The sequence below is a fragment of the Anabaena lutea FACHB-196 genome (genome assembly GCF_014698305.1).
Lineage (GTDB): Bacteria > Cyanobacteriota > Cyanobacteriia > Cyanobacteriales > Nostocaceae > Anabaena > Anabaena lutea.
Map to the genome: position 1 here is coordinate 1 of NZ_JACJST010000015.1, position 56192 is coordinate 56192.

Below are 56192 nucleotides of genomic sequence, written 5' to 3' on the forward strand. Positions count from 1 at the left end.
TAGATAGGTCTTATTGACAATACCTGACCTATCTTTTTCTACCATAAATCGTCACATTCTTTACACTGTACTGTTTCCAGCCTTCTTTGTCTCCCCTTCAGTAAAAGGAATAAACCCATTTAAAACCCATGCTTCACGTTTTGGATCTGCCGCACCAATTATAATTTCTAATTTCGGTGTTTTATTAATATGTTCTAAACGTGCTTGTTTAATTCCTTCTTTACGTTCCGGTTGATTATCTAAATCACGGATAAATATCACAGCTTTAATCTGTCGAGTTTTTTGCAGAAACCTTACCAAATTCAGAATCTTGATAGATGCTGCTCCATCAGCTTTCAAGGGTATCCCCTTACTATCATGACCTAAAAATCTGGCAGGTTTATATTTTATTTGTGATTTTGCATCATCAATGATTTTGATAATGTCTCTCCAACATGAATATTCTTTTCCTTCCTCTAACCCAGTCCACTGAAAATAATATTGCAGGCTATCATCATCTAACCAATCGAATTTTTCCTTTAAAACGCGCTCGGCTAATTTAGTGGCTGTTCTCGCATCTGCACCACTTTCAACTATGACAATAAACTCAATCACTCACTTCTCCTTCTACCACCCAATCTTCACCTTCAGCATCCCAAAATTCACCAGTGGTTAAGGTTTCTTTTGCCCATTCTACATCAGGATGTTCATCCAAACGTTTAGCAACTGTGAAACCTGATTTACTATTATTTAATATATGGACTTGAGAAGGAACAAGTTCATCAATAATATAAGGAGAGTGAGTAGTGAAAATAATTTGCAGATTAGAATTTTCGGCAATAATTTCTTTAAAAACAGTCATTAACTCACGTTGTGCTTTAGGATGAAGTCCCTGTTCTACATCATCTAATAAAACTAAATTAGGTTGATTAGGATTCATTAATACAGTTAATAATCCTAAAGTTAACATTGTTCCTTCGCTAATTGCATGGGCGGGAATACGTTCACCTGTATTCATGTCTAATATAACTTCTTGCCCTGTCATTTCCTGAGTTTCTTCATAGGAAATAGATTTACCATCAACTTCGATTAAACGTTTGCGAATGACTGGAACTTTTGCTCGCTTGATGCCAACTTTGCGGACATTTGGGACAATTCGACTCAGTTTTTCTTCTATTAATTTAAATTTATCTGGAGCTTCATCACGCAAAAAATCTAAGGTAGGTGCTAATAATGAACCATCAAACTCAACTCTCGGTGTAATTTCTTCACTGTAAGCTGGTTTGGCGAGATTGGAGGCTATTAATTTTAAATAGATAGTATTTTTTAAAGATTGAGGAATCTTGGATATATCTCTAAAACGTGGTTCTTGATCCCAATTATATTGATGTCCATCTATGCTTAATATTATACTGGAATTGTAATTATAAATTTTCTCCTCTTCAATACTGTAGAAAAATTTCCACTTTTTCCTAATATTTTCTCGCCAATAACCACTCGCAGTTATAGACATCCTTTTTTCACCCATTGTTGTAATAAATTGAGGTAAATTTTCATTTTTAAATATTTGTGTAGATGATGAATGAGTAAGCATACTTAGGGAATATATTGCTTGCAATACAGAAGTTTTACCAGCACTGTTTTTCCCTACGAGTCCATGTAATCGGGAATTATCGAAATTGAGTTCTGTAGATTTATGGCTTTTGAAATTATGGAGTATTACTTTTTTTAGCATATCCTTATCTTTATTTTTTCATCATTCTTGTGGATCGTCTTCAGGAGGATGTAGTCCGCTTTCAACCCATCGTTGTCGAGATTTCTGAATGAATTTCTCTCCACGACGTTCATCATTTAGATCAAGACGTTCACAGGTTGCCCGTCCTGTGGCAGTAATACCAATAATACATAAGTCGTCAGATGTCCAGATGAAGCGTTCAGACCAAATTTGCTGGCGGGGATTAAACAAGGGAGTTTCTTTTCCCGTATCAGGATCAATACCCGTAGTGAAGTTATAGCGTCTTTCGTTGCAACGACGACAGGCCAGAGCAAGATTATCGGAATTATCCGTACCTCCCAGAGATTGAGGTTGCAAATGGTCAATAGAAAGAGGTGCTGTGCTGAGAAGTTCAGGGTAGTGACAGTATTCGCAGCGACATTGAGCGCGTTGTCTGACCTGCTGATAAAGAGTTTTAGGAATGGGCATGGTCTTGAGTAGCAACAGCAGCGTTAATATAACTGAAGATGTCGTCAAGTTCCCCTATGGCCTCTAATTCTATTGCTTCCTCTGGGGTGAGGGTATTTAATTTGTTTTTATCAAGGAGTTCTTGCATCCGTTCACCTAGCTTATCGGTAAATTTGAATAGCATGAGGTTGTTGATATGCTTGATGCAGATTCCTTCAGGTAGGAATTGGGAGGGTTTAACCAGTGTAGTTGTCATTGGTGGATTATCTTGAATTTTCTTGATTTTATCATTGGATATTTGGGTGCGATCGCTCTTTGGGTTTTGGGAAGAGTGCGATCGCACCTTTCCAACACAAGAAATGCAATGATACTTTAGTCAGGATAACACCATAGATGCTTTCCATCCGGGTCATCATGTGTAAATTCCCGCTTGCGATACCATTCAACAAGTTGTTTACTATCTTTCGTCTTGCTTATCTCTGCTTGCTTTTCCCAAAAATCAGGTTGCTGCATTGCCAGATACAGTTCTTTATCCATAGCGTCTAATTCTTCCTCGGTGTATGTCTCATTATAGTGTTTTGAAATCTCGGCTAACTCCTCCATTGCTTGCTGTCCAATAGCTGGGTGAACTCGGATTCTTAGTCTATCAATGTTCCAAAGGTATTGACGAAGATGATTAACTAGTTTAGTTCCATAGCCATGACTACGACTGTTTTTATCAACGAACAAGTTACTTAGATGCCAAAACTTTTCCTGTTTATCCTGCATACATTTGACATGAGCAGTCGCAATTACCTCACCAGAATTTAAAATCTCAAATTTATACTCTTCATCTGATGGTAAAGGTAGGTAATTACGAAATTCAATGTTATCAGATTTAATATCATTCATAACAAAAGCTATTATTTCAAAAATTAGATTATATTGTATTTTAGCTAAGTCTTGACAGAAAAATCATATTCTTGATTAACCCAATTTAACTCCTTGCTTTTTCTATGGGTAATTATTAGGATTTTCAATCATCAATCCTTCACTTACTACTGCTGCATTCAATTCTTTATCTGCGGACACAAAAGTAATAGGAGATAATCCATTAGCAATACAAATAGTATTAACTGCGCGACCGGCTGCTAATTGGATAGCATCATAACCTCGTAATCCATAAATTTCCGACAATGCCATTCCAGAATTAATTATACTTTCTGTAATTTCCACAATTTGATAGTTTTTTTGTAAATCATTTTTAAACTGATTGCGTATTAATGTTGCATCCGTCATGCTAATACTTCGACTACGCGATCTTCTGGTAATAGCAGCAATAATTTCCACACCAGTTATTGCTGCTATAAATACCTCATTCTTTAGATTTGGATCAAATAAACCTAACACCCATGCTGATCCAATTTCGCTGACATAACGCTTAACTAATGCACTACTATCTATGAAATAAATTGCCATCTAACGCCGTTCCTCAATAATAGTTTCAGAAACAGGACTTCCCTCAACATAAATTAGCTGTCTTTCAGAAATTGGTTCATAAGTAGGATGCTTGATTTGCTTGACTAAACCAGAATCAATCAAAGCTTGGTGAAATGCTGCTTGTTTGACACTTTCTTCTTTATCAGTGAGATATTTTTGAATCATCTGATTAAGTTGCTGAAGTTCTCCTATTTCAAGTGTTTCTAACTGCTTAAGTATTTGGTTCAGGGTTACTAATGCCATATTGTTATACTTTCCTCGCTCTCAAAATTGTAATAAGTTGTTGATCCATTGAGTGCCAATGTCTGTAAATTACATAAAATTTTTGATTATTGTTCACCAATTAATTATACCACATTATACAAAAGTGATATTCTTGATTAACCAAACTTAACTGCGTTTATAAACCATTTCCATCTTCAACTTCTCCACCTCAATCTTTAACCTTTCATTCTCCATTTTTAAACCTGTATTTTCATCCTTAATCAACTCTACCTCATTCCGTTTACTCAAAGCCTGATTAATTGCCAACTTCCGCATATCCAAAGAAAACCAACGTTGATAAGTTTTCGTATGAATCTGGACACTATGACCCAAATTATCTGCCGCAGCCTTAATAGGAATTCCCAAAATATGCGCTCGAATTGCCCAACCATGACGTAAATCATAGGGTTTAAAATCCAAACCAATTTTTCTAAACCACCAACTCACCCTTTGAATTAAAGCCGTGATTTCTGCATGATTATTTTGGTCTTTTTTACTAATTGCTAGAGCCAACATTTCTAAATACTTCGGATTCCTTAAATCAAACTCATCAATCCATTCCTTATATAAAGGTAAAGCTTCCCTCTCTCCAGTTTTACAATCTTTATCAACCTGCCAAGTTAAATCTGTATTTTCATCACTTAACCACCAATCAATATGAGGATTAATAAAAAGCTCCCTGGGACGTAAACCAAAAACCGCCAACATTCCATAAGTCCAACGCCAAACTTGCCAACTATCTTTCACTTCTTGATTAACTTGCTTACCTCGATTATTGAGATATTCATCAAACTTATAAAATCCCGTAACTATTTCCTGATCTGTGGGAACATTACGAGAATTACTCTCAGGCATTTTGGAATATTTAGATAAATCAATTTCAATTTTAAAGGTCTGACAAAAAGCAGAAATAGCTCTAGCGGCATTATATTTTGCCCATTCTTTATCTAGTTTTTCAAGTGAAGCAATCAAATTTTCCGCAGTTGCCAAATATTGGGAATTAGTATGGCGTTTTGTTCGGGAAAAATAATAGAAAAAGGTATGCTCACTTTTAGTAGTGCGTTTATGGGTTTTAAAATATTCTTCCTCAAACCTTGCCAATAACTCACCTATAGTTCGTAAATCTTTTTTAATTGCCTCATTTCCCAAATATTTATCAGTCCAGGCAAATGTTTTTCTAGCAATTAACTTTCCTAATTCATATGCTTCTTCTTCGGCTGTTTTTAGTCCATCAAAGTTTGAGGGAATATTCAAGGTGATATTGTATTGTTTTCTTCCCGTTCCCCTTGTGTCTTGATCTCCTGGTTTAATTGGTAAAGTTGCCCGTAATTGCAGACATCCATTAGATTCCCGAATTGTTACTCTCGTCTTGGCAGACTTCAAACGCAGATTTACTTGCGCTAATTCCCATAGTAGCTGTTCTTTCATAATCCTTGGTGTTGCTGATTAAGAAGATGAATTTATTTCACGCAGAGACGCAGAGTCACAGAGAGTAAAAGTTTAGAATTTTCTCGTTCCCAGACTCTGGCTGGGAATGCAGATGGTGAGGTTCTACCTCGACTGTCATAAGCGGAGGCAGAGCCTCTCATTGAGGCATTCCCTGTCTGAGCCAGGGAACGAGAGGTTGGTATTAGCCTATATTTAGACTAAAAATAAATGAGTTAACTGCAAACATAGTTTATCGCTGACATTGCTCACTGCAAACATAGCGGAGTTAAAAGCTATTAAACCATCAAAAGAAATACTCCGGCCCTTATCACGGTTACGACGGATTCGCAATCTTTGCTCGTGACATGGATTTGGCACTCAACAGCCCAACATGGGGATTAATCGGCGCTCCCTGGAACAAGAAAGCTCAAGCTAAAGCTAAGGCTAAAGCTTCCGTCTAGAAACACCAGAGAGTAGGGGCAACCCTGCCCGTACAGGGATAGCCTGGGGTGTTTACCCCAGGGGGAGTTGGAAATTCAAAATTCAAAATTAAAAATTCAAAGTTTCGGATTTTGGATTTTGCATTCTGAATTTTGAGCCACATTCCCGACTTCCCCCAAAGGTGGGAAAACCCCCGCCCCAAAAGCAAACACAACACACAGCAAGCTTGGAGATACACAAAATGCCTCAGAATCCAGAAAATATTAAGGATCACGTTGAGCTATTCCACCAGCCGGAATACAAACAACTGTTTGAAAACAAGAAACAGTTTGAAAACGGTCACGAACCCGCAGAAGTACAACGAGTTGCAGACTGGACAAAGACTTGGGAATATCGTGAAAAGAACTTCGCTCGTGAAGCTTTGACCGTTAACCCAGCTAAGGGTTGTCAACCTCTAGGAGCAATGTTTGCGGCTGTAGGTTTTGAAGGTACTCTTCCCTTCGTTCAAGGTTCTCAAGGTTGCGTGGCTTACTTCCGTACCCACTTAACCCGTCACTACAAAGAACCATTCTCTGGCGTTTCTTCTTCCATGACTGAAGACGCGGCTGTGTTCGGTGGTCTGCAAAACATGATCGATGGCTTGGCTAACTCCTACAGCCTTTACAAGCCAAAAATGATTGCTGTCTGCACCACCTGTATGGCAGAAGTTATCGGTGATGACTTACAGTCATTCATTGGTAACGCGAAAGATGCTGGTTCAGTTCCTCAAGATTTCCCAGTGCCTTTTGCTCACACTCCTAGCTTTGTTGGTTCCCACATCACTGGTTATGACAACATGATGAAGGGAATTCTTTCTACCTTGACTGAAGGTAAGAAGAAAGCTAAGAGCAATGGTAAAATCAACTTCATTCCTGGTTTTGACACCTACGTAGAAAACAACCGCGAAATCAAGCGGATTGCTAACTTGATGGGTATTGACTACACTGTTTTATCTGATAACAGTGACTATGTTGATTCACCCAATACTGGTGAATTCGATATGTACCCAGGTGGTACTAAGTTGGAAGATGCAGCAGATGCTATCAATGGTAAGGCTACTGTTGCTCTGCAAGCTTACTCCACTATTAAAACCCGTGAGTACATCGCTAAGGAATGGAAGCAAGACGTTTGTGTTTCTCGTCCTTGGGGTATCAAGGGAACTGACGAGTTCTTGATGAAACTCAGCGAATTGACTGGTAAGGCTATTCCTGAAGAGTTGGAAATTGAACGTGGTCGTGCAGTTGACGCAATGACCGATTCCCACGCATGGTTGCATGGCAAACGCTTTGCGATTTACGGTGATCCTGACTTAGTTTACAGCGTAGTTGGTTTCATGTTAGAAATGGGCGCTGAACCTGTACATATCTTGGTTCACAACACCAACGAAGTATTCGAGAAAGAACTGCAAGCGTTGTTAGATTCTAGCGTCTTCGGTAAGGATGCTAAAATCTGGGGTGGTAAGGACTTGTGGCACATGAGATCACTATTGTTCACAGAACCCGTAGACTTGTTAATTGGTAATTCCTACGGTAAGTACCTGTGGCGTGATTGTAAGGTTCCCCTGGTAAGAATTGGTTATCCTATTATGGATCGTCACCACTACCACCGTTACGCTACTGTTGGTTATAAAGGTATTATCAACCTCCTCAACTGGATTGTTAACACAATCTTTGAAGATATCGACCAACACACCAACATTCCTTCTAAGACCGATATTTCCTACGACTTGATTCGTTAAGAATGTCCTTGGGGGGCGGGGAAACCCTGCCCCTACAATGCTCATTAGGTAGTATTTATCGCGTGTCAATTAAGGGTCAGGAAAAGGTAAATCAATTCAAAAATCAAAATTCTAAGTTATGAGTTTTGCAAATTGAATTAATTCCAACTTTTCCTTTTCCCTTTTCTTTTTTTCATTGCATTTACCTTCATTATGTATTATGGAAACAACTCACTCTCACACTCATCCACATCCTCAGCCTAATTACCATCCACCTAATTCTAAAGATTCTGGTTCTTTCGGCATTCTTAAGCCTTTGCGACGATGGGTGGATGGAATTAAAGTTACAAATTTCCGCATTGCTCATATACTTTGTCAGGTAATTCCTTGCTGTTGTCCTTTTGAGCGAGATGTTAATTTATTTGGGTGGATTTTACATATTCCGCCATTGTGCAAACTCAATCCGTTGTATGATGAGTTTGTTTACTTAAGATTTCGGGCTTTGTCTTACCTTGCTGATGAATGTGGTGAAGATGTCACAAGGTACGTTTGCTAGATTTTGTGATTACTCATTTCATCTACAAATAATAAAGTATTGTTGAATTAAGATAAAAAGATATCACACGCGATCGCAACATAAATGGTGAGCTTTTTATACTTGAATTCAGCAATACTAATAATAGGGTAGGAATTTGTACTTGATGATTTTTTTTATTTTTCGTCAATAGACGAATATGGATTTATTGAACCGCGTTCACGTTAGCAAAGCGTGGCGTTAGCCATAGTGTCCCGTAGGGATAGGGCGCGTTCACGTAGTGTCCCGTAGGGATAGGAAGAAGGAAGAAGAAGATAGGCAATTTTATCTCGGGAATTGAGTATGAAAATTTGGAGACGGCTAAATAGATATCTTTTCTGAAAGTTTATTTGTGTAAATATTGTGTAAAGAGGAATTTTGCGGGAAGTCTATTCAGGTTTGCTCATATTTCAATTAATAACTTCCATCTAACGCGAGAAGAGAGATGAAAATTACTCAAGGCAAAATTAACGAGTTACTTAGTGAGTCAGGATGCGAACATAATCAAAAGAAACAGGGGGAAAAGAAAAATAAGTCTTGTACTCAACAAGCTCAACCAGGTGCGGCTCAAGGGGGTTGTGCTTTTGATGGGGCGATGATTGCTTTAGTTCCTATTACTGATGCTGCTCATCTGGTACATGGTCCAATCGCTTGTGCTGGTAATTCTTGGGGTAGTCGTGGTAGTCTCTCTTCTGGCCCGATGCTTTATAAGACTGGTTTTACCACTGATGTTGGTGAAAATGATGTCATTTTCGGTGGTGAGAAAAAGTTATATAAGGCGATTTTGGAGTTAAAGGAACGCTATACACCAGCAGCGATTTTTGTTTACGCTACTTGTGTAACTGCTCTGATTGGTGATGATGTTGATGCAGTTTGTAAGGTTGCGGCTGAGAAGATTGGTATTCCGGTGATTCCGGTGATTGCTCCGGGTTTTATTGGTAGTAAAAATCTGGGTAATCGTTTTGGTGGTGAGGCTTTATTAGAATATGTAGTTGGTACTGCTGAACCAGAATATACTACTCCTTATGATATTAATTTAATCGGTGAGTACAATATTGCTGGCGAAATGTGGGGCGTTTTGCCTTTATTTGAAAAGTTAGGTATTCGCGTTTTATCGAAAATTACTGGTGATGCTCGCTATGAAGAAATTCGTTATGCTCACCGGGCTAAGTTAAATGTAATGATTTGCTCACGGGCGCTGTTAAATATGGCGCGGAAAATGGAGGAACGCTACGGCATTCCTTTCATTGAAGAGTCTTTTTATGGTATTGATGATATTAACCGTTGTCTAAGAACTGTTGCTAAAAAATTAGGTGATGCTGATTTAATGGCACGGACTGAAAAGTTGATTGCGGAAGAAACTGCGGCTTTGGATATTGCTCTTGCTCCTTATAGAGAACGCCTGAAAGGTAAGCGGGTGGTTTTATATACTGGCGGTGTGAAAAGTTGGTCAATTATCTCGGCGGCTAATGATTTAGGAATTGAGGTTGTTGCTACTAGTACTCGCAAAAGTACAGAGGAAGATAAGGCTAAAATTAAGAAGTTGTTGGGTAATGATGGCATTATGTTGGAGAAGGGTAATGCCCAAGAATTATTGAAGTTGGTGCGAGATACTAACGCAGATATGCTTATTGCTGGGGGACGGAATCAATATACGGCTTTGAAAGCACGGATTCCTTTTCTGGATATTAACCAAGAACGTCATCATCCCTATGCGGGTTATGTGGGGATGGTGGAGATGGCGCGGGAGTTGTATGAGGCTTTATACAGTCCTGTCTGGGAACAAATACGTAAGCCGGCTCCTTGGGATGAAGAGGAAGTTTAATGGCGGTTTCCGGGAGGCTTTGCTTCTAAGGTAGATGAGGCAGAGCCTCACTGTAGGCATTCCCTGACTCTGGCAGGGAACGAGAGGAAACACCCCACCCCTAGCCCCTCCCCGCAAGCGAGGAGGGGGACTGGAAAGTTTAAAATTTATGAAAGATTAATTTATGGCTATTGTTAATACTCCGAACAAGTCTCTTACGGTTAATCCGCTGAAACAAAGTCAGGCTTTGGGTGCTTCTTTGGCTTTTTTGGGGTTAAAGGGTTCTATGCCTCTGTTTCACGGTTCTCAAGGTTGTACTGCTTTTGCTAAGGTTGTGTTGGTGCGGCATTTTCGGGAGGCGATTCCTCTTGCTACTACTGCGATGACGGAAGTCACTACTATTTTGGGTGGTGAGGAAAATGTTGAGCAAGCTATTCTAACTTTGGTGGAAAAGGCTAAACCGGAAATTATCGGTTTGTGTACGACTGGGTTAACGGAAACTAGGGGTGATGATATTGAGGGTTTTTTGAAGGAAATCCGCAAACGTCATCCTGAACTTGACTATTTAGCGATCGCATTTGCTCCTACTCCTGATTTTAAAGGTGCGTTACAAGACGGTTTTGCAGCAGCGGTAGAAAGCATTGTTAAGGAGATTCCCAAAGCCGGCGGAATTAAACCTGAACAAATCACCATTTTGGCTGGTTCTGCTTTCACTCCTGGAGATGTGCAGGAAGTTCGGGAAATTGTCACCGCTTTTGGATTTGAACCAATTTTTGTCCCTGATTTGGGTGCTTCTCTAGATGGACATCTGGAGGATGAATATAGCGCGGTGACGGTTAGCGGGACAACTCTCAAACAATTGCGTTCTTTGGGTAGTTCGGCTTTCACTTTGGCTTTGGGTGAAAGTATGCGTGGTGCTGCAAAGATCCTGCAAGAGCGTTTTGGCACAGATTACGAAGTATTTAAGGATTTGACAGGTTTAGAACCTGTGGATGAGTTTCTGCAAGCGTTGGCGGTGTTGAGTGGTAATCCCGTACCCGAAAAATATCGCCGTCAACGTCGTCAGTTGCAAGATGCAATGTTGGATACTCATTTTTACTTCGGTGCAAAACGGATTTCTTTAGCGCTGGAACCAGATTTACTTTGGTCAATGGTGCATTTTTTACAGTCAATGGGGGCTTCTATTCACGCTGCTGTGACAACCACGCGATCGCATTTATTAGAACATCTTCCCGTCAAAAGCGTTACTATCGGCGACTTAGAAGATTTGGAAGGGTTGGCTGTCGGTTCAGATTTGCTGATTGGTAACTCCAACGTAAATGCGATCGCTAAACGTCTCAAAATTCCCTTCTACCGTCTCGGAATTCCCATCTATGACCGATTAGGAAATGGCTTATTCACCAAAGTAGGCTATCGCGGCACAATGGAAGTTTTATTTGGTATGGGAAACCTCTTTTTAGAACACGAAGAGACATTAATGATGAATCATTGGTCATCAGTAATTAATAGGGAATAGGTAATAGTGAAAGCCAACAAATAAGCGATTTTTAGCTTAAGTTGACACCACACCAATGAAGATTGTTAAACCTCTACAACAGAAAACCGACAACCGACAAAGGACAAATGAACGTGAAAATTGCCTTCACCACAACAGACAGAATTCATGTTAATGCTCACTTTGGTTGGGCTAAAGAAATTGATGTTTATGAAATTTCAGACAATGGATATGAATTCCTAGAAACTCTGAAATTTGAAGGCGACCTCAAAGAAGATGGTAACGAAGATAAAATCACACCTAAACTTGAGGCATTAAACGATTGCACAATTGTTTATGTAGTCGCCATTGGTGGCAGTGCAGCCGCTCGTTTAATCAAAAAAGGTGTGACACCAGTCAAGGCTAAATCAGAAGAAGAAAAAATCGCAGAAATTCTGACTAAATTAGTCACAACCCTCAAAGGCAACCCCCCACCTTGGTTGCGTAAAGCCTTGAATAAAACCAATACAAACTTTGCAGAAGAAGTAGAAAACGAAGCAGCCGTATGAGTGAAAATAACAGTCTTAATGGAACCGCTACAAGCACACCCATAACCTCACCATTCCTGAAAGCATTAGTGCAACAAATCCGAGCGCAAGATACTTATGGAACTTACCGAAATTGGGCTGATGAACTAATCCTCAAACCTTTCGTTGTCACCAAACAAAAGAAACGAGAAATTTCCATTGAAGGTGAAGTTGACCTAGCGACTATATCACGAATCAACGCCTTCTTCAGGGCTGTAGCCTTCAGCATCGAGAAAGAAACCGGATTAATTTCTCATGTTGTAGTTGATTTAGGTCATGAAGGATTTGGTTGGGCATTAGTCTTTTCAGGTCGTTTATTGTTAGCCGTAAAAACCTTACGCGATGCCCATCGCTACGGCTTTGATTCCCTAGAAAAACTAGCCGAAGAAGGAGAATCATTCGTCAATAAAGGCATTGATTTAGCCAAACGTTTCCCCGAAGTAGGAAATATTTAAAAATTTGGTAATGGGGACTGAGCAAGAATTACTATATTGTCTTTTCCTAATTACCAATGACTAATAACTAATGACCAATGACTAATAACTGATGACCATCGAGGAACTAACCACAAAAATCAGAAAGCTAAATAGCAAAGCAGGTCAAATGAAAATGGATCTGCATGATTTAGCAGAAGGACTACCAACAGATTACAAAACACTAATGGATGTTGCCGCTGAGACATACGAAATCTATCGACAATTAGATGAACTAAAGCAGCAACTCAAACAAATGGAGAGTGCAAAATGACCGGGACTATTCAAGAATTCAAAAAACTCGCAGATGCTGAAGAATACTTCATCTTCTTTCAACTGCCCTACGACCAAAAATTTGTCAACGTAAATCGTCTCCATATATTGAAAAAATTCTCTCAATATATGCAAGAAATTGATAATACTTCTCCCAACTTGAGTGATACCGAAAAATTAACTCAATATTCCTTAGCTTTGCAAAAAGCTTATGAAGTTTTTATTGAATCAACACCCCATGAACAAAAGCTGTTCAAAGTGTTTAACGATAAGCCAAAGAATGTAGTCACGCTGACAGAAATCACTTCTGATTAGGAGGTATAAATTGATCAACCTAACGCCTACCGAATTAGAACGCTATAGCCGCCAAATGATGCTCCCAAATTTTGGCGAAGCGGCTCAAAAGCGCCTCAAATCAGCGACTGTTCTGGTGTCGGGTGTGGGGGGATTAGGCGGTACGGCGGCGCTTTACTTAGCAGTAGCAGGCGTTGGGCGGCTAATCCTAGTCCGGGGTGGTGATTTGCGGCTGGATGATATGAATCGTCAAGTTTTGATGACTGACGACTGGGTGGGTAAACCTAGAGTATTCAAAGCCCAAGAAACACTAAAAGCCATCAATCCTGATGTGGAAGTAGACGTAGTTCACGATTACATTACCGCAGAAAATGTGGACTCATTGGTGCAGTCAGCGGATATGGCTTTGGATTGCGCTCATAATTTCACCGAACGCAATCTGTTAAATGAAGCTTGTGTGCGATCGCGCAAACCAATGGTAGAGGCGGCTATGGATGGGATGGAGGCTTATCTCACCACAATTATTCCTGGTGTAACTCCTTGTTTATCCTGTCTGTTTCCAGAAAAGCCTGATTGGGATCGGCGCGGTTTTTCAGTTCTAGGGGCTGTTTCTGGGACTTTGGCTTGTTTAACAGCGTTGGAAGCCGTGAAGCTAATTACCGGTTTTAGTCAACCGCTATTGTCAGAACTGCTGACGATTGACTTGAACAGAATGGAATTTGCTAAACGTCGTTCTCACCGCGATCGCAATTGTCCCGTCTGCGGTAACACTGCACCTTGGAGATACTCCCAATCCCAACCCTTAACGGTGTGAAATTCCGTCCCGCCAAAAAAGCAATTTCCCACATCTAAAAATCAGAATAATCGCTACAGAACAGGAAACAAAATGGCTGTTACTTTAACAGAAAAAGCAGAATTTCGTCTGTGGGCATTTTTAAGAGGTTCCGCAACCGACGAATCTAATAAAGCCACAAAAGGTGTCCGCATCTCTGTCAAAGATGGTGGTTGTAGTGGCTATGAATATGGAATTGACATTACAAGTCAGCCTCAACCAGATGATATCGTAACTCAACAAGGAAACGTGTTGCTTTACGTGGATGCTAAAAGTGCGCCGTTATTAGAAGGTGTGGTAATTGATTTTGTTGAGGGAGTAATGGACAGCGGTTTCAAGTTCACCAATCCCAATGCAACTGACACCTGTGGTTGTGGAAAATCTTTTAAAGCAGGTGATTGTTCACCTGAAGGTGTACCTTGCAGCTAAGAAATTCAAAATTCAAAAATTCGATCCTTTATTTTGAATTTTGAATTGCACCATGACGACTTAAGCAAGTCAGAAAAGCAAACTTTATTAACGTTTGAGGAGAACCGGAAAATGGCTGCATATCAAGTAAGATTGATCAACAAAAAAGAAGACCTCGACACCACAATTGAAATCGACGAAGACACTACAATTCTCGATGGTGCAGAAGAAGCTGGAATTGATTTACCTTTTTCTTGTCACGCTGGTTCTTGTTCTAGCTGTGTAGGTAAAGTTGTAGAAGGTGAAATCAACCAAGACGATCAAAACTTCTTAGATGATGATCAAATGGCGAAAGGATTCGCTCTATTGTGCGTTACTTACCCTCGCTCTAACTGCACAATTAAGACTCATCAAGAGCCTTATCTCGTTTAAAGTTTTGATGGAATTTTAACTCTTAGCAAGCTTTGAATTCAGAGCTTATTAAGGATGGGGATGAAGCATATGTTTCATCCTCTTATTTATATTTAATATTTAATATTTAATATTTCTTCCCAGATATCTCTAAAAATAAGTTCTAATAATAGGAAAGCATTCATGAATTTTGCCAAAGTATTTCTTCTTGCTAAAGATACAGGATAACACATATTTCTCATCCTCATCTTTAGCATCCCGCCGCAGACATTTCTAAAATCCAGCCCTAACAATAGGAGAGCATTCATGAATTTTGCCAAAATATTTCTAGCTACAGCTACATTGATGGTAGCTTCTATTAGCCCCTCTTTGGCTAATAATAAAGTTGAAATTGTCGGAGCAAAGTATGGTGGTAGTGGTTGCCCAGATCGGACTGCTAGTGTGACTGTTAGCCCCGATGGTCAAGAACTCAGCATTCTATTTGATAAGTTTATAACCTTGGGGAATGGCAAGCCAGAAGAGGCAAGAAAAAGCTGTAATTTAACCATTCCCATCAAAGTACCTGGAGGCTTTCAAATTTCCGTCTACACTGCTAATTATCGGGGTTATGTTGCTCCTAACACCACTGGTGAGCTTCTGACAGAATACTTTTTCGCTGGTAGTCGCGGCCTGAAGTTGAAACAGGAATTGAGGGGCGAAAAAGATTATGACGTTGAACATGATTTAGTGACCCAAGGAAAGGTTTGGTCTGCCTGTGGCGATAGTGTAAATATGCGAGTTAATGCTTCCATGAAAGCCAAGGGCGACGGCATCGCCACCGTTGACTCCTTTGATCTTGCTCACCGTGGTTTGGTTTATCGTGTCGAATATCGCAGCTGCAACAAATAGTTGCAGGACTTTACCTAAAGCTTTGATGTTTTAGCTTCAACAAAGATGAAGGATATTGCTCATCCTTCATCTTCAGCATAACGCCGCAGACATTGCTAAAACTCATACCTAATCATAGGAGATAATTCATGAATTTTGCCAAAGTATTTCTAGCTACAGCTACATTAATGGTAGCTTCTATTAGCCCCACCTTTGCTAATGATAAAGTTGAAATTGTAGGTATAAATTATGGTGGAAGCGGTTGCCCAGATCAGTCTGCTAGTGTGAGCGTTAGCAACGATGGTCAAGAACTAAGAATTCTATTTGATAAGTTTATAGCCTTGGGGAATAGCAATGCAGAAAGTCGCCGGAAAAGCTGTAATTTAACTATTCCCATCAAAGTGCCTCAAGGTCAACAAATTTCTCTCTACGATGCTGATTATCGGGGTTATGTTTCTCCTAACACCACTGGGGATCTACGGGTAGAATACTTTTTCGCTGGTAGTCGCGGACTGAAGTTGAAACAGGAGTTGAGAGGCGAAACTGACTATAACATTCGCCATGATTTAGGGTCACAAGGTGAGGTTTGGTCTGCCTGTGGCGATAATGTAAATATGCGAGTTAATGCTTCAATGAAAGCTCAGGGGGATGGCATGGCCACTGTTGACTCCTTGGATTTGGCTGGGCGTGGTTGGATTTATCGGGTCAAATATCGCAGTTGCTAATAGTGGAAGGACTTTGCCTAAAGCTTCGAGGTTTTAGTTTAAAGAATGATGAAAGATGAGCAATATCTTTCATCTTCAGTATAACGCCGCAGACATCGGTAAAACTCAGACCTAATAATCAGATCTAATAACCCAAGTTGCTAGTTATCTAGTTGAGGCTGGTAATAGGTAATGGGTAATTGGTAATTGGTGATGAATTCACTGTTTTCATCCTGTAAATCCTGAAATCCTGGACATCCTGATTCTGACAGTTTCCCTAACTAGCAACTTACATTAATAATAGGAGAGCATTCATGAATTTTGCCAAAGTATTTCTGGCTACGGCTACATTAATGGTAGCTTCTATAAGCCCCATCTTTGCTGATTCTATAAGCCTCACATCTGCTGATCCGATTAACCTCTCCTCTACCGATTCTACTGATACTGATCCTAATGATACTGAGCCTACTATCCCTCCTTCTGCTAGTAATAAAATTGAAATCATAGGTGGAGAATATTTTGGTACCGGTTGCCCTGAAAATTCTGCCAGTACAACTGTTAGCCCAGATGGTAACGAACTCAGCATTCTATTTGATAAGTTTATAGCCTTGGGGGGAGATGCAGAAAATCAGGAAAAAAGCTGTAAATTAACTATTCCCATCAAAGCACCTCAAGGTAAGCAAATTTCCCTCCACAATGCTGATTATCGAGGTTATGTTTCTCCTAACACTACTGGAGAACTACGGGTAGAATACATTTTTGGCGATAGTGACTCTCTGGTTTTGACAAAGACGTTGAAAGGTGAAACTGACTATAAAGTTAGACATAAATTAAAGCTCGAAGGTAAATCTAGGGTTTGGTCTGCTTGTGGCGCTAGTGTAAATATGGAAGTTAATGCTGCAATGAAAGCCACCGGCACTGGGCAGGCGACTGTTGACTCCTTTGATTTGGCTAGGCGTGGTTTAGTTTATAAGGTTAAATATCGCAACTGCAAATAGTTGTAGGACTTTACCTCAAGCTTTGATGTTTTAGTTGCAACAAAGATGAAGGATGATCAAGATTCTTCATTTTTGCAATTTTTACCTTTAATTATTATACTGCAATGTTCACTCCTTTTAGTGTGATGGGTTGTTCTTTAGAATTGCTGAAATCAGGAGAATGTGGAATAGTTACTGTTTGTAAAACTCAGGATGAGATAATTAGAAAAAAGCTCATCTCAATGGGGATTAAAACAGGAAATATGATTACTGTAGAGCAGCAATTTCCTACTCTTGTGATTAAATGTGGCACTTTATCTATGACTATAGATAGGGAAATAGCACGGGCTATTTATGTGCGTGTAGTTGAGGGTTGATACAATAAATAATCATTTCCTAGATTCATTAATTGCCAAATCAATCACGCTTTGAATCAGGCAAATATTATGATTTAGGAGATTTTTTAATAGCTGTTTTTATAGAAAGCGGATATTCTTATGATTTGGTACTTAATCAAATAGTAATTGAACCCATAACCACAAGATTGAGGCTTTCCCCATGCGCCTAAAATACATTGCCAGTTTGACTGCAACCATCGCCATAATTGCCTATCCGGCCATAGCCCAAGAGGCTAAAGAAAGCCAATCTAACTTACTAAAAACAGCAGCACCAGTAAATACAAATATTTCGGCTCAAGGAAATACTAATTTTGATAAAACAGAATTTGTTCACAAATTTAATGACGGATTTAATTCCCTTTCTCCACCATGTAATTCTAAAATTTGCCTATTCACATTGATTCGGAATTCATCTCGAAACTCATCTCAAAACTCATCTCAAGATACAGAATTTTTAGGAGGTGCAGTGTGGCAATTAGGTGGTTCTCATGAAGATACAAAAGCTGAGACAGATAAACTTCGAGCCATGGCTCAGAAAGAAAAGGACGATCAAGAATCCACATTAATCTTGACTGAAAAACTGGCAGAAGCAATAGAGAATAACAAAATAGAAAGAGCCAAGCTTTATGCAATCAGTCTTGCTAAGAGATTAGGATACGCTGACTACCACCTACTTCTAAAAGAGATAATTACTCCAACAGAATTACTTAAATATTGATAATGAAAGCATTGATGCAGACTTAGCGAGCGAGTATGCTACTATTTTTTCTCAAATTTCATAGGATGAGAATTACCCATCCTATGGTTTGTCACTTTTTACAAGTCGCTGAATTTTTTAGTCAACAGCAACAAGTACATCTGATGACTTAATCACAGCATAAGCCTGTTTACCCTCTACTAAACCCAGCTTTTCTGCTGATGATTTAGTTATAATAGATACTACTTCTACACCAGGTGCTAATTCTAGTGTTACCTCTGTATTAATTGAACCAGGAGTAACTTTTTTCACAGTTGCATTGAAGGTATTTCTGGCGCTGATTTCCATTGTTTTTATTTTCCTTTTAGTTATTTATACTGAATAAACTAACAAATTTTATATATTAATGGTAAGTTTTTAGATTTTTTTAACAAATCTATCGAGGTATTTTGACAACAACATATAGTTATATTCATACTGACTTGCAAGCGCTAATAAATTATAATACTTTTTCAATAGCAATTAATATAAAATTTATAATAAATTTTAATTTCAAATATTTGAAAAATAGGACATATCTAATTTCTGTCTAACTCGGCTAAAAATATAGGGATCTTTATAAATGATTCATAATTTAAATTTATCAAAGTGATAATATATAGATAAGCTAAATTGTTGGTAGTGAACCATTATTTCAACCAACAGCTATTACATACAGAGCTATCAAAGATATTCTTACTTTATCTCTGGTTAAGCAAAAACAAAGCTAGACAGTAATAAAGTTAGATAAAAATATAGAGAAACTGTGTAAATCTTAAGTTCCAACAATTTATTTTTTACAAATCATTTGGGGCTGATATAGGGTTACTATTTGATTTTTAAACATATACTTAGGGTGGGCATTGCCCACCCTACAATACTCGGATATTTTATGGCTACGCCACGCAAGCTATCAGAAATCATTTAGGGTTCCTATATATAAATTATAAATTGTTCGTCAGCTACTAATAGTTCATGAAAATTGAAATAGTCTTTTTAGATATGGTGAGTATTCCTCACCATGATATTTTGAGTTGTCTTCAACAGTAATAATTATGAGTCAAACAAATCAGCCAAAATTGAGTACAGAAACTAACCAATGGCTATTAGCAGAAGGTTACAACGCTGAAGATTTAAATCAGCATGGTAAAAATGGTGATACGGCTTTAATGAAAGCTACTAGGGAAGGAATCTATTCCGTTGTGAAGGAATTAATAGATGGGGGTGCGGATATCAATGCTACAAATAATGATCACAATAATGCTTTGTGGTTTGCTTGTTTTGGCAATCACTACGATTTAATGAATTTGCTGCTAGATGCCAACATTGATATTAACAATCAAAACGATAATGGGGCAACCGTCCTGATGTATGGTGCATCGGCTGGAAAGACAGAAGTAGTGAGATTGCTATTACAACACAATCCTAACATGAATTTACAAAATTTGGATGATTATAAAGCAATTGACTTTGCCAGTAATAGAGAAGTTTTAAGGTTGCTGAAAAATGCCTCACAGTAAGATTTATGGAAGCTCTTATCATGCTCAAACTAAGCATTCTTGCTTATCGGTACAGCTTAACCCAAATTATGTTGATGCTTCCACCCAACCCACGACTTTTAAAGTTTATCCCCGCTTTTATCGGCGGTTGCAATTAAATCGCAATAACCCTATTCATGATTTTCTCTGGTTAACCAGTGCGATTACTTTTGAGAAAATATATAAGGATGGACCCTATAAATTACGGGTAAATCCTTCTGCGGGGGCTTTATATCCGACGGAAGTTTATGTCCAGATTCGTGGTGTTGATGGAATTATAGATGGTATCTACCATATAGAAGTTGAGAATAATTGTCTGACTTTAATTTATGAATTAATTGATGATGGAGTCGAGAATTATGTTATACCTAATAAACGTATCAACGGATTCATTTTTTTAGTTAGTTGTGTTTATCATAGGTCTAGCTGGAAATATCAAGACAGGAGTTTTAGATATTGTTTGTTGGATAGCGGACACCATTTGGGTGCTATCGCTGCTTCAGCATATCTTCACGAAAAAAACATACAACTAATCTTGGATTTTGATAAACTTAATCTCAATGCAGATTTGGGATTTGAGAATAAGGAGTTTATTACTAGTTGTGTGATATCGGGAGATGTACAAGAAAAACCAGTCAGACGCTTAAGGCTACCAATTCCTTTTGTTTGTGGTACTGACTATTTTCAAGTTAATCAATTTGTTGAAGATGCCTATCAAGCAACGTCTTTACAACCTAGTCACCAGCAAAATCTCGCAAATCCTAAATTTAATTTTGACCGGAAACGGTTTTTTGAGAACGTTTGGAATAGGCGTTCTATTCGACGTTTTCATAAGCATTCTATTTCCCAAGAGGTCTATTGGCAAATTTTGCAAGCCGTTCAACAACCAATACCAAGTGAGAATTTTGAGGAAATAGAAATTTACTCAGTGGTGCATCATGTTGAAGGGATTTCACCAGGGTTATATAAAGGTACACATCTCCTTAAAGCTGGTAACTTTAGCGAAAAAACAGGGTACTTGTGCATTAATCAAGCTATAGCTAGAGATTGTGCTGTAACTTTGTTTTTCGTGTCCGATTATTTGAGTTATCAAACCGCTATGCAATTAGCCGGATTTATCGGACAGAGAGTGTATTTATTTAGCAATTATTGGGGAATAGATTGTAGTGGAATTGGTGCTTTCTATGATGATGAAGCCCAAGAATTTCTAGGAACCAATAAGGACTTACTTTATGTAATGGCAATTGGCAAATAAAATAGGAAAACCCAAGGAAATGGCGAGAAGAGAATCAGAATTCGATGCTGATGATAAGCACCCTATGCAGCCTACATCAGCCGATATTATCCTGCGGCAACAATTAGAGTATTCGATTAGTCGGTACTTTTATGAAGGATGCGATCGCATTGTTCAAAACCTGTTGTCCCATTGTCGTTGGTATGCGACAACTCACGCTAGTGCTTTGACTTTAGTAATTGAATGTCCTGATCAATTTACTAATTGGCAAATTTTGCAGCAAATTGTCGCAATGGCAAATGTCCTCTCTGGTATTGTTAGCAGTGCCAAAATTCGCGTTTGTCCTCCCGATACTCAAACTGTACCCTTTGAAATGAGAGTTGATGAATTGCCAGTTTACCGTGATTGGGTTTAATGTGATTTTGGATTTTGGATTAGTTAATTAAGCCATAACATTCTGTTGGATAATTTTGATTAGTTCGGCAAAAACTAAATCGGCAGAATGTTGAACTACAGGACTTAATTCCCACCCCAAATCCAGGTTAGCCGCTTCAATTAAATAGACTATTACCAATGAAGGAAAATCATCTTGAAAGATTTTTCTCCCTGCGGCTAAGGCATGATCCCAACGAAAATCATGCAAGTTGTAACTAGGTTCGGGCAGTGCTTCTAGTTCTTTCCCTGGGACTTTAAATATAGCACCTGGTTCTGAACCTGTGCAACTGGCATCAAGAATAATTAATTTTTCACTTCCTCTCGCTTGAAACATCACTTCCATTCCCGCAGTTCCACAATCAAAAACGCGGATGTTGGGGTGAATATTTTGGGCGAGATATTGCTGTAAACGTTGGGCAATGATTACGCCCACAGCATCGTCATTCCGATTGAGATTGCCACAACCAATGATAGTTAGCATGGGATATTTATAATAACATGAATATTATCAACTTGGCACGAAAAATTAATATTTACGGAAATTTTGACCTTATCTCTAATTATTGACTTTATAGTGACTATAGCAGCCGTAAGTCAGTGACAAAAATTTGTCTTTATTTTCTCTGCGTCTATCTGTAGTGATTGGTAAAAAATCATTCTCACCCATCAGATAGAATTGCTATATGCTAGTATTTCGTGATACAGAAACTAAGGGTAGGGGTATATTTGCTCAGGAAGATTTTGCTAAAGGTGATTTAATTGAAAGATCCGCTGTGATTGTTATTCCTAAACAGCAAGTTAAGTTAATTACTAAAACTGTTTTATTGAATTATTATTTTGGTTGGCATGGAGAAAGTGGGGCGATAGGTTTAGGTTTTGCTTCTCTTTTTAATCATTCTTATCATCCTAATGCTGTTTATATTAAAAATTTTGCTAAGAGTGTAATTGATATTATTGCTCATCAAGATATTAGGAAAGGTCAGGAAATTACTATTAATTATAATGGTCAGGTTGATGATATTTCTCCTGTATGGTTTGATGTGGAGGAATAAGGCTCACGCAAAGGAGCCAGTGCGTTGCGCGGGTTTCCCGCGTTGTAGCAACTGGCGTAGCGCAGAGGCGCAAAGAGAGGAAGACATGAAAGATTATTGTTTAACTTTTATCCGTTTGTGCTAACAAATCCTTTGGAGATAAAATAGGAATCTTTTGATAGGATTTAAGCACCAACAAATCTTCATCTCCGGTAATAATCAAATTGGCATTACCAGCAATAGCAAGTGAGAGAAATTTATCGTCTATTGGATCTCGACAAACTTCCACATGATTCACAACATCAATTATCTCAGTAAGATTTTTTAGATATAAAATAAACTTTTGCCGCTCTTCCAAACTGACATAATTATCAAATTTTTTCCTGGAGAGAACCATTTCTAGTTCTGTAAGTGTGTCCGAAGAAACAAGAATGTGATGGAAATCAAAAGCATAACGAACTGCTTGAGAAGTGATAGAGTTGGGAGTTAGTAACCGACTCACAAAACAATTAGTGTCAATGACAATTCTTTGCTCAATCATCACTGTCAAGAATTTCTTTGAGCTTTTCTTCTGTCATACCTTTTACTTCGGCATTTTTACCAACTTGATCACAAAATTCCTGAAACTCATTTTTTAGCAACTTAGTCAATCTTTGATACTCTAAAACAGACAGCACTACAACTGAATCTTGATCCTGACGCTGAATGGTTATTGGTTCTTTTTGGGCTTTATCTAAAAATTCTGTAAAATTTTGTTTTGCTTCCGTGGCAGACAGATAAATCATAATATACCTCCATTCCCTTTATCATAACTCAAATTGGTTAGCTGACTCTGGCTACCTTCTCAATTCACCAGAGATAGAACCTCAATAATTGCGTTGCTATGCTGGAGTATAATGCTGTAATATATATTGCCTTATTACCTACAATACATTAAAATGTCTTTTTACCTACTGTAAGCAAATAATGAGACTTTTACACACAAGCCAGCCATATATAACTGGATCACTGGCTGCAAACTGTGAGCTAAATCTAGAGTAATTCTGTTGATATAAAATATACTTAGAAAAATATGGTAAGAAAAGAAATACCTGATGGTGCTATTGAACAAGTAGCCAAACACATTAATACGCGCAGCAACAAAAACTATAACATTCCTGTCATTGGTCATGAGGAAAATATAGAGACTCCTCAAGTATTTGAAATTATCCCATTTGATAAAATTGATGACAGTGATAGACGATTTTATGCAATAGACGGAAGCTACAACAGCACACAGTTTTACAATGGTTTATCTATTGGTATTTATGCGGCTGGCTACATTTGCTTTCATCGCGGTAAACAAATAAGATTGAATTCATTAGATGATCCTATTGTACTGGGGCAAGCGTATTACCCAAAAAATATTCTGATTACAAATTCAGATCATCTTAATGCTATTTATGATGAACTGCTAACCTTAGAACCAGTCAAAAACTTACTCGAATTTTGGGCTGATACACCTGATAAGATTTTTTCATACAAAAGAGAACAAATATGTACGAATCTATCTACTTTACTGGGATTTTGTCAAGAAATACTGGAAATATCACTTATTTTAGAAATAGTTGATCGTCCAGATACAAAAGCTGGAGACTTTATTTTAAGAGATGGAACATTACGCCCTTTACAAGTAAAGCAGCCCTACTTAATTAAGTTAGGAAAATATGCTCACGATAAAGAAGTGAATGTACTTGCTATTACTAAGCAATCTACGATCAAAATGGAGCTTTCCTACACATTTAAACAAATTGACAATTATCTTCAGGATCAACTTAAGAACGAATACCCTTTTGTAGAGAAAGACCCTAAGCGGAAAAAACTTTGTTGCTGGTTTGAAGTTTCTGATGTTGTGCTTCAAGCAGCATATAAAGGAGATATGTTCATTAAAAAATCAACTCGTGGAGGACGAGGTTTTGGATTATTTATGGTAGCTAGATTGGATTATGTGGAAAAGTTGCAAAACTATGACTGGCTCATAGTAGATATAAATATCTTTGATGCTATTCCAAAAATTGAATTAGGTGATGCTCAAAGAAATAGAGTAGCATTAGAGTTAATCTTAAAAGAATTAACTCGTCTCACACAAGAACATTATATTCTTGGTTATCCTTATCCATTAGCAGAAGTACATAACTTTATATCTCTGAAAAAAAATTTTAAAGAGGAAATTATAGCACGTCTAAAATATTCGCTTTATAGAGATCAGAGAATGGATAATGTAGACATCGAAAATTTGTTTTTGGATATACACGATAGATTTTAAGATATACAGGAGATAAAATTTATGTCACAAGCAGTTGATTTCGGCGTATTATACGGTCAAAAAACTACAGAAGATGCACTACTAATATATTCTTCCTATGAAGATGCAAAAGCTAGTCCTCAAACAGGAGATTTTATTGTTTTAACACCAAAAGATGAGGGAAATACAAAATATTTGGCGAGAGTAGAAGCTGAAATATATGATGAAGACCCTATTTTTAAGTCTCAGGAGAAGACCTTAATTGCTGTACATTATGCACGTATCGCAGAAAGAGAACTTTCTGAGAGAGACAAACAAAAGATGTTCAGCTATACATACAAGGTTCGTATTTTAGGAACATTCACAGATAACGGTACTTCAATTAATTTCACCACAGCAGTAAGAAAGTTACCTACAGTTTCTTATATAGCAAGATATTTAAACCAGCGTGAAATAAATTTCATTCTTAATAAAACTAATGAAGATGGAATTGAGATTGGTCATCTTTGTGTTGGTGAAACAGTTTTTAAAGAGAAGGGACCAATTCTTTTTAGAATTGACAAATTGCGTAACAAACGAACAATGGTGTTTGCTCAGTCAGGATTTGGTAAGACTAATCTTGTTAAAGTATTACTTTATCACATGACAAGCAACACATCTTATGGAAAATTAATTTTTGATTTGAATGGTGAATATTTTTTACGTGGTACTAATACATACGGTTTAGGAGATATTAAGGAAGATTCGATTAGAAATAACCTTGTAGTATATACAGATAAAAATCTACCAGATATTTATAAAACACAGAATAGATTCATTTTTGGAGGAAAGGTACTACTCAATACACATAAACATCTAACCGTAGGTGATATATTAAGTTTTGGAGCAGGATTTTCTGAAGTAATGAAGTCTTTTCTTCTATATCTTGATGAAGAAGGAGTATCTAATTTTATAGCAAATATTGATGATTATGTTCACACTCCAAGTAATCTTTATCGAGATTTTTCTGATTTTTTTGGTGAACAAAAAACTGGTAAAACAAAAGAAGATGTTTCTGCCCGGAAGACAATCATGGCAATTAGAAAGAGAGTTCGTCATTTAATAGATGAAGGTAAGGGTCTACATTCATCATCATCACAACTTATTGAAAAAGTATTTACATATTTAAAGCAGGGAAAAACTGTTGTTATAGACTTATCTCTCAAAGATAATATGGATGCCAGTATTATCTCTACAATGCTAGTTCGTAAACTCTTTGATAATAACAAGGAAATGTTTACATCTGATCAGCCAGAAGAAGTTATCAAAACTGTCATTTTTGTAGAAGAAGCTCAAAACGTGCTGTCTCAAGAATTTGTTAGGTCTAATGCTAACCCATTTGTGCGAGTCGCAAAAGAAGGGCGTAAATTTGGACTGGGATTAGTTGCTGTAACACAGCGTCCTTCTGCGATTTCAGATGAAATTAGAACACAAGCTGAGAATTTCTTTGCATTACACATGGGTAATTCTGACGATATTAAGGCTCTTATAAAATCAAATATCAACTATGATGGTGTAATTGCGGATTTTATCCAGAGGGAAACAATAGCTGGTAATCTCTATATGGTTTCATCTGATCAGGCTTTTGCTCTTCCTGTCAGAGTAACAGAGTTTGAAAAACTTGTAGAGAAAAAGGTTTACCCTGAGTCCAAATTGAATATCAATAAATGATTACGTCTAAAGGGTTAAACCTTTAAACTCACAAATTAATAATTACCATGCAAAATGAGAATGATAAAGCATACATCAAGCAACAGATTCTTGATAATTTAGAAGCTTATGGAATTCAATGGGATGATACTGAGAATAAAATAGTTGTAGATGACTTCAGAGAAGTTCAACGACGATTAGCTCAACGAACCAATTTAAAAGGTTTAGATTATACAAGTAAGGTTCAAAAGTATCTCGCACAACCAGCAGATATAGATATAACTAAAATCAGTCCTTATCTTGTTATTGCAGATTCAAAAGCAGAACATGATAGACTTTGGGCTTATGCAAAATCCCAATGGTCAATTCCTGTTACCGTTGGATATGGGCGACGCATTCGTTGCTTTGTATTTGATCGACAAAATGATAAGTTAATCGGAATTTTTGGCTTATGCGATCCTGTCATTGGTTTGGAGATTAGAGATCAAGAGTCAATTGGGTGGACAAAAAACCAAAAATTGAAGCGTTTGTATAATTGTATGACCGCATATATTCTGGGTGCTGTTCCTCCATACAATCGTGTACTCGGCTCTAAATTAGTTGCACTTACACTCATGTTTCCAGAAGTTCGCAAAGCCTTCTACTATAAATATAGAAATAGTCCTTCTGTCATTACTGGAGCTAATAAAAAGCCCAATCTTGTATATATTGACACTCTAGGAGCTTTTGGAAAGTCAGCTATTTACAATCGTTTAATAAATTGGGAATTTGTTGGTTATACTAAAGGACAAAGCCATCTTCATATCACAGCAAATGGTAGCTGGGAACTTATTAAACAAGTTGTACCAGAAGAAGTATTTAAAACTTATAAATTTGGTCAAGGACCTAACTGGAAAATACGTGTGTTAAAACAAGGATTACGTGAACTTGATTTATCTGAAGATATGTTGAGTGTTGGATGGCAAAGGGGTTACTATTGTTGTACTTTAGCTGAAAACTGGAAGGAATATTTACTAGGAGAGACAAATAAAGTAATATGGCGAAATTTTACAGAGAGAGATTTAGTAAGCTATTGGTATGAAAGGTGGATTACTCCTAGACTAGAGACGTTGAAAGTTAATTTGGAACGAGAAAGCACACTATAGAGATATATACTCGGAAAATTCGTTAACTTTATAGAAACTAAGATGCCTACGAACGAGCAACTGAGGATGAGGAGTTTATATATAATCAGTAAAATAGGTTTGTTTTATGCAAGGAAATCCAACATTTATCATTTTTGCGTTGGGTTGCGCTCCGCTTAACCCAACCTACAGTTATTGTTTTTCTGGGTGAGCAATAAATACCCACCCAGGTTTTTAAATGATGGTAATTGAATTAATGATATCGTCTATTATTACGACATAGGTAATACCTGCCTCGATAATATCTATAACGATTTCTGCCAGTACAAGTTCGATAACGTCTGACATGGTTAGTTGTCTGATAACGATTATGAGTTGCAGAATCAGCATTTTCTGCAATACCCAATACGGACATAGACGCTATCAAAGTAGCGATAAGAAAAGATGCAATACGTTTCATGGGTATGATTTGAGGAATCAGTAATTATTTCTACAAACGCATAAAGTTGATGAGGCGGAGATTCCAAAAAGCTTTAAATAGATATGATCATCAAAGTTTCTAAAATTGGTATTAATCATCAATACCTTATTAAAACTTATGAATTAAATTTTCGTAGTGGGTTTTATTAACTCAAACTGCAACTATAAATTGTCAATTGTCAATTATTTGGTGGGCATTGCCCACCCTAAAAATCTATAAACTCACACCATGTTTTCTCGCAATTTCCACAAGTTGCTCATACTGATGTTGAGAAGCTTTAGCTAAAATTGCATCTGCTTCTTCTGGATTAGTACCATCTTTAGGAATTAAATACTTAACATAAAGAGAAACAAAATCAACTACAGCAGCTAAACCGGATAATTCGTGTTTATCGGCTTTTTTTCCAGCAATTACAGCCACAAGACCGGCTCTAATTGGGTCAGGTTTTACCTTCATAAATTGGTCAACTAATTGCTTAGAATAATCCGCTGGTGCTAAATTATTTAACTTACTTTGATCAGGTTTAAATTCCAATCCTGCGGCTTTTGACTGATCCAACATACACCATTCTATAAATTCTTGCAGTGCAACTTCAGGAAGCTTAGGAAGATATTGATGTAGTTCTAAATTAGACACAATTAGTTACCAATTTTAGTAAATTTGTAATTCGTAATTGGTAATTCTGTTGATAATCAGGAATTACCAATTATTCATTAAAGTCCAGACTAACCCACAGGTTTAGGAACTTTTGTAATGCAAACAACAATTATAAGATATACACAAAAATGCTAAAAAAAGACACAAAGATAGAAAATTTATCTTCTTCTTTGCGCCTGTGCGTAAGACAAAAATCAAGCTGTTCTAAAACGAGCCAATTCTTCCCCAGTTTTCGCATCATGAGCATGAACAGTACACACCAAACAAGAATCAAAAGAACGGGCTACATGACCTACTTCTACTGGGTCTGTAGGGTCTTGAATCGGTGTTCCTACTAATGCTTGTTCAATCGGTCCCCGTTGTTCTGTACCGTCACGGGGTCCAATATTCCAAGTACCAGGGGCGATAACTTGGTAATTCTTAATTTTGCCTTTTTCGATTTCTACCCAGTGACATAATGCACCTCTAGCAGCTTCGGTTGCACCCCAACCTTTACCGTCTTTTTCTTTGGGTTTAATATACCAGGGATCGTTTAATTTGAACTCCTTTAAACAGCGTTCAGCTTGACGATATAGTTTGACAAGTTCGTGAACTCTTGCTAATTGGCGAACATGAACATTTGCACCGCCCATTTTTTTGAAGACATCAAGGATAAATGGGTCGTAATGTTGCCAAGATTCGCCATGATTTCCACCGGCAACTAATTGACGGGCTAGGGGACCCGCTTCTAAACGTCCTAAGTCTTGGTGGAGGACTGCACTTGACCAAGAATATGCACCATTAAAGTCTTTTTGGTTGTTATTAATTGGTGTGGTGGTGCGATCGCTTGGATGAATATCTTCTGTCCCCTCATCATACCAAGAATGTGTTGTATTCTCCCGAATAAAAGACTGATTAATCAAGGTATGAGTATCAGTGAAGCTATCGTAAACACCGTTTTTCATAATTACAGCGGCGTTACGTCCTTCAATGGTGGGTTGATTATATTTATCCTCATGGGGAATATAACCCCAAGTGACATATTTACCCACACCAGCACCATATCGATCTAAACCGATATCTAAACCCATGCGCCAATATAAACCTAAGTCAGATTCCCGGTGTTTAACATCTTGATTTAACCATCTAATGAAGTCTTCATAGGATTGAATTTCTTCATATCTTTCTAAAGAACATCCTAACCACACTGGTTCTAACCAATTGGTGCGGAAATATTCCAAAATTGCCCAAGCGCGGGTAATGTCAGTTAAGGTGGGGGCGCACATCACACCACCAGGCACCATATAACTGCTGTGCGGCCATTGTCCACCTAATAAAGCGTAAATTTCTACAGGTTTTCCAGAAATTGTAATGCCGATTTCATAAGATGTACCTGTGAAAGCAGCAAAGCGCCGACAAGCTTCATCATAAAAATGACTGCGGCGATAATTTTTATTAGTTAAGTCAATAGCAAACAATCCATAAAAATAGCGAGGAATGCTTTGGATTGTTTCGACAATTTGACCTAAATTTCTCGCCAAAATTGCATTTCTGGGAACTTCATTTCCCCAAGCTGTATCCAATGCCCAAGATGCGGAACTGAGGTGAGAACCGCCACAAATTCCACAAATTCTGGGGGTGACAATTAAGCCGGCTTGGGGGTCTTTTCCGCGTAAAATTATTTCAAATCCGCGAAAAAGTTCGGCATGAGTCCAGGCGTTTGTCACATATCCATTGTCGATTTCGACGCGCACATCTAAATCACCCTCAACTCTACCAACGGGTGAAATATCTAAGGTTTGAATTGGCATAATGATAGGGAACAGGGAATAGGGAATAGGGAATTGGTAATTTTTTTCTACCAATGACCAATGACCAATGACCAATGACCAATGACCAATGACCAATGACCAATGACCAATGACCAATGACCAATGACCAATGACTAATGACCAATAACCAATGACTAAGGACTAAACAGTGAAAAAGTCTTCATCTGCCCATTTTGGGGCTGCGTCTTTAGCAACAACGGTGAGAATTGCGTAATCTTTGATGTTGACTCCGGGGGGTATTTCTTTAGGAACTCCCATGACTGTTTGAGTTTTAAATACTGTTCCTGGTTTGAGGTCAAAAAAGGGAAATTCGGGTTCTGTGCAACCTAAACAGGGCATTCCCGCGCGGGTTTTAGAGGAGACGCGGTTCCAGAGAATGCGGTTACAGGAGGAATGGGTCATGGGGCCACGACAACCTAAGTCGTAGAATAAGCAGCCTTTACGTTGTCCAAATTCGGCGGTTGTGGCTTTGTAAGCAAAATGAACGTTGCGGGTACAACCTGTTTGGGTGAAGGTGTTGAAGAAGGTTTGAGGACGGTGAAGTTCATCGAGAACTATATCACCAATTCTTCCAGTGGCGATCGCTACTAATATCTGCGTTATCCAGTCGGGGTGTGCGGGACAACCGGGAATATTAATTACAGGTAAGCCGGCTTTGCTGACGAAATCTTTCCCTAAAAAACCGCCTTCTTCCCGTTTGAGAAATTGCAATCCTTTCGAGTCGCTGGGGTTGGGTGACATGGCGGGAATTCCTCCCCAAGTCGCACAGTCTCCCACAGCGACAATAAATTTCGCAACTTTGGCTAAATCGTTTAACCAGTCTTTCATGGGACGGTCTGCAAATCGGTTCCATTCTCCTGTACCATTGGGGGCGTTAACTACGCTACCTTCAAATACCAAAATATCTACGGGAGTTTTACCTAAAACGCATTCCCACAGAAGTGTTTGTAAGTTGTCACCTAGTTCTAAACCCAAGGAAGGATGCCAAAGTATTTTAATCCCAAAGTCAGCAATTAAATCACAAGCTGTCGGTTCTTCGGCATTCAGAAATGACATGGTGTTACCTGAACAAGCACCACCTTGCAGCCAGAGTACGTTAGTCATTGGCTATGTATTTTTTCTATTGTTTACCATGCATGATTCAGGGGACAGAAGAAGTACCGACTAATCAGGATCTACGCTAACAAGATTCACAGGAGTTTAGAAACATCAACTTCTTCTTTTGATAAAGCTTGTAGAATCTCACCTGCTGATCAATATTTATAACTTTAAATTAAGGTATTTTTTGATTCAATTAATGCCGGTTAAATAAAATTTAAGAATTAGAAAGACTAAATTTTTATGAAATTTTATTTATGGTTATAGTCATTACAGATTTTTGAATTTACTTTTGTGGTCAGCTTACAGATAATACCGTTTCATTTTAAGGTTGATACAAATGGACAGACGAGATGAAGATACTCAGTGACGGGGAGACGCGGTGACGGGGAGATTCATTTGTAAGTAGGTTGGCGTTAAAAATTGTCGTTATGACAAGGCAGGAGGCAGAAATAAGGAAGAAGTAAGAAAGAAGGAAGGAATAAGACAGGTAATCTTACACTGAGAATTACCCTATATCATCCCCCAATTTTTCAAACAACTTTGCTAATACCACGTTAGAAAATAAAAACCCATTGGGATCTGTTAAACGCAAGTTTCCACCCACAACTTTCACCCAACCTTGAGCAAAATAAGGTCGCAAACATTGATGAATTTCCTCTACTTTTTCTTTTCCAAACTTCTCTGTCAACGTCACCAAACTCAAACCTTCTGCTAAACGTAACCCCAACATTAAAGTTTCTAACAATTCTTCCTCTGGTGGAGTAATTTCACCAGCAATTACTGCGCCATTTTGCAACCATTCGTAATATTCCTTCGTTTTCCGGGGACGGGTGAAGCGTTTTCCTTGCACATAACTGGCTGCACCCATACCAAAACCATAATAAGGGCGATTTTGCCAATAAACGCGATTATGTTGGCATTGATGTCCTTTTTGAGCATAATTGGAAATTTCATAATGCTCATAACCTGCACCAGTTAAAACTTGCTGCGCCTTATGGTACATTTTAACTGTGGTTTCATCTGTCGGCAGAGGATTGTCACCAGCTTGGAAATAACGCCCAAAAGCTGTTCCTGGTTCAATTGTTAAGTCATATATAGAAATATGAGTTGGGGCAATTTCTACCGCTTTAGTCAGGGAATCTTGCCATTGTCCTAAAGACTGATGTGGCAACCCGGAAATTAGGTCTAAGCTAAATTCGGGTATCTCGACTTGGTGGATTAAGTCTATAGCTGCAAGAATATCTGTAACTGAGTGCGATCGCCCAGCAAGTTTTAACAATTCTTCTTGAAAAGCTTGTACACCCAAACTTACCCGGTTTACACCTGCACTGCGATAACCTGCGATATGTGCTAAATCAAATGTACCGGGGTCCATTTCCATAGAAATCTCTACCCTAGTCGCAATTCCTAAGCGTCCCGCTAGAGCTTCTATTATCCGTTGTAACTGCTCAACTGACAGTAGTGAAGGAGTACCACCACCAAAAAAAATTGTCTCTAGGGGTTTACTAAAGGCTGGTGCAATGTTGATTTCCTGACAAAGTGCCTCAACATATTGGCAAATCGTACCAGATGTTTCACCCCGCAAGCGACCGCCCACCACAGACACCGGGAAATCACAATAAAAACACCGTCGCCGACAAAAGGGAATATGTACATAAGCAGCAGTGGGAATTCCAGAAACAATTTCTTTTTGACTCATTTTGAGCAAGAATTATATTAATTTAATGGACAATTACAGATTATGAAAATGAGTAGTTTGTTTACAACTTTTTATGTTTTTACAACAAAAATAATAATAATTATGCAGCGAAAACTCTTTAGTTATAATGTTTGCATATCTTCCGTGCCTGAACACCTAGGGTAAGTCCATATTTCTTAATCGTTATGACCGAGGAAATAAAAAATACTTACTCTATCGGGTAACTACAATTGTAGGAAAACAGCACAATTATGCTTGATGTCATTATCATTCTCTCATTTATTCTGGCAGCTGCGGGAATAGGTTACTACAGTACCGACCTACTTCCCCCAGGAACCCTCGACGGCGTGACAAATCTAGAAGCCTTACGCTTAGTCGTTGCCGTCTTTGCCGCTATTATCGGTGGTGCTATCGGTTTGAGTTTCCAGACGACATATCGTCGCTTAGAAACACAAGTCCGAGAAATGCCCCTGGAAGTCATCTTAACTCGTGCTATTGGCTTAGTAATTGGGCTATTACTCGCCAACTTAATGTTAGCCCCGCTATTTTTACTACCCATTCCCGCAGATTTTGGATTTATCAAACCGCTTGTGGCAGTAGTCGGCAGTATAATACTTTCCGTCACTGGCATGAATTTGGCAGATACTCACGGACGGGGTTTATTACGGTTAATTAATCCTAACACCGTAGAAACATTGGTAGTAGAAGGAACTCTCAAACCTGCCAACACCAAAGTTTTAGACACGAGTTGCATTATCGATGGTCGCATTGAAACTCTATTAGAAACCGGATTTCTAGAAGGAGTAATTCTTGTGCCGCAGTTTGTCTTGCAAGAACTGCAACAAGTCGCTGATGCCAGTAAAGACCAAAAGCGGGTGCGAGGAAGACGCGGACTAGAGATTCTCAACCGCATTAGAGAAGCTTACCCAGAAAGGATTTTAATCAATCCTGCTGACTACGAAGATATTGCCACAGTTGATGCCAAATTGGTAAGATTCGCTCAAGAAATCAACGGCACTCTGTTAACTAATGACTACAACTTATCGAAAGTTGCCAGTGTACAGAAAGTCCCAGTTTTGAATGTCAATGATTTGGTGAATGCAGTTCGTCCATCTTATTTACCTGGTGATAACCTAGATTTGAAAATTCTCAAAGAAGGTAAAGAACCCAGCCAGGGTATTGGCTATTTGGACGACGGGACAATGGTAGTGGTTGAAGAAGGTAGCAGTTATGTAGGTGGTGAATTGCGGGTAGTCGTCACCAGTGCCTTACAAACCTCAGCCGGGAGGATGATTTTTGCCAAACCTCAAGCTTCCGCAGTGGCTTAAGGAACATGGTGTCCAAAAATAGAGTTAAGTTATGCAATCGGTGTGGGCAAACTGCACCGATTTTGTATAGGGTTAAATACCAAAATGGGGGAGAATGGCTTTTTGTTTGTCTTCAATGTTGGCCTGTTATTAGTGAAAATAACCCATTTTATGTTTATGGTGGCACTTGGAAACAGAAAAAAAAGCATTAAAATAATTCGTAATTCGTAATTCGTAATTCGTAATTCAGTTTTGCAACGAGGATTTAGACCCCGACCCAAAACTTGCTGCCTGTAGAGGCAGGGGAATTAAACCCCCAGCATTGGTTAAAAATATACCGATTTTCTATTTAATTCTCGTTCCCATACTCTGTATGGGAATGAACTCTAGAAGGCTCTGCCTTTAGTAAAAAGCCTATAATTTGCATAGCATGATTTAATGTAACTCTTGTGAGGTAGACATCCTGCCCGTCCTAAGATATACAAATTAAAAGCGCAACAGCCTAAAAGTAGAGTCAGAGCCTCTGTGATTGCATTCCCAGTCAGAGACTGGGAACGAGATATATCAACTTAATCCACAACTCGCATTTTTCTGGGTGACTGAGTTTTAGAAGAGCGCGCTATTCCTTTGCTTCTTCTGGGTTTCTGTTTGTTTTGTCTTCCATTGGGGATTGGTTCAGCTTTGGTATTAGGGTTGATTCCAAAACCCGCAACTACTTGTAATGGCAAACGCTGTTCAATCAGCTTTTCAATATCTGCTAATAACTGGTATTCATCGACGCACACCAGGGATACTGCTTCACCATTAGCACCAGCGCGGCCTGTACGACCAATACGATGGACATAATCTTCCGGGACATTGGGTAAGTCGAAATTGACTACATGGGGCAGTTCACTGATGTCAAGACCCCGCGCCGCAATGTCTGTAGCTACAAGTACCTGTAAACTACCATTTTTGAACTTTGCTAAAGCGTGAGTACGCGCCCCTTGGCTTTTGTTACCGTGGATTGCCAGTGCTTGGATGCGATCTTCGCCTAACTGCTTGACTAGACGGTCAGCACCATATTTAGTGCGGGTAAATACTAATACTTGATACCAATTATCTTGGCGAATTAGGTGAGCAAGTAATTGGCGTTTTCTGTCACGATCTACCTGATACGCTTTCTGTGCAATCGTGTCAGCGGTAACGTTACGGCGTGCCACCTCTATCATTGTTGGGTGATTGAGTAACCCTGCGGCCAGGGTCTTGATTTTGTCGGAGAAGGTGGCGAAAAATAATAAATTCTGGCGCTGTTTGGGCAGTAGGGAGAGGATACGGCGGATATCATTAATAAAGCCCATGTCTAACATCCGATCTGCTTCATCCAGTATCAAAACTTCAATGTTTGACAGGTTCACAGTTCTTTGATGCACATGATCTAGCAGTCGTCCTGGGGTAGCAACTAAAATATCTACGCGCCCCCTTAATCGCTGTTTTTGGGGATTAATACTAACTCCACCGAACATGGCCATTGAGTTCAGTTTCAGATACTTGCCATAGTCTTTCACGCTTTCTTCTACCTGTGCGGCAAGTTCACGAGTAGGGGTGAGAATCAGCGCCCGGATTGGTGAATAAGTAGAAGTGCTTTTATTGTTTTGGTCGGAGGACAACAGATGCAGCAGTGGTAGGGTGAAGCTTGCTGTCTTTCCCGTACCGGTTTGAGCGCCAGCTAATAGATCACCACCTGACAAGACGGCAGGTATCGCCTGCATTTGAATTGGCGTGGGTTTGGTGTAACCCCGCTCAGTGACTGCACGGATAATTTCTTTCGACAAGCCGAGAGTTGAAAAAGACATAGAACTCCAGAATTAACATCGGCCTGTCGCCAAGGGCGGCGCTAGTCTTAGGCGGACGGATGGTTTGAAGGGCTGTATGGGCAGTAGCGTCAAGACTGAGAGCGAATACCGCAGTTAATAATTATAACTGAATTTAGTTGAATGTGTTCGTCTGCTCAACAAGTTTGGGCATATCCTCGGAAAACGATGATATACAAGAACACCATTATGGGTAATATTAATCTAGGAATTCAGTTTAATTACAGATAGCTGGCGTGACATTTTTTTAAGATAATTTTGTAGTTTTTAAGATCATGACTAAATTAATAACCGCAACTTTGATTGCTACAGTTTTGCTGTTGACACCAAGTCATAAATCTCATGTCACTCTAGCTGGGACTTGTGCCTCTCATTGTGGACCGCGCCCACTTCAGTTTAAACCTGGTCAATATATTCGTGTGGAAGTTGTAAATCGCACACCTAGAGTCTTGAAATTGGATAGATTTCCAGAAATGCAACGAATGACTCTAGAACCAGGAAAGGAATATCGCTTAAATCAGCAAAGTGCCACAGAACCCAATATTTCTCTGCTATTTTGGGATGATACGGGTAGGTCTTTACAAGCTGTTGTTTCTAAACCTAATTTCGGTACTCTGCGCTTAGAACTGCGCCCTAGTAATCGGTTTCCAGGCGATCGCTCTCTCAACATTCTTGATGATGGGCGTATTAATGTGTTTTAGTAAGTTGTTTTTATACAATATCCCCGATTTATCTAAGCAGTCGGGGAGATGAATCCTTTATTTAAAGTGTTGCTGCGGGTAAATTATCAGGATCTATGCCCTGCGATTTTAAATAAGCGATTAGCCGTTCTTTCTCCTGACGTTCTTGTTCAGCACGTTGACGCTCCTGTTCAATCTGTTCTACAGACCAAGGTAACAAATTACCGGCTTCATCCCACCATCTTAACCAATATCCTGTTCTGGCTTCTTTTACTCCTCTCCAAGTTCCTAAAAATAAGCCCATTGCGTCAATCCAATGCAGACCATTTTCATCGGCTTGTTTTAACTCGTAGCGACTATTTTCTAATTGATAATATTCTAATAAGCCGCCATCAGGATCAAAAATTATATAAATGGGAACTTGCAAAATTTGCTCGTAAAAAAACCATTTTCCTGGTGGATAGGTTCGCTTAACAGAATATTCTCCACCGTCGGTGTCGGATAAAAATTCTATGACTATAGCCGGAACTTCCCCTTCTAAATTGGGTGTGTAGCTTTTGCGTTCTGATAAAATCTCTTTAACTGAGGAAACATACAGCCAATCAGGTGCTTTAGCGATAAATTGACCGTTTAATGTGGCACACAAACCAAAATTCGAGGCTATCAGCATCTGAGGTTGAATGAAACCTGCAATTTCTAAGCTTTCTCGCAAAGCACCAGCCAAAATCGGCTGTCCGGTATTTTCCACGGGTTCATCCTCTAACTGAAAATCATCGGGTAAGGCTTCCCAAGAGATGACCAGTTCAGTGGGGGATTTGATTTCACTGATTTGGTTGATCATAAAGACTGCCTTTTGTTGATTTGTTTTTATTTTATCCGATACAATGTGGTCTCACATATCAATCTTGTCTGAATATCTATTAGGATATTACCTATTACCAATTACCCTATTCTTAGTGCTAGACCGACCTGTAACTGAAATAGTCAAACCCATCAAACGCTTACCTAATCAACGTTGGCAAATTGCGCTGCCAAATCCAGAATTAGCTGAAAAATTAGCAAATTTTACCAATCTATCTCCTATTGTTAGCCAATTGTTGATTAATCGTGGGATGGAAACACCAGAAGCAGCACAAGCTTTTTTAAATCCTGAATCTCTAAATTTACCTTCTCCGTTGGAGGATTTCCCTGATTTAGCGATGAGTGTAGAATTGTTGGAAAATGCGATCGCTCATCAAGAGAAGATCGCTATCTGTGGAGACTACGATGCAGATGGGATGACTAGTACTGCATTACTACTCCACAGTCTTCGCGCTTTGGGTGCAAATGTAGATTATGCTATCCCTAGTCGAATGCATGAAGGTTATGGCATTAACAACCGCATTGTCGAAGAATTCCACAGTGAAGGGGTAGGATTAATCCTGACTGTAGATAATGGTATATCTGCTTTTGAACCAATCGCTAGAGCCAGAGAACTGGGATTAAAGGTAATTATCACCGATCATCACGACATTCCTCCCAAATTACCCCCAGCTAATGCAATTCTGAATCCCAAACTCATAGCGGAATCTTCACCTTATCGGGGTGTCGCTGGTGTGGGTGTGGCTTATATCTTAGCGGTATGTTTAGCGCAGCAGCTAGGGGAACTTAAAGGTTTAGTTCAGCCGATGTTAGCTTTGTTTACATTGGGAACTATTGCAGATTTAGCTCCTTTGACTGGTGTAAATCGGCGTTGGGTGAAACGTGGTTTAAAGCTTTTACCTAAATCTACTTTACCAGGTGTGCAAGCTTTAATTCAAGTGGCTGGAGTGCAAGCAAGCGGAGATGGGGAGATGGGGAGATGGGGAGATGGGGAGACTGAAATTAATCCCAAATCCAAGATCCCAAATTCAAAATCGTTAAAACCGGAAGATATTGGTTTTCGTCTGGGGCCGCGCATTAATGCAATCGGTCGGATTGGAGATCCGCAGACAGTGATAGAATTGTTGACGACTGATGATATGGGATTAGCGCTGGAAAGAGCAATGCAGTGTGAGCAAATCAACATCCAGCGTCAGCAGATGTGTGAGCAAATTGAACAGGAAGCGATCGCACTTGTTGAAGATTTATATGTAAAATATTTGCAAAGAGACCGAGTATTAGTCGTTGTTAAAGATAATTGGCATCATGGTGTAATTGGGATTGTCGCTTCTCGTTTGGTGGAACGTTACGGAGTTCCTGTCTTCATCGGTACTTATGAGAATGACAGCATAATTCGCGGTTCAGCGCGGGGAATTCCAGAATTTAACGTTTTTGCAGCTTTAGAATATTGTCGAGACTTGCTGGGCAAATTTGGGGGACATAAAGCCGCAGGAGGATTTTCTCTCCCAGCAGATAATTTGCTCTCGGTGCGATCGCGTTTATCTGAATTTGCAAATCAGTGTTTAGAACCCCAACACCTCAAACCACTACTGAAAATTGATGCTCAAGCAAATCTCAATCACATCAATCAGGAGTTATATCAACAGCTAAATATCTTTCATCCTTGCGGTATCGACAACCCAGATCCGGTTTTCTGGACAGCTAATGCACAAATCATTGAGCAGAAAATCGTTGGTAAAGGTCACATCAAACTGACTGTAGCCCAAACTATCGACAATCAACAGTATAAAATTAAAGCGATCGCTTGGCGTTGGGGTGATTACTTTCCCTTACCTGCGCGAGTAGATATCGCTTACAAACTCCGAGAAAATAACTTTAATGGTAACACTACCATTGAAATGGAGTTAGCCGGTGTGAGACTCCCCAGTCAGTTTTCAATATTTTTTAACCCATCAACTACAAAGCTACGCGCTAAGTTTGAATACAAACAGCGTCAATACACCTGTGGCGTTTATCAAAACGGTGTTGGTTTAGAGTTAAGAGTTAAAAATTCTGAGGGTAAAGTTTTAGTCATGCAGCCAGGAGATAATATGGGTTTACTGGGTATAAATCGGCAAGATGCCCAAAAGGTGAATCTATCTTTACCTCAGTATGATGGTATTGTCCAAGCTGCGGTTCAGGCTTTGTCAGTGCTGAATGAGTAAGAAACTAAACCTTTCTAGACAAATTAAATTTTAAGGCTTGCTGAATCGAGGTAGGTATCGAGCCGATACCATATTACATAATTAAAGAACCCAACAGAATGCGACAATGGATAATTTTTTGTTTTTAACCGGTGTATTCCCGTCAGTTGATATTTTTGTAGGATTAAAACCAGCTTTAAAAAGAAATACAAAAGGCAAAACAATTTTTAGTTTTTTTGATGTTTATGACAATTTAATAGATAATCGGGTATTGAAAGAAGCAAGAGGTCTAAAAAAACTCGCGGTTCCTTCAATAACTCATAAAATACATATTAAATCATTCAATGAAGATTACTATCTTGCTGATGTCAAATTCATGATTGAGGACTGCATTAAATATAAAATTGCCTACGTTAAGAGAGATTATGGGTTAACGCCCGAAGAATATTATCAAGAAATACTAGAAACCCGTGCAAAAGCAGGTTTAAGAATTGATGAGTTTGATCTTCCAGTCGGTGAGGAATTTGAAGTTCAGGGTGAGTAGATAAAAAAAGTCTCTAGAACTAAATCTAGCGGCTTTTTTACTGGCTATCAAAAATTCCATCACTCAAACTCTCCCTCTGGAGCGTGAGACAAATTCATAATGGGTAATTGGTAATTGGAAAAACACTATTACCCATTAAATCAAATCCGGATAATCACTTATTATTAAAATCTATCCGCGTCTGAGCGTCCCACCGTCTCAGCGTTGTGCCTAATGATAAGTCTGGAACCGGACTTGATCTTACCCCTTACCCATTGACAAATTTACAGATTTCCGTTGCGAAAAGCCAGCAGGAAGATTACCGCTGGTCCGGCAATGATGATTAGAGCTACTGAGGTCAACTGAAAAACAACTTCCCAATTAATGTTTGCTAAAGCTTCCATTTTTTTCTTTTCCTCCGAATTGTCTTAAAAAATTCAATAATTCAAATGCAAATCCCGCAATAGATCATATCCGGGAACCAGACACCTGATTTAATTTACTTAACAAAATTATAAGAAACGCAATAAAAACGTAAAATAGCGGGAAGTTACAAAGTAGGGTAAATTATGGCAACTTGGCAATGTATCAAGCAATGTGGAGCCTGCTGTCATCTTGATCCAGCAGATCGTCCAGATTTGGAAGAGTATCTTTCACCTGAAGAACTGGGGCTTTACCTGAGTATGGTAGGGGACGGGGGATGGTGCGTTAATTTTGACCAGACAACGCGAGAATGCACCATTTACGAGCATCGTCCGCGTTTCTGTCGGGTAGAAGTGGAAACCTTTGAGGATATGTTTGGGATTGAACCAGAGGAACTCAACGATTTTGCCATCGACTGCTGTCGTCAACAAATTGAGGCTGTTTATGGCGATCGCAGTTTGGAACAAATCCGGTTTGATCAAGCTGTTGGTTTTTAATTCAATTTATACATCTATTCTCTCATTGTATTTTTGAACACGAGTAATCAATGAGAGATTCACCTTCATTTACCTAAATTTTGCTACTGCTTACAAAATTTCTATGCGATCCCATATATCTAACAATAATTTCAAGCTAGATAAATGATTCATTGATTCACATCGCTTTTTTAACGCATCTAGATACTTTTTATCCTCTACAACCGTTGGATTTTTCTTACTATAAGACAAACCAAATTGTTTGAGATATTCTCTGAGATAACGTTCATGAAATTTCGCCTTTGTCCTAAAAATATGTCCAGGTGGAAAGGATAACATTTCTTCAGGATCATTTACCAAAATATCGTAATATGCCTGAAAATCCGATAAAACTGTAGAACTTCCAATTGAACTATATTCGTTAGGAATTTCTGCATTACCCAATGCCCATGTTTCAATACAGCAATGCTGAATTATTATATGGATTTCTGTTGTTGAACTATCTATATTGTAGCCTGACTTTAGATCATCAAGTTTAGATTTCACTTCATTAAAACGATCAATATAGGAATTTTCTTCAGAGTCAATACATATAAAAAAATGATTGACATTGCCGAATGTTTCTATATCAATTAGACAGGCTTCCAGTCGAGAAACTCCTGGATATTGCTTAGGTTTACTCACCATATTTGGATAGCCATCACCTGCGATAATTCGACAAGTATTCATTGTCATATCTTCAGGTCTAACAACAAAAATTAAGCTAGGAAATAAATTTTGTAACCATGCTTTATATACTTTTGGTTCAGTCTTTCCCCCCTCTACTAAAAATAAAAGATTCACTCAGACACTTCCTCACTATCAAGTAAATTAACTAATTGAGTAAACTTATCCAAACTAGAAGCTGTATTAAGTGCTGGAATATCTGAAGCTTTTCTAACTGTGACTTTGTTTCCAGATTTATTAACTATCTGCCAAGTTTTCCAAGGAATGTTATTGATAATATATGGATGATGGCTAGTAAGTATAAACTGTACATCTGGCGATTTATCAAGGATAAAGTCTGTTAGTTCAGCCATACAGTTAATTCCTAAACTATTCTCAAATTCATCAATTAAAATTACTGACTCTTCAGGAGCAGTAATTACTTCAATTAAAAAAATTAAAGTACGAAACATACCGGATGAAATTCGCTCTTGAGGAATCCAGTCTTCTACACCGTTCTCTTGAATTTCAAAGGATAGCCGAGCATCACCATCTGAATTTCTCTCACTACCAACTCTGACATCTTTAACTTCTGGAAAAATATCAATATAATACTCTTTAATTTCATTAAAAAGTTCAGGAGAAAATTTCTGCAAATAAAATGCCTTTAGAACTGGTGGAGTTTTAGTAGAATATTGTGTTTTATCGAAACGCTTTGAAAAATCTTTAGGTAACACCATAGGAGGTCTATCATTAGCGTCAACCATAAATGTATATTTCTGAGCAGTTTCAAAGTTAAATATTAATCGCCCAAATGCTTCACCTACTGGAAAAATCAACTTTTCCTCTAAAAGAATGGCAATAGCACTTTCAGTTCTTTTAAATTTAGGCAAATCTTTGTTATTTAATTTTGAATTAGAAGGACTGAGGAGAAATATTTCTGTTTCTGAATCATCATTATATTGAACTAATTTTTCATAAACAATTTCAGTCTTTTCTAACTCATAAACAATTTCAGTCTTGTCAAACTCACTTATATATCGAACCTTTTCTTTATTTTTGATTGAGGAACTTTTTAACTCCCATCTATAATTTTGTCCTAAATGAGAAAAATTGATACTCCATTCCAAATCATCTAAATTGCGATTTCTACCTTTTGCAACATCACAAATTAAATTAAGTGCCTTTAAAATTCTTGTCTTTCCAACTCCAGAACCACCGACGAGTAAATTTAGACCCTCAAATTTAACTTCCTCAATGTGCCAATTTTCTTTATTATTACTGAATTTAAAACTCTGTATTTTCATACTTCTTACTTTTCTTAACAAGTAATTATATAGAGAATCTAAAAGAACTTCTGACATGAATATCTTCTATTCGCTCTACATCGGGTATTTTAGCACTCAAAGTTATGATAAGAGATTCTGTTTTAGATTACTTTAGATTACTTTTTAATATCATTAATTAAGCGCATATTCTCATCAAGAATCTTTATAAAAAAATAAATACTGCTATTTGCTTGATATTACTCCTTGACGAGTATAAGCATATCGATGCAGTTTGGAAATTATCCGCTTTGATCAAGCTGTTGGCTTTTAATTAAGCATTTCTGGATCAGAGTTGCAATTTATTACAAAAATCTGAGAAAATGAGAAGAATATGAAAACAACTTAGGGACAAGACAACGCCTGTGAAACTTGACTCCGTATCTGTCAGCCAGTTAGAACTAAAAGACACCAACGGTTATGTAATTGAGCCTGTCTTTAAGGAAGGTTCCAAAAAGCAGGAATCAACCTTGGTGGTGTTTGGAACAACTTTCATCACCATATTTTTGGCGGAAATTGGCGATAAAACGCAACTATCTACCTTGTTAATGAGTGCAGAATCTCATCAACCTTGGGTAGTATTCATTGGTTCTGGGGCTGCATTAATTACCACCAGCTTGTTAGGTGTGCTTTTAGGTAGCTGGATAGCCAGTAAACTTAGTCCAAAAACTGTAGAAAAATCAGCAGGGGTAATGTTGCTGCTGATTTCTGTGATGCTTTTTTGGGATGTGTTTATTGGTTAGTAGATATTATTTATACAGAGAATCAATATGAACTGGCATCTTTTAGGGTTGAGCTTTATTACGGTTTTTCTTTCAGAATTAGGTGATAAAAGTCAGTTAGCTGCGATCGCTCTTTCTGGTCGTGGTCAATCTCGGCGGGGTGTATTTCTTGGCACTGCTGGGGCGCTACTATTAACCAGCTTGTTGGGAGCATTAGCAGGGGGAGCAGTTGCAGAATTATTTCCTACACGTATACTCAAAGCGATCGCTGCTGTCGGTTTTGCTATCCTTGCTATTCGCTTGCTATTACCCAACAGTGAAGCAGAATCAGATTAATTCAGTATTTTTAGTAGGGTGGGCAATGCCCACCTTCACCTCAAATATTGCATCTCCACATCACCAGTCCCTTAAACCTCACGCCAGCACCAGTTTAAGAGTATGCCACCTGCAACCAATTTCAAGCTTTCCAGCAAGAAATAACCGCCATGTAGTAAATTCATTGTTGCTGGAACTACAGCCGCATCTGTAAATAAGTTTAAATTACTGCCCACAGCGCACATCTGGGGAGTTAAGAAATAAGTATCCAGCAAAGCAACTGTTAGGAGCAGAGCAGATAAAACTATACTGCCCAAACGCCAATCAGATTTAGTTTTGCCAATAGCCAATACACTAGTCAAAACTACAGCAGCAGATAACAATTCTAGGCGATTAAAATTCCAAAAAACCACATAGCCTGTGGTTGTAAAACTAGCTTCATTCATCATTCCAGCCACATACAGACTAGGCATAATTACCCAATCTAAAACCAGGCTGGCACTGAGCCAAAAGCCCAGAGTCAATATAGTCGCTGTTTGCCAAGTTGACCGCTTAAATTCAAAGTTAGAAATAGCATTCATAAAAATAATTGCTGATGTTTTATTCTTTCTAGTGTCTAACTAATAAGATTCTTTTGACAAGAAAGATCAACTATCCTTTACAAAGGAAAAACTTTATATACAATTTTTCTGTATTTTTTGTAGCTATTTTGAATATTATTAAGTTAAATTACAATACCCGGAAGAATGAATCTATTTAGTTAATTTTTATTAACAAAAACGACCACCTAAAACTTCCGCATATGATGACTAACTGGGTCAAAACCTTGAGAAAACCGCGTGCTGTCATCATAAAAAGCACCCGTTAAATTTGCTCCATACAACTTCGTATAATAAAGCCTCGCACCGCGAAGATTTGCCTCACAGAGATTAACCCCACACAAATTAGCTCTGGTTAAATTTGCTTTTGCTAAATTCGCGCTATTTAAATCTGCTCCCCAGAGTTTAGCTCTAGCTAAATTAGCTTCACTTAAATCTGCTCCCCATAAATTGATTCCTGGTAAATAGGCATCAATCAACTTGACTTTACTTAACTGAGCAGATGGAAAATATCTCTCTCCGGCGGCATAGCGCTGTTTAATCTTCTCAGCATTCATATGTATTTTACCCCCTTGAGCCACAACACAGTGATTTCTATTGCTGATTGCACCAAAAAAACAGCTAAACCATATCTCTACAATAATCCCTAGCTCATCCCAATTGAAAAAATGACTGCAACAAGTCGTAATTCGTAATTCGTAATTCGTAATTGTGCCTACGGTCTCGCTAGAGAATAGACAAATCGATACAGGAAAAATAGGCAAGATTTATTTACACACGAAAAAGCGCCTGAGTCCTTTTTCCTTACTCAAGCGCTCCCCGTATAACTTTATACCAACCCACTATTTTGATGTAACATTGGCGATCCGCAACACTGCTATTAGGGGAAGCATTGCCAGGATAACTTGTAACAAACATGAGGTGAAGTGGTATCACTCCTTGCATTAGAACAGGATATCTCTTTTCAAACCAAATAGCTAGTGTAGAGAGTGACAGTTTATCAACTGACACTAGTTAAAAACGACTCAACCCTCGTGGTAACTAACAAGACAAACCCTAACAGTAAACATTTAGTTGATAGAGTATAAAAAATCTAAGTCTTTTTGTAATTTGCTCAAATATCAGAAAATAAAACTATGGAATCAGGAGATGATAGTAGTAGCATGATTTGCTCAGGCTCTGCAATCAAGATTTTGTCAGGATTAGCAGAGAAACGCCTTGCATATTATCATATAGCCAATGTAAACAGATAGCGATTCCTAGGTCGCGCTGAGTGCAAGGCACTCCCGTCAGGGATACGCTATCGCTACTTCCACAACAGCCCAGAGTATCTTTTTTACCTGCCAGCCATAAAAAGCCATAAAAATTTTTGTTCCAGGATGCTTGTGCCTATTTAGCGAACATAGTAGTTGGGTTAGAGGTGATAGTTGCTACAATTGCCAACTAAAAAAGGGCTACACGTTGCTTCTTGGCACTAATTAAGGGACTATACGCTTAGGTCAAATCTTTGATACTCAAGCCTTCTCTAACTAAAGGTAGTTGCCAAATTCTAACTTTACCAATGAAGAAGCAAACGTTACTTACCCAAGTCACAATTGAAGCACTACAAGCAGGTGATGCAGAAAAAATTGGTATGCTAATTAAACAAGCTCAGTCAGAACAGTATAAACATCTAATTCCTAATAGTCCTAGAAAATTAACTGCTCCCATACTACATTCACTACTGAATCCTTACAATTCAAACGTATATTTTCAGTGGTCATCCTCTAACAGGATTTTGGATTAATTCCACGGATAAATCCGGGAGCTTGTAACATCAAGAAATCATTAGTAGGGTGGGCATTGCCCACCAAACCTATATTTCAAAAATCAAACAAACCAAAATGTTTAAAATAGAGGATTTATGCAAATCACTAAAGTTAGAAAAGCTGTAATTCCGGCTGCTGGGTTTGGCACACGCTTATTTCCAGCTACCAAAGTAGTTAAAAAAGAACTTTTCCCAATTATTGATCAAGATGGCAGAGCTAAACCTGTTATTTTAGCAATTGTAGAAGAAGCAATCAGTGCTGGAATTACAGAAGTAGGGATAGTAGTACAACCAGAGGATCAAGAAATATTTATTGATTTATTTAACAATCCCCCAAAACCAGAACTTTTCGCCAAACTATCCCCGCAAAATCAAGAATATAGCCAATATTTACAAGAATTAGGCAACAAAGTCACAATATTAACTCAATCAGAACAATTAGGCTATGGACACGCTGTATTTTGTGCAAAAGATTGGGTACAAAATGAGCCATTTTTGCTGATGTTGGGCGATCATGTTTATAAAACAAATACCGAAAAATCCTGTACTAGGCAAATTTTGGATATATATGAACAAATCAATCACAGTGTTATTGGCTTAACTACAATGTCAGCCCAAATGATTGATAAAGCCGGGTGTGTTGCCGGAGTTTGGCAAGAATTCAATTCTCTGCTTTCTCTAACGCAAATTTATGAAAAACCAACTGTTGACTATGCACGTCAAAATTTGCGTGTAGAAGGAATAGCAAAAGATGAGTTTTTATGTATATTTGGCTTATATTTACTCACTCCACAGATTTTTGATTGTTTAGCAGCACATATTGAACAAAACTTTCGAGAACGAGGTGAGTTTCAGTTAACATCCTGTTTAGAAGAATTGCGTCAACTGGATAAAATGACAGGATATATGGTGAAAGGTAACTGTTTTGATACGGGAATGCCTGACGCTTATCTTCAGACGATGATTGATTTTAGAAATCAAGATATAGGAATCATAAATGATATCTAACAATTTTTAAGTCTCGTAGGGTGGGCAATGTCTACTTCACGTATATTTCCAAAATCAAATAAATATTATTACTATATATAGCAATTCCCATTCAAGTGAGGTACAAGCAGTAATAATTAAACACAGATAAACGCAGATATAGCTTGCTTCCCGCAGGGTACGCAGATAATTTTGTACTTCATTAAACTAGGCAATGCTATAAATACAACTAAGTTTTTAGCAGATCATAATTATGAAAAGAATCGAAGTTGAAGAAAGAGCTATTTTCGTTGGGTTGGCTGGTAGTCACGGTTATGGTTTAAATCGTCCTGATTCAGACTATGATTATCGTGGCGTTTTTATTGCTCCCAAGCGTTACTATTTGGGATTCGATAGCATAGAACAAAAAGATACTGGGTGGGATGAACCGGGAATATTTCCGTTTATTGATGGTAATCAAGACACGGTTATTTATGAATTAAGAAAAGTCCTACATTTATTAGCTGGTGCAAATCCTAATGTTTTAGAATTGTTGTGGTTGAATAATTATCCTTTTTTAACGAATATTGGACAGCATTTAATTAATCACAGACAGCTATTTTTGAGTAAAAAAGTGAAGCATACCTACTCTGGTTATGCTTTCGCTCAAATCAAAAAAATGGAAACTCATCGCAAATGGTTGTTAAATCCACCAGCTAAAAAACCAATTCCATCTGATTATGGGATAACAGATGAAGCAGCATTAACTAAAGATGAGCTAAATGCTTTTTTGGAATATCTATATATCTTAATTAGAGGTAAGATTGAATTTTTAGAAGAATCAGAGCAGTTATACAAATTGCTGACAGCAGATATTGACTTTAAAGGTGTCTTAAAACAATATACTTTAGCAGACGAGGCTTTAGAATATACTCAAAATCTAACTCATGGACGCAAAGACTTTATTCGGCTGTTGCAAAAAAGCCAAAGCTATCAAATCGCTTTAAGAGAATGGAAGGCTTATTTATCTTGGCAAGAAAATAGAAATCCTGCTAGAGCGGAAATGGAGAAACAGTCAGGTTATGACTTGAAACATGGTATGCACTGTATTAGATTGCTGCGTAGTGGTTTGGAAATATTGCAGCGAGGAGAATTAATTGTCGATAGAAGAGTAGCGGGAGATATTGATGATTTAAAAGCTATTCTTATGGGTGAGTATACTTATGAACAGTTGATGAAAATGGCAGAAGATTTGGTGACTGAGATGGATGTTTTTTATAACCAATCAACTTTACCTCACCGACCTGATTTAGAGCAAATTAATGATTTGTGTATGGAATTAGTAGAAATGCAAGGTTGGAAATAATTATAGAGAAGATGTGGTGGTGGCATCACCTCAAGAGTCAGTTGTCAGTTTTTTTGCCACTGACTACTGACTAAGACCTAATTTAATTACCTAACCCCAGCTTTCATGCCTGAGCCGTTTTTCTGTGTTGAATCTTCTGGTAGTTCCACACCAAAAACGCGACAAAAGACTTTTTCAACTTTATAACCAGTATCAATGGATTCCAAGGGATCTTTCCGCAGACGGTGACGTAGACATAATGTAATTACCCGACGGATATCGTCAACTGTAACTTCTGTCCGTCCTTCAAAGGCGGTTAAGGCTTTAGCCGCGCGGTTGGTAACGATGTCACCTCGCAACCCGTCCACATCTAATTCTGAACAAACTTCCGAAATTTTCACCCGCAAGTCATAGTCAAGGTTAACTTGTGGTAATAATTCCTGAGCATTAACAATTTGTTGTTGTAATGCTTCTTGGGGCGTTTTGTGTTTTTCTAAATACACAGGAGGATTTTGGTCAAATTCGCCCCGTTCTTCCACAATTTGCACCCGTAAAGCTGGTTCTTTGACGGTGTGAATTTCTGCGTGCATTCCGAAACGGTCGAGTAGTTGAGGACGCAGTTCTCCTTCTTCTGGGTTTCCCGAACCAACGAGAACAAACCGCGCTGGGTGACGGATAGAAATACCTTCCCGTTCGACGGTGTTCCAACCACTAGCAGCAGAGTCCAGGAGTACGTCTACCAAGTGGTCATCTAACAAGTTGACTTCATCAACGTAGAGAATACCTCTGTTAGCTTTGGCTAGTAGTCCTGGTTCAAAGGCTTTTACACCTTCAGATAAAGCTTTTTCAATATCGATAGTACCGCAAACCCGGTCTTCTGTTGCGCCCAATGGTAAGTCTACCATGATGACTTTTTTGTGAGCGATGGGAATTTCTATTCCCTGGGCTACTAGTTGACGGACTTCATCACTCATCAAGTCCGTGTCATTGGGGTCACTATTGAAGGGGTCATTGGCAACTACGGGGATTTCTGGCAGCAGGTCTGCCAAAGCACGGATGGTTGTAGATTTGCCGGTGCCGCGATCGCCCATAATCATTACACCACCAATTTTGGGATCAATCACATTTAACAACAGTGCCAGTTTCATTTCTTCCTGGCCGACAATTGCTGTAAATGGAAAGACCGCGCGACGCGCACTTGCTGTAGTTTGAGCAGTTGAAGTCACTAAATTACCTTAACAATACTTTTGTTATTACAATTCTTTATTTTGCCACATCTGGTCCGGGTAGGTCAGTTATTAGTTCAAAGCCGAAGACTTGTCCAACTCTTTCAAGAAACAGTACCGAGTACCGAGTACTGAGTAACGAGTGTGGGGTGTAAAGTTGGGAGTAAAGTACTCAAGAAAATTTTGTTTTTTTCATTCATAGCGGGTGGTGTGCCGCCCGTGGAGATGCTCCTAACAACAATAACTCTGAATCCATTGGTGATAACCCAGAGCCATGTTTGCGGTGTTCTCGCAGCGATGCTGTTGGCATCGCTTTGGTTCAATACTCTCATCCGTTACTTTTGAAGTCGAAGACAAAAGTTGGTGAGGGAATTGACTTTTTTGGTTGATTACTTTGTCCTGGTGTCACATACTCAATTGCGAGATTAAGATATGTTATTTTTACACAAACTCCTTTATCCCCATCGCCAGCTATGACACTCAATTTATATTTACTGCGACATGGCGAAACTACTTTTAGTCAAAGTGGTAACTTCTGCGGTAAAACTGATGCAGAATTGACCTCTGAAGGAATGCAGATGGCAGAGAGTTTTGCCGATGTTTATCAAAACTTGAAGTGGGAAGCGGCTTATGTTAGTCCGATGAAGCGCACCATTGCTACTGCAAAACCATTTTGTGATGCTACTGGTATGGAGATGCAGGTAAGGGAAGGATTAAGAGAAGGTAGTTACGGTGAATGGGAAACTAAGAGTAAATCGTTTGTTCAAGAAAATTACCCAGAAAACTATGTAAAATGGTTGACAGAACCCGCTTGGAATGCACCCATTGGTGGAGAAACTGCGGTAGATATTGCTAACCGTTCTATGCCTGTAATTGCGGAAATTCAAGAAAAACACCCGGAAGGTAATGTTTTAGTAGTTTCCCATAAAGCCACGATTCGGATTATGCTTTGCAGTTTACTGGGAATTGATTTGGGACGCTACCGTTATCGGGTGAATATTTTGGTCGCATCGGTAAGTATGGTTAAATTTGACGTGAATGGTCCTTTGTTAGAAATATTAGGCGATCGCCATCATATACCTGATCATATTCGCTCTCGTCCAGGAACATAATAGACATCTCCAGAAAACCCTGACATATCAAATAACAACAGTCTTTCAGGAAACAGTACTGAGTACTGAGTACCGAGTGTGGGGAGTAAAGTACTCAAGCATAGCGAGCGGCACGCTTGTGCAGTTGCTCCTAAGAAACAAGGCAGGAGGCAGAAGAGAGAAGAGGTTGATCAAGAAAAGTAGAACAGAACTCATCACAGCTAACGCCCAACTCGTACAATAGAAGATAGATTGTTGAGAATTGTATAGTTAGGGATTATAGCTGTCATGGCTCCCGCCGTTTTAATTGAAAATCTACAAAAACGCTACGGTACTGTTGAGGCTGTCAAAGATGTCTCCTTTCAGGTACAACCTGGGGAAATCTTTGGTTTACTCGGTCCCAACGGTGCAGGGAAAACTACTACTCTCCGGGCTTTGTGTACGCTGACAACTCCTGATGCTGGCAAAATCGAAGTTTCGGGAATTTCGGCGTTAGATCACCCCAAATTAGCCAGGCAAAAGCTGGGTTATGTGGCTCAGGAAGTGGCTTTAGATAAGGTGTTGACGGGTAAGGAGTTGCTGCAATTGCAAGCGGCACTTTATCATCTTCCTCGTGCAGTGATCAAACAGCGGATTAACACCGTCTTGGATTTACTGGGTTTACAAGAATACGCAGATAAAAAAACCGGAACCTATTCCGGTGGTTTACGCAAACGCCTGGATTTGGCTGCGGGTTTACTTCATTCTCCAGATGTATTGGTGTTGGATGAACCAACGGTAGGGCTTGATATTGAGAGCCGTTTTGTGGTGTGGGAATTTTTGCGGAAGTTACGCGCTGCGGGAACTACGGTTGTGATTACCAGCCATTATTTAGAAGAAGTTGATGCTTTGGCTGATAGGGTAGCAATCATAGATCGCGGTCTAGTTATTGCTAATGGTACACCTTCGCAGTTAAAAGACCAAGTTGGGGGCGATCGCATTACCCTGCGTATCCGCGAATTTTCACCCAGCGAAGAAGCAGACAAAGCTAAAAACCTGCTAGAAGCTTTACCTTTTGTCCAAGAAATTATCATCAATAACGCCCAAGGTAACTCCTTGAATTTGGTAGTCACTCCCCAAAATGACGCTTTAATTACTATTCAGCAAGCCTTAAATAATGTCGGTTTACCGATTTTTGGTATTGCTCAATCTCGTCCTAGTTTAGATGATGTTTACCTCGCAGCAACAGGAAAAACTTTGATGGATGCGGAATTAGCTGCTGTTGCTAATCGTGATCCTAAAGCGGAGAAAAAGCAAAATATGAGATAGGTTTATTGGGAATTAGGAATTGAGAGATGGAAAGAATATTTTTTCTCATAATTCCTAAATCCTCATAAATTTTTTTAGTGAAATCAACTTCCAAACCTAGCCAATAATTCCTCACGGGAAATATTCGACAAATTGAGTAGTAACTCAGTTCTTTCTGTTAAAGAAAGCTCCATAATTGGAGTAACAATAGCAGATAATTCCTCATCTAAAGCGCCAAAACGACCTGTTAGTAAACTCACTACTATCAAACGCTGTCCGTCTAAACTACCTTCCTGTCTACCTTCTTGTCGCCATTCTTCCCGTTGTTTAAGATACGCTGGTGATAAGTTCATAATTAATTCTCTCTCTTCATCATTTACATTATCTTTCACCTCTATATTTTTGCGCCAAGACGCTAAAATCTCTAGTAGGTGATCCCATTTTTCAGTATCTTCTGATAGTTTAACCAATTCTTCTACAGCTTGTTTTTGGGTTTTTCCTTTTCCCAACACTCTTAACCATAGAGTATCTTGACTAATCGGTAACTGGTTGATAGCTACAATGGCAGTTTTCAAGAATTCTGGCAGAAAATAAACACCTTCACACCAATTAAGTGACTGTTGCAGTTGTGCGCTAAATCCGTTCAGCATTCTTACAGAACACGAAGGAGTTAAAATCCACAAATATGGTAATTTTTCTTCAGATATAGACCGTTTCTCCCGTTTAGCTTGTCGCAATAAATCGCTATGAACGGTATATGATTTTAGCAAACAACTCCTAATCTCTATTTCACTTGGAGCATTACGAAACGGTTCAAATAGACAGCTTGTGACTGCCATTTTTGCTAATAATCCTAATTCTAACTCATCAGACGGATTTGAATTATTGGGAACAAACCAAACATCTATTTCCCGAACTTCGCTTTTAACATCTTTACTGGTTTCTACATTACCTAAAGAAGTTAATAATTCCTGTAAATATTCTTTGGCAAATTGATCATGTGGCTGTCGAGTCATAAAACTTTAACTGTTGATTACTCTATCAGAGAGTTTATAGAAACACAAAAAACACTAATTGATTTCGGTGATTGATTTGTGAACAGTCTATCAATGATTTTTTGTTATAATAAGGTGTTAAGAATTATAAATATTCTTTGCTTATTAAAAATTGCAGAAATATTTATAATTTTCACTGGTTAATTTTATCACCGTGTATTTGAACTTTGGACAAAATTGCTATGAAGACTGATATGAATTGGCAGCAATTAGCTGCACCTACCGTAGTTACAGATACTACTCCCAGTTTCTTTGGTGAATTAGTCCAAGAAACACTGGCTTTAACTCGTCGTTTATTTATCCAATTACAACGCCGTCCTTCTAGTCTCGTAGCGGGAATTATTCAACCGGTGATGTGGTTGGTGTTGTTTGGTGCTTTGTTCCAAAATGCCCCTAAAGGTTTATTTGGAAGTACGACAAATTACGGGGAATTTCTGGCAGCAGGTGTAATAGTCTTTACTGCTTTTGCTGGGGCTTTAAATGCCGGTTTACCTGTGATGTTTGACAGGGAATTTGGTTTTTTAAATCGGTTGCTGGTTGCACCTTTAGCTTCTCGGTTCTCGATTGTCTTTGCTTCTGCTATCTTTATTATTAGCCAAAGTTTACTGCAAGCGGCTGTAATTGTAGCAGCAGCAGCGTTTTTAGGGGCAGGTTTACCTGATGTAGCGGGTTTGAGTGCGATCGCTCTCATTGTCTTGCTTCTAGCTTTGGGTGTCACCGCTATTTCCCTCGGTTTGGCTTTTGCTTTACCCGGTCACATTGAACTGATTGCAGTAATTTTTATTACTAACCTGCCTTTACTATTTGCCAGCACAGCTTTAGCACCTTTATCCTTTATGCCCGGTTGGTTGCAGGTTATCGCTACCCTCAACCCTCTCAGCTATGCTATTGAACCCATTCGCTATTTGTATCTTCATAGCACTTGGGGATTAAATGATGTCGTCATGCACGCCTTTTGGGGTGACGTTACCTTTGGGGGAGCATTGTTAGTGTTAGTGGGATTTGCTGTGGTGGCTTTACTCAGCATTCAACCCCAATTACGCCGGACTCTTGCTTAAGATAGAAGCATAATTAAGTCAGTAAAATGTGAGGGGAAATTTCATGAAAAGACCATTTTTACCAGTTCACAAAATCTTGGTTGCGACTTTCGCAGGAATTAGTTTTGCGTCTGTGCTAGTAGCACAACCTAGTTTAGCTGATCCTAATCAACCTTTTGGTAGTTTGGAAAGCGATCGCAACACCAATTCACTTTCCGGTAATGGCTCAGGGTTCGATATGCTGGATGTGATTCATAGAGCAAATTTTGGGATTAACAACTTTAATCCTGAGCAACAGAATCAGCAATTGGATGACGCAGCAGCAGCATTTAAAGCTAGACAAGACAAACTCCTGCAAACTCCCCAGCAGCCAGCCTCAAATTCACCAACTACATCTGGTGGAAATACACCATCTTTGATTATCCTACCCTCTAAATGAAAACTCAAAACCTCAACCCCTAACCCGGATTTGGATAGGAGTTGAGGTTAAAAAATTGTGAATTTTGGATTTTGGATTTTAGATTTGTTTTCCCATTGAAAATTTAAACTCTAAAATCCAGTCAGGGTGACAAATTACAAACCAAGTACTTTTAAAACATCACTAGCATGAGTAGTGGTATTAACAGCACTGTCAACATGGATAATTTTCCCATTGGGGTCAATTACGAAAGTGACACGCTTGGCATAACCACCACCATCTACATCAAAAGCTTTGATCAGGGCTTTGTCGGTATCAACCAATAAAGGGAAATTCAAATTGTATTTAGCGGTGAATGCTTGATGGGCAGCTTGATCATCAGCACTTACTCCCAACACCACAACATTTTTACCTTGATATTCAGATTGGGCATCCCGGAAACTACAGGCTTGCTTGGTGCAGCCCGGTGTATCATCTTTGGGGTAGAAATATACAACCACCGTCTTACCAGCAAAATCAGATAATGAGACTGTGTTGCCGTTTGTGTCTTTAGCGGTAAATGC

General features: G+C 38.6%; 64 protein-coding genes and 1 pseudogene (1 of these 65 running past the window's edge). 38 read left to right on the plus strand and 27 right to left on the minus strand.

Features of this window, described 5'->3' with window-relative positions; translation table 11 throughout:
• Positions 1-60 precede the first annotated feature (60 nt).
• The 8 genes from H6G59_RS16380 to H6G59_RS16415 form a co-directional block, all read right to left on the minus strand.
• The gene (locus H6G59_RS16380; RefSeq protein WP_242038895.1) at positions 61-594 is read right to left on the minus strand and encodes a hypothetical protein; all 534 of its coding nucleotides are present in this window, start codon (positions 592-594) and stop codon (positions 61-63) included.
• Complete coding sequence (locus H6G59_RS16385) at positions 587-1714, minus strand: AAA family ATPase (protein ID WP_190716229.1); 1128 nt, start codon at positions 1712-1714, stop codon at positions 587-589. The genes H6G59_RS16380 and H6G59_RS16385 overlap by 8 nt, the downstream gene beginning before the upstream one ends.
• 21 nt (positions 1715-1735) lie before the next feature.
• Positions 1736-2182, minus strand: a complete 447-nt coding sequence (locus tag H6G59_RS16390; RefSeq protein WP_190716231.1) for an HNH endonuclease — start codon at positions 2180-2182, stop codon at positions 1736-1738.
• A complete protein-coding gene (locus H6G59_RS16395) occupies positions 2169-2504 on the minus strand; it encodes a hypothetical protein (RefSeq protein WP_339327967.1) in 336 nt (111 codons plus the stop codon). Before H6G59_RS16395 ends, H6G59_RS16390 begins: the two co-directional genes overlap by 14 nt.
• 29 nt (positions 2505-2533) lie before the next feature.
• A complete protein-coding gene (locus tag H6G59_RS16400; protein ID WP_190716233.1) occupies positions 2534-3052 on the minus strand; it encodes a GNAT family N-acetyltransferase in 519 nt (172 codons plus the stop codon).
• A 102-nt stretch (positions 3053-3154) separates the two neighbouring features.
• On the minus strand, positions 3155-3619 hold the full coding sequence (locus H6G59_RS16405; protein ID WP_190716234.1) for a type II toxin-antitoxin system VapC family toxin: 465 nt from the start codon (positions 3617-3619) through the stop codon (positions 3155-3157).
• Positions 3620-3883: a hypothetical protein gene (locus H6G59_RS16410; protein ID WP_190716236.1), complete on the minus strand. Its 264-nt coding sequence runs from the start codon at positions 3881-3883 to the stop codon at positions 3620-3622. It lies immediately after the preceding gene.
• A 147-nt stretch (positions 3884-4030) separates the two neighbouring features.
• Positions 4031-5332 carry a site-specific integrase gene (locus tag H6G59_RS16415; protein ID WP_190716238.1) on the minus strand — a complete coding sequence of 434 codons (1302 nt, stop codon included), beginning with the start codon at positions 5330-5332 and terminating at the stop codon, positions 4031-4033.
• Positions 5333-5634: 302 nt separating this feature from the next.
• Here H6G59_RS16415 and H6G59_RS27850 point away from each other — a divergent pair.
• The 17 genes and pseudogenes from H6G59_RS27850 to H6G59_RS16500 form a co-directional block, all read left to right on the plus strand.
• Positions 5635-5793, plus strand: a pseudogene (locus H6G59_RS27850) (nitrogenase molybdenum-iron protein alpha chain); the annotation flags it as partial.
• Between the two features lie 221 nt (positions 5794-6014).
• The gene (gene nifK, locus H6G59_RS16425) at positions 6015-7550 is read left to right on the plus strand and encodes a nitrogenase molybdenum-iron protein subunit beta (protein WP_190716240.1); all 1536 of its coding nucleotides are present in this window, start codon (positions 6015-6017) and stop codon (positions 7548-7550) included.
• A gap of 199 nt (positions 7551-7749) precedes the next feature.
• The gene (locus H6G59_RS16430; protein WP_190716242.1) at positions 7750-8085 is read left to right on the plus strand and encodes a Mo-dependent nitrogenase C-terminal domain-containing protein; all 336 of its coding nucleotides are present in this window, start codon (positions 7750-7752) and stop codon (positions 8083-8085) included.
• Positions 8086-8548: 463 nt separating this feature from the next.
• A complete protein-coding gene (gene nifE / locus H6G59_RS16435) occupies positions 8549-9928 on the plus strand; it encodes a nitrogenase iron-molybdenum cofactor biosynthesis protein NifE (RefSeq protein WP_190716244.1) in 1380 nt (459 codons plus the stop codon).
• 163 nt (positions 9929-10091) lie between these two features.
• Positions 10092-11423, plus strand: a complete 1332-nt coding sequence (gene nifN / locus H6G59_RS16440) for a nitrogenase iron-molybdenum cofactor biosynthesis protein NifN (protein ID WP_190716246.1) — start codon at positions 10092-10094, stop codon at positions 11421-11423.
• 107 nt (positions 11424-11530) lie between these two features.
• Positions 11531-11950 (plus strand): nitrogen fixation protein NifX, encoded by a 420-nt coding sequence (nifX, locus tag H6G59_RS16445; protein ID WP_190716442.1) that lies wholly within the window; start codon positions 11531-11533, stop codon positions 11948-11950.
• Positions 11947-12423 carry a NifX-associated nitrogen fixation protein gene (locus H6G59_RS16450; protein WP_190716248.1) on the plus strand — a complete coding sequence of 159 codons (477 nt, stop codon included), beginning with the start codon at positions 11947-11949 and terminating at the stop codon, positions 12421-12423. Before nifX ends, H6G59_RS16450 begins: the two co-directional genes overlap by 4 nt.
• 91 nt (positions 12424-12514) lie before the next feature.
• A complete protein-coding gene (locus tag H6G59_RS16455) occupies positions 12515-12715 on the plus strand; it encodes a CCE_0567 family metalloprotein (RefSeq protein ID WP_071190752.1) in 201 nt (66 codons plus the stop codon).
• A complete protein-coding gene (gene nifW, locus H6G59_RS16460) occupies positions 12712-13029 on the plus strand; it encodes a nitrogenase-stabilizing/protective protein NifW (protein WP_190716250.1) in 318 nt (105 codons plus the stop codon). The genes H6G59_RS16455 and nifW overlap by 4 nt, the downstream gene beginning before the upstream one ends.
• Positions 13030-13039: 10 nt before the next feature.
• Positions 13040-13822, plus strand: coding sequence for a HesA/MoeB/ThiF family protein (locus H6G59_RS16465; protein ID WP_190716252.1), 783 nt, complete (start codon positions 13040-13042; stop codon positions 13820-13822).
• Positions 13823-13894: 72 nt separating this feature from the next.
• The gene (locus tag H6G59_RS16470; RefSeq protein ID WP_015214321.1) at positions 13895-14269 is read left to right on the plus strand and encodes a HesB/IscA family protein; all 375 of its coding nucleotides are present in this window, start codon (positions 13895-13897) and stop codon (positions 14267-14269) included.
• Between the two features lie 111 nt (positions 14270-14380).
• The gene (locus H6G59_RS16475; protein WP_127053954.1) at positions 14381-14680 is read left to right on the plus strand and encodes a 2Fe-2S iron-sulfur cluster-binding protein; all 300 of its coding nucleotides are present in this window, start codon (positions 14381-14383) and stop codon (positions 14678-14680) included.
• A 285-nt stretch (positions 14681-14965) separates the two neighbouring features.
• Positions 14966-15547 (plus strand): DUF4360 domain-containing protein, encoded by a 582-nt coding sequence (locus tag H6G59_RS16480; protein ID WP_190716254.1) that lies wholly within the window; start codon positions 14966-14968, stop codon positions 15545-15547.
• Positions 15548-15675: 128 nt separating this feature from the next.
• The gene (locus tag H6G59_RS16485) at positions 15676-16251 is read left to right on the plus strand and encodes a DUF4360 domain-containing protein (protein WP_190716255.1); all 576 of its coding nucleotides are present in this window, start codon (positions 15676-15678) and stop codon (positions 16249-16251) included.
• A gap of 293 nt (positions 16252-16544) precedes the next feature.
• Positions 16545-17228 carry a DUF4360 domain-containing protein gene (locus tag H6G59_RS16490; protein ID WP_242038896.1) on the plus strand — a complete coding sequence of 228 codons (684 nt, stop codon included), beginning with the start codon at positions 16545-16547 and terminating at the stop codon, positions 17226-17228.
• Positions 17229-17332: 104 nt separating this feature from the next.
• Positions 17333-17584, plus strand: coding sequence for a FeoA family protein (locus H6G59_RS16495; RefSeq protein ID WP_190716257.1), 252 nt, complete (start codon positions 17333-17335; stop codon positions 17582-17584).
• Positions 17585-17765: 181 nt separating this feature from the next.
• On the plus strand, positions 17766-18323 hold the full coding sequence (locus H6G59_RS16500; protein ID WP_190716259.1) for a hypothetical protein: 558 nt from the start codon (positions 17766-17768) through the stop codon (positions 18321-18323).
• A 117-nt stretch (positions 18324-18440) separates the two neighbouring features.
• On the opposite strand, the gene H6G59_RS16505 is transcribed toward H6G59_RS16500, so the two are convergent.
• Entirely contained in the window at positions 18441-18650 is a 210-nt protein-coding gene (locus H6G59_RS16505; RefSeq protein WP_190716261.1) for a TOBE domain-containing protein, read from the minus strand.
• A 746-nt stretch (positions 18651-19396) separates the two neighbouring features.
• Here H6G59_RS16505 and H6G59_RS16510 point away from each other — a divergent pair.
• Genes H6G59_RS16510 through H6G59_RS16520 form a run of 3 tightly spaced genes read left to right on the plus strand, consistent with a single transcriptional unit; the run spans position 19397 to position 21528 of the window.
• On the plus strand, positions 19397-19861 hold the full coding sequence (locus tag H6G59_RS16510) for an ankyrin repeat domain-containing protein (RefSeq protein WP_190716263.1): 465 nt from the start codon (positions 19397-19399) through the stop codon (positions 19859-19861).
• Positions 19848-21134 carry a SagB/ThcOx family dehydrogenase gene (locus H6G59_RS16515; protein ID WP_190716265.1) on the plus strand — a complete coding sequence of 429 codons (1287 nt, stop codon included), beginning with the start codon at positions 19848-19850 and terminating at the stop codon, positions 21132-21134. The genes H6G59_RS16510 and H6G59_RS16515 overlap by 14 nt, the downstream gene beginning before the upstream one ends.
• A gap of 19 nt (positions 21135-21153) precedes the next feature.
• Positions 21154-21528 (plus strand): hypothetical protein, encoded by a 375-nt coding sequence (locus tag H6G59_RS16520; protein ID WP_127053962.1) that lies wholly within the window; start codon positions 21154-21156, stop codon positions 21526-21528.
• A 27-nt stretch (positions 21529-21555) separates the two neighbouring features.
• Here H6G59_RS16520 and H6G59_RS16525 read toward each other — a convergent pair whose 3' ends face one another.
• A complete protein-coding gene (locus tag H6G59_RS16525) occupies positions 21556-22029 on the minus strand; it encodes a hydrogenase maturation protease (RefSeq protein ID WP_190716267.1) in 474 nt (157 codons plus the stop codon).
• Positions 22030-22231: 202 nt separating this feature from the next.
• Here H6G59_RS16525 and H6G59_RS16530 point away from each other — a divergent pair, with 202 nt between their 5' ends.
• Positions 22232-22600, plus strand: a complete 369-nt coding sequence (locus H6G59_RS16530) for an SET domain-containing protein (RefSeq protein WP_190716275.1) — start codon at positions 22232-22234, stop codon at positions 22598-22600.
• A 100-nt stretch (positions 22601-22700) separates the two neighbouring features.
• On the opposite strand, the gene H6G59_RS16535 is transcribed toward H6G59_RS16530, so the two are convergent.
• Entirely contained in the window at positions 22701-23120 is a 420-nt protein-coding gene (locus H6G59_RS16535; RefSeq protein ID WP_190716277.1) for a putative toxin-antitoxin system toxin component, PIN family, read from the minus strand.
• On the minus strand, positions 23113-23364 hold the full coding sequence (locus H6G59_RS16540) for a type II toxin-antitoxin system Phd/YefM family antitoxin (protein ID WP_190716279.1): 252 nt from the start codon (positions 23362-23364) through the stop codon (positions 23113-23115). The genes H6G59_RS16535 and H6G59_RS16540 overlap by 8 nt, the downstream gene beginning before the upstream one ends.
• 287 nt (positions 23365-23651) lie before the next feature.
• Between H6G59_RS16540 and H6G59_RS16545 the strand changes: the two genes are divergently transcribed.
• Genes H6G59_RS16545 through H6G59_RS16555 form a run of 3 tightly spaced genes read left to right on the plus strand, consistent with a single transcriptional unit; the run spans position 23652 to position 27697 of the window.
• Positions 23652-24884, plus strand: a complete 1233-nt coding sequence (locus tag H6G59_RS16545) for a DNA double-strand break repair nuclease NurA (RefSeq protein WP_190716281.1) — start codon at positions 23652-23654, stop codon at positions 24882-24884.
• A gap of 21 nt (positions 24885-24905) precedes the next feature.
• Entirely contained in the window at positions 24906-26573 is a 1668-nt protein-coding gene (locus H6G59_RS16550) for an ATP-binding protein (protein WP_190716283.1), read from the plus strand.
• Positions 26574-26620: 47 nt separating this feature from the next.
• Positions 26621-27697: a Druantia anti-phage system protein DruA gene (locus H6G59_RS16555; protein ID WP_190716285.1), complete on the plus strand. Its 1077-nt coding sequence runs from the start codon at positions 26621-26623 to the stop codon at positions 27695-27697.
• Positions 27698-27929: 232 nt separating this feature from the next.
• On the opposite strand, the gene H6G59_RS16560 is transcribed toward H6G59_RS16555, so the two are convergent.
• From H6G59_RS16560 to hemW, 5 genes are all read right to left on the minus strand, one after another.
• A complete protein-coding gene (locus H6G59_RS16560) occupies positions 27930-28136 on the minus strand; it encodes a hypothetical protein (RefSeq protein WP_190716287.1) in 207 nt (68 codons plus the stop codon).
• 234 nt (positions 28137-28370) lie between these two features.
• Positions 28371-28793 (minus strand): hypothetical protein, encoded by a 423-nt coding sequence (locus H6G59_RS16565; RefSeq protein ID WP_190716289.1) that lies wholly within the window; start codon positions 28791-28793, stop codon positions 28371-28373.
• Positions 28794-29008: 215 nt separating this feature from the next.
• Positions 29009-30604: a nickel-dependent hydrogenase large subunit gene (locus H6G59_RS16570; RefSeq protein ID WP_190716445.1), complete on the minus strand. Its 1596-nt coding sequence runs from the start codon at positions 30602-30604 to the stop codon at positions 29009-29011.
• Between the two features lie 162 nt (positions 30605-30766).
• Complete coding sequence (locus H6G59_RS16575; RefSeq protein WP_190716291.1) at positions 30767-31729, minus strand: hydrogenase small subunit; 963 nt, start codon at positions 31727-31729, stop codon at positions 30767-30769.
• A 502-nt stretch (positions 31730-32231) separates the two neighbouring features.
• Positions 32232-33425 carry a radical SAM family heme chaperone HemW gene (gene hemW, locus H6G59_RS16580; protein ID WP_190716293.1) on the minus strand — a complete coding sequence of 398 codons (1194 nt, stop codon included), beginning with the start codon at positions 33423-33425 and terminating at the stop codon, positions 32232-32234.
• 251 nt (positions 33426-33676) lie between these two features.
• Between hemW and H6G59_RS16585 the strand changes: the two genes are divergently transcribed.
• Entirely contained in the window at positions 33677-34753 is a 1077-nt protein-coding gene (locus tag H6G59_RS16585) for a PIN/TRAM domain-containing protein (RefSeq protein WP_190716295.1), read from the plus strand.
• A gap of 548 nt (positions 34754-35301) precedes the next feature.
• Here H6G59_RS16585 and H6G59_RS16590 read toward each other — a convergent pair.
• Positions 35302-36567 (minus strand): DEAD/DEAH box helicase, encoded by a 1266-nt coding sequence (locus tag H6G59_RS16590; RefSeq protein ID WP_190716297.1) that lies wholly within the window; start codon positions 36565-36567, stop codon positions 35302-35304.
• A gap of 293 nt (positions 36568-36860) precedes the next feature.
• Between H6G59_RS16590 and H6G59_RS16595 the strand changes: the two genes are divergently transcribed.
• Positions 36861-37286, plus strand: a complete 426-nt coding sequence (locus H6G59_RS16595) for a hypothetical protein (RefSeq protein ID WP_190716299.1) — start codon at positions 36861-36863, stop codon at positions 37284-37286.
• A 61-nt stretch (positions 37287-37347) separates the two neighbouring features.
• On the opposite strand, the gene H6G59_RS16600 is transcribed toward H6G59_RS16595, so the two are convergent.
• On the minus strand, positions 37348-38106 hold the full coding sequence (locus H6G59_RS16600; RefSeq protein WP_190716301.1) for a Uma2 family endonuclease: 759 nt from the start codon (positions 38104-38106) through the stop codon (positions 37348-37350).
• A 115-nt stretch (positions 38107-38221) separates the two neighbouring features.
• On the opposite strand from H6G59_RS16600, the gene H6G59_RS16605 reads away from it, so the two are divergent.
• Together H6G59_RS16605 and H6G59_RS16610 are read left to right on the plus strand one after the other, a co-directional pair.
• On the plus strand, positions 38222-40330 hold the full coding sequence (locus tag H6G59_RS16605; RefSeq protein WP_190716447.1) for a DHH family phosphoesterase: 2109 nt from the start codon (positions 38222-38224) through the stop codon (positions 40328-40330).
• A 106-nt stretch (positions 40331-40436) separates the two neighbouring features.
• On the plus strand, positions 40437-40853 hold the full coding sequence (locus tag H6G59_RS16610) for a hypothetical protein (protein ID WP_190716303.1): 417 nt from the start codon (positions 40437-40439) through the stop codon (positions 40851-40853).
• A gap of 263 nt (positions 40854-41116) precedes the next feature.
• On the opposite strand, the gene psb30 is transcribed toward H6G59_RS16610, so the two are convergent.
• On the minus strand, positions 41117-41236 hold the full coding sequence (gene psb30, locus H6G59_RS16615; protein ID WP_190716304.1) for a photosystem II reaction center protein Ycf12/Psb30: 120 nt from the start codon (positions 41234-41236) through the stop codon (positions 41117-41119).
• A gap of 165 nt (positions 41237-41401) precedes the next feature.
• Here psb30 and H6G59_RS16620 point away from each other — a divergent pair, with 165 nt between their 5' ends.
• On the plus strand, positions 41402-41752 hold the full coding sequence (locus tag H6G59_RS16620; protein ID WP_190716306.1) for a YkgJ family cysteine cluster protein: 351 nt from the start codon (positions 41402-41404) through the stop codon (positions 41750-41752).
• A gap of 90 nt (positions 41753-41842) precedes the next feature.
• On the opposite strand, the gene H6G59_RS16625 is transcribed toward H6G59_RS16620, so the two are convergent.
• Positions 41843-42574: a hypothetical protein gene (locus tag H6G59_RS16625; RefSeq protein ID WP_190716308.1), complete on the minus strand. Its 732-nt coding sequence runs from the start codon at positions 42572-42574 to the stop codon at positions 41843-41845.
• Positions 42571-43800, minus strand: a complete 1230-nt coding sequence (locus H6G59_RS16630; protein ID WP_242038898.1) for an AAA family ATPase — start codon at positions 43798-43800, stop codon at positions 42571-42573. The genes H6G59_RS16625 and H6G59_RS16630 overlap by 4 nt, the downstream gene beginning before the upstream one ends.
• 326 nt (positions 43801-44126) lie before the next feature.
• Here H6G59_RS16630 and H6G59_RS16635 point away from each other — a divergent pair, with 326 nt between their 5' ends.
• Both H6G59_RS16635 and H6G59_RS16640 read left to right on the plus strand, forming a co-directional pair.
• The gene (locus H6G59_RS16635) at positions 44127-44504 is read left to right on the plus strand and encodes a TMEM165/GDT1 family protein (RefSeq protein WP_190716310.1); all 378 of its coding nucleotides are present in this window, start codon (positions 44127-44129) and stop codon (positions 44502-44504) included.
• A gap of 27 nt (positions 44505-44531) precedes the next feature.
• Positions 44532-44819, plus strand: a complete 288-nt coding sequence (locus H6G59_RS16640) for a TMEM165/GDT1 family protein (RefSeq protein ID WP_190716312.1) — start codon at positions 44532-44534, stop codon at positions 44817-44819.
• A gap of 71 nt (positions 44820-44890) precedes the next feature.
• Here H6G59_RS16640 and H6G59_RS16645 read toward each other — a convergent pair whose 3' ends face one another.
• Positions 44891-45379 carry a hypothetical protein gene (locus H6G59_RS16645; protein WP_190716314.1) on the minus strand — a complete coding sequence of 163 codons (489 nt, stop codon included), beginning with the start codon at positions 45377-45379 and terminating at the stop codon, positions 44891-44893.
• Positions 45380-45585: 206 nt separating this feature from the next.
• Positions 45586-45954, minus strand: a complete 369-nt coding sequence (locus H6G59_RS16650) for a pentapeptide repeat-containing protein (protein ID WP_190716316.1) — start codon at positions 45952-45954, stop codon at positions 45586-45588.
• A gap of 1004 nt (positions 45955-46958) precedes the next feature.
• Between H6G59_RS16650 and H6G59_RS16655 the strand changes: the two genes are divergently transcribed.
• The 3 genes from H6G59_RS16655 (at position 46959) to H6G59_RS16665 (ending at position 49536) form a co-directional block, all read left to right on the plus strand.
• Positions 46959-47183: a hypothetical protein gene (locus H6G59_RS16655; RefSeq protein ID WP_190716318.1), complete on the plus strand. Its 225-nt coding sequence runs from the start codon at positions 46959-46961 to the stop codon at positions 47181-47183.
• 117 nt (positions 47184-47300) lie between these two features.
• A complete protein-coding gene (locus tag H6G59_RS16660; protein ID WP_190716320.1) occupies positions 47301-48212 on the plus strand; it encodes a UTP--glucose-1-phosphate uridylyltransferase in 912 nt (303 codons plus the stop codon).
• Between the two features lie 232 nt (positions 48213-48444).
• On the plus strand, positions 48445-49536 hold the full coding sequence (locus H6G59_RS16665; protein WP_190716323.1) for a nucleotidyltransferase domain-containing protein: 1092 nt from the start codon (positions 48445-48447) through the stop codon (positions 49534-49536).
• An 86-nt stretch (positions 49537-49622) separates the two neighbouring features.
• Here the strand turns inward: H6G59_RS16665 and bchI are convergent, their stop codons facing one another.
• Complete coding sequence (bchI, locus tag H6G59_RS16670) at positions 49623-50741, minus strand: magnesium chelatase ATPase subunit I (RefSeq protein WP_190716325.1); 1119 nt, start codon at positions 50739-50741, stop codon at positions 49623-49625.
• Positions 50742-51214: 473 nt separating this feature from the next.
• On the opposite strand from bchI, the gene H6G59_RS16675 reads away from it, so the two are divergent.
• Entirely contained in the window at positions 51215-51853 is a 639-nt protein-coding gene (locus tag H6G59_RS16675) for a histidine phosphatase family protein (protein WP_190716327.1), read from the plus strand.
• A gap of 267 nt (positions 51854-52120) precedes the next feature.
• A complete protein-coding gene (locus H6G59_RS16680; protein WP_190716329.1) occupies positions 52121-53140 on the plus strand; it encodes an ABC transporter ATP-binding protein in 1020 nt (339 codons plus the stop codon).
• Between the two features lie 83 nt (positions 53141-53223).
• Here the strand turns inward: H6G59_RS16680 and H6G59_RS16685 are convergent, their stop codons facing one another.
• Positions 53224-54135 (minus strand): hypothetical protein, encoded by a 912-nt coding sequence (locus H6G59_RS16685; RefSeq protein ID WP_190716332.1) that lies wholly within the window; start codon positions 54133-54135, stop codon positions 53224-53226.
• A 221-nt stretch (positions 54136-54356) separates the two neighbouring features.
• On the opposite strand from H6G59_RS16685, the gene H6G59_RS16690 reads away from it, so the two are divergent.
• Positions 54357-55232 (plus strand): ABC transporter permease, encoded by an 876-nt coding sequence (locus H6G59_RS16690; RefSeq protein ID WP_190716334.1) that lies wholly within the window; start codon positions 54357-54359, stop codon positions 55230-55232.
• Positions 55233-55275: 43 nt separating this feature from the next.
• Complete coding sequence (locus H6G59_RS16695; RefSeq protein WP_190716337.1) at positions 55276-55650, plus strand: hypothetical protein; 375 nt, start codon at positions 55276-55278, stop codon at positions 55648-55650.
• Between the two features lie 134 nt (positions 55651-55784).
• On the opposite strand, the gene H6G59_RS16700 is transcribed toward H6G59_RS16695, so the two are convergent.
• Positions 55785-56192 carry the 3' portion of a peroxiredoxin gene (locus H6G59_RS16700; RefSeq protein ID WP_190716339.1) on the minus strand. The gene runs 30 nt beyond the window's last position, so 408 of the gene's 438 nt are visible here — the last part of the coding sequence; the start codon falls outside the window, past its right edge; it ends in the stop codon at positions 55785-55787.

What these genes read in the sequence shown, in the direction of transcription:
- H6G59_RS16385 (WP_190716229.1), bottom strand. Translation starts at nt 1,714, where the DNA reads ATGCTAAAAAAAGTAATACTCCATAATTTCAAAAGCCATAAATCTACA.
- H6G59_RS16390 (WP_190716231.1), bottom strand. Translation starts at nt 2,182, where the DNA reads ATGCCCATTCCTAAAACTCTTTATCAGCAGGTCAGACAACGCGCTCAA.
- H6G59_RS16400 (WP_190716233.1), bottom strand. Translation starts at nt 3,052, where the DNA reads ATGAATGATATTAAATCTGATAACATTGAATTTCGTAATTACCTACCT.
- H6G59_RS16405 (WP_190716234.1), bottom strand. Translation starts at nt 3,619, where the DNA reads ATGGCAATTTATTTCATAGATAGTAGTGCATTAGTTAAGCGTTATGTC.
- H6G59_RS16410 (WP_190716236.1), bottom strand. Translation starts at nt 3,883, where the DNA reads ATGGCATTAGTAACCCTGAACCAAATACTTAAGCAGTTAGAAACACTT.
- H6G59_RS16415 (WP_190716238.1), bottom strand. Translation starts at nt 5,332, where the DNA reads ATGAAAGAACAGCTACTATGGGAATTAGCGCAAGTAAATCTGCGTTTG.
- nifK (WP_190716240.1), top strand. Translation starts at nt 6,015, where the DNA reads ATGCCTCAGAATCCAGAAAATATTAAGGATCACGTTGAGCTATTCCAC.
- H6G59_RS16430 (WP_190716242.1), top strand. Translation starts at nt 7,750, where the DNA reads ATGGAAACAACTCACTCTCACACTCATCCACATCCTCAGCCTAATTAC.
- nifE (WP_190716244.1), top strand. Translation starts at nt 8,549, where the DNA reads ATGAAAATTACTCAAGGCAAAATTAACGAGTTACTTAGTGAGTCAGGA.
- nifN (WP_190716246.1), top strand. Translation starts at nt 10,092, where the DNA reads ATGGCTATTGTTAATACTCCGAACAAGTCTCTTACGGTTAATCCGCTG.
- nifX (WP_190716442.1), top strand. Translation starts at nt 11,531, where the DNA reads ATGAACGTGAAAATTGCCTTCACCACAACAGACAGAATTCATGTTAAT.
- H6G59_RS16450 (WP_190716248.1), top strand. Translation starts at nt 11,947, where the DNA reads ATGAGTGAAAATAACAGTCTTAATGGAACCGCTACAAGCACACCCATA.
- H6G59_RS16455 (WP_071190752.1), top strand. Translation starts at nt 12,515, where the DNA reads ATGACCATCGAGGAACTAACCACAAAAATCAGAAAGCTAAATAGCAAA.
- nifW (WP_190716250.1), top strand. Translation starts at nt 12,712, where the DNA reads ATGACCGGGACTATTCAAGAATTCAAAAAACTCGCAGATGCTGAAGAA.
- H6G59_RS16470 (WP_015214321.1), top strand. Translation starts at nt 13,895, where the DNA reads ATGGCTGTTACTTTAACAGAAAAAGCAGAATTTCGTCTGTGGGCATTT.
- H6G59_RS16475 (WP_127053954.1), top strand. Translation starts at nt 14,381, where the DNA reads ATGGCTGCATATCAAGTAAGATTGATCAACAAAAAAGAAGACCTCGAC.
- H6G59_RS16480 (WP_190716254.1), top strand. Translation starts at nt 14,966, where the DNA reads ATGAATTTTGCCAAAATATTTCTAGCTACAGCTACATTGATGGTAGCT.
- H6G59_RS16485 (WP_190716255.1), top strand. Translation starts at nt 15,676, where the DNA reads ATGAATTTTGCCAAAGTATTTCTAGCTACAGCTACATTAATGGTAGCT.
- H6G59_RS16490 (WP_242038896.1), top strand. Translation starts at nt 16,545, where the DNA reads ATGAATTTTGCCAAAGTATTTCTGGCTACGGCTACATTAATGGTAGCT.
- H6G59_RS16495 (WP_190716257.1), top strand. Translation starts at nt 17,333, where the DNA reads ATGTTCACTCCTTTTAGTGTGATGGGTTGTTCTTTAGAATTGCTGAAA.
- H6G59_RS16500 (WP_190716259.1), top strand. Translation starts at nt 17,766, where the DNA reads ATGCGCCTAAAATACATTGCCAGTTTGACTGCAACCATCGCCATAATT.
- H6G59_RS16505 (WP_190716261.1), bottom strand. Translation starts at nt 18,650, where the DNA reads ATGGAAATCAGCGCCAGAAATACCTTCAATGCAACTGTGAAAAAAGTT.
- H6G59_RS16510 (WP_190716263.1), top strand. Translation starts at nt 19,397, where the DNA reads ATGAGTCAAACAAATCAGCCAAAATTGAGTACAGAAACTAACCAATGG.
- H6G59_RS16515 (WP_190716265.1), top strand. Translation starts at nt 19,848, where the DNA reads ATGCCTCACAGTAAGATTTATGGAAGCTCTTATCATGCTCAAACTAAG.
- H6G59_RS16520 (WP_127053962.1), top strand. Translation starts at nt 21,154, where the DNA reads ATGGCGAGAAGAGAATCAGAATTCGATGCTGATGATAAGCACCCTATG.
- H6G59_RS16525 (WP_190716267.1), bottom strand. Translation starts at nt 22,029, where the DNA reads ATGCTAACTATCATTGGTTGTGGCAATCTCAATCGGAATGACGATGCT.
- H6G59_RS16530 (WP_190716275.1), top strand. Translation starts at nt 22,232, where the DNA reads ATGCTAGTATTTCGTGATACAGAAACTAAGGGTAGGGGTATATTTGCT.
- H6G59_RS16535 (WP_190716277.1), bottom strand. Translation starts at nt 23,120, where the DNA reads ATGATTGAGCAAAGAATTGTCATTGACACTAATTGTTTTGTGAGTCGG.
- H6G59_RS16540 (WP_190716279.1), bottom strand. Translation starts at nt 23,364, where the DNA reads ATGATTTATCTGTCTGCCACGGAAGCAAAACAAAATTTTACAGAATTT.
- H6G59_RS16545 (WP_190716281.1), top strand. Translation starts at nt 23,652, where the DNA reads ATGGTAAGAAAAGAAATACCTGATGGTGCTATTGAACAAGTAGCCAAA.
- H6G59_RS16550 (WP_190716283.1), top strand. Translation starts at nt 24,906, where the DNA reads ATGTCACAAGCAGTTGATTTCGGCGTATTATACGGTCAAAAAACTACA.
- H6G59_RS16555 (WP_190716285.1), top strand. Translation starts at nt 26,621, where the DNA reads ATGCAAAATGAGAATGATAAAGCATACATCAAGCAACAGATTCTTGAT.
- H6G59_RS16560 (WP_190716287.1), bottom strand. Translation starts at nt 28,136, where the DNA reads ATGAAACGTATTGCATCTTTTCTTATCGCTACTTTGATAGCGTCTATG.
- H6G59_RS16570 (WP_190716445.1), bottom strand. Translation starts at nt 30,604, where the DNA reads ATGCCAATTCAAACCTTAGATATTTCACCCGTTGGTAGAGTTGAGGGT.
- H6G59_RS16575 (WP_190716291.1), bottom strand. Translation starts at nt 31,729, where the DNA reads ATGACTAACGTACTCTGGCTGCAAGGTGGTGCTTGTTCAGGTAACACC.
- hemW (WP_190716293.1), bottom strand. Translation starts at nt 33,425, where the DNA reads ATGAGTCAAAAAGAAATTGTTTCTGGAATTCCCACTGCTGCTTATGTA.
- H6G59_RS16585 (WP_190716295.1), top strand. Translation starts at nt 33,677, where the DNA reads ATGCTTGATGTCATTATCATTCTCTCATTTATTCTGGCAGCTGCGGGA.
- H6G59_RS16590 (WP_190716297.1), bottom strand. Translation starts at nt 36,567, where the DNA reads ATGTCTTTTTCAACTCTCGGCTTGTCGAAAGAAATTATCCGTGCAGTC.
- H6G59_RS16595 (WP_190716299.1), top strand. Translation starts at nt 36,861, where the DNA reads ATGACTAAATTAATAACCGCAACTTTGATTGCTACAGTTTTGCTGTTG.
- H6G59_RS16600 (WP_190716301.1), bottom strand. Translation starts at nt 38,106, where the DNA reads ATGATCAACCAAATCAGTGAAATCAAATCCCCCACTGAACTGGTCATC.
- H6G59_RS16610 (WP_190716303.1), top strand. Translation starts at nt 40,437, where the DNA reads ATGGATAATTTTTTGTTTTTAACCGGTGTATTCCCGTCAGTTGATATT.
- psb30 (WP_190716304.1), bottom strand. Translation starts at nt 41,236, where the DNA reads ATGGAAGCTTTAGCAAACATTAATTGGGAAGTTGTTTTTCAGTTGACC.
- H6G59_RS16620 (WP_190716306.1), top strand. Translation starts at nt 41,402, where the DNA reads ATGGCAACTTGGCAATGTATCAAGCAATGTGGAGCCTGCTGTCATCTT.
- H6G59_RS16630 (WP_242038898.1), bottom strand. Translation starts at nt 43,800, where the DNA reads ATGTCAGAAGTTCTTTTAGATTCTCTATATAATTACTTGTTAAGAAAA.
- H6G59_RS16640 (WP_190716312.1), top strand. Translation starts at nt 44,532, where the DNA reads ATGAACTGGCATCTTTTAGGGTTGAGCTTTATTACGGTTTTTCTTTCA.
- H6G59_RS16645 (WP_190716314.1), bottom strand. Translation starts at nt 45,379, where the DNA reads ATGAATGCTATTTCTAACTTTGAATTTAAGCGGTCAACTTGGCAAACA.
- H6G59_RS16650 (WP_190716316.1), bottom strand. Translation starts at nt 45,954, where the DNA reads ATGAATGCTGAGAAGATTAAACAGCGCTATGCCGCCGGAGAGAGATAT.
- H6G59_RS16655 (WP_190716318.1), top strand. Translation starts at nt 46,959, where the DNA reads ATGAAGAAGCAAACGTTACTTACCCAAGTCACAATTGAAGCACTACAA.
- H6G59_RS16660 (WP_190716320.1), top strand. Translation starts at nt 47,301, where the DNA reads ATGCAAATCACTAAAGTTAGAAAAGCTGTAATTCCGGCTGCTGGGTTT.
- H6G59_RS16665 (WP_190716323.1), top strand. Translation starts at nt 48,445, where the DNA reads ATGAAAAGAATCGAAGTTGAAGAAAGAGCTATTTTCGTTGGGTTGGCT.
- H6G59_RS16675 (WP_190716327.1), top strand. Translation starts at nt 51,215, where the DNA reads ATGACACTCAATTTATATTTACTGCGACATGGCGAAACTACTTTTAGT.
- H6G59_RS16680 (WP_190716329.1), top strand. Translation starts at nt 52,121, where the DNA reads ATGGCTCCCGCCGTTTTAATTGAAAATCTACAAAAACGCTACGGTACT.
- H6G59_RS16685 (WP_190716332.1), bottom strand. Translation starts at nt 54,135, where the DNA reads ATGACTCGACAGCCACATGATCAATTTGCCAAAGAATATTTACAGGAA.
- H6G59_RS16690 (WP_190716334.1), top strand. Translation starts at nt 54,357, where the DNA reads ATGAAGACTGATATGAATTGGCAGCAATTAGCTGCACCTACCGTAGTT.
- H6G59_RS16695 (WP_190716337.1), top strand. Translation starts at nt 55,276, where the DNA reads ATGAAAAGACCATTTTTACCAGTTCACAAAATCTTGGTTGCGACTTTC.